This is a genomic window from Streptomyces sp. H27-H1 (genome assembly GCF_026627445.1).
Lineage (GTDB): Bacteria > Actinomycetota > Actinomycetes > Streptomycetales > Streptomycetaceae > Streptomyces.
Map to the genome: position 1 here is coordinate 56,228 of NZ_JAPNLJ010000024.1, position 56,430 is coordinate 112,657.

The 56,430-nt window shown below is 70.9% G+C and carries 54 protein-coding genes and 1 pseudogene (2 of these 55 only partly in view); 33 read left to right on the top strand and 22 right to left on the bottom strand.

The features are described 5' to 3' along the window. Together OTB20_RS24680 and OTB20_RS24685 are read left to right on the top strand one after the other, a co-directional pair. On the top strand, positions 1–336 hold the 3' portion of the coding sequence (locus OTB20_RS24680) for a MerR family transcriptional regulator (RefSeq protein WP_267820712.1). The gene continues 3 nt to the left of window position 1, outside the view; the window shows 336 of its 339 coding nt (coding positions 4–339); the start codon falls outside the window, past its left edge; it ends in the stop codon at positions 334–336. A 410-nt stretch (positions 337–746) separates the two neighbouring features. Beyond that, positions 747–1,091 (top strand): PRC-barrel domain containing protein, encoded by a 345-nt coding sequence (locus OTB20_RS24685; protein WP_420716480.1) that lies wholly within the window; start codon positions 747–749, stop codon positions 1,089–1,091. 68 nt (positions 1,092–1,159) lie between these two features. Here the strand turns inward: OTB20_RS24685 and trhA are convergent, their stop codons facing one another. After that, positions 1,160–1,945: a PAQR family membrane homeostasis protein TrhA gene (trhA, locus tag OTB20_RS24690; RefSeq protein ID WP_267820716.1), complete on the bottom strand. Its 786-nt coding sequence runs from the start codon at positions 1,943–1,945 to the stop codon at positions 1,160–1,162. 297 nt (positions 1,946–2,242) lie between these two features. Here trhA and OTB20_RS24695 point away from each other — a divergent pair, with 297 nt between their 5' ends. After that, a complete protein-coding gene (locus OTB20_RS24695) occupies positions 2,243–3,145 on the top strand; it encodes a helix-turn-helix domain-containing protein (RefSeq protein WP_267820718.1) in 903 nt (300 codons plus the stop codon). Between the two features lie 103 nt (positions 3,146–3,248). On the opposite strand, the gene OTB20_RS24700 is transcribed toward OTB20_RS24695, so the two are convergent. From OTB20_RS24700 to OTB20_RS24710, 3 genes are all read right to left on the bottom strand, one after another. Further along, positions 3,249–4,898, bottom strand: coding sequence for an ice-binding family protein (locus tag OTB20_RS24700; RefSeq protein ID WP_267820720.1), 1,650 nt, complete (start codon positions 4,896–4,898; stop codon positions 3,249–3,251). Between the two features lie 687 nt (positions 4,899–5,585). Further along, complete coding sequence (locus OTB20_RS24705; RefSeq protein ID WP_420716482.1) at positions 5,586–6,812, bottom strand: MFS transporter; 1,227 nt, start codon at positions 6,810–6,812, stop codon at positions 5,586–5,588. Continuing rightward, entirely contained in the window at positions 6,809–8,182 is a 1,374-nt protein-coding gene (locus OTB20_RS24710) for an NAD(P)-binding domain-containing protein (RefSeq protein ID WP_267820722.1), read from the bottom strand. The genes OTB20_RS24705 and OTB20_RS24710 overlap by 4 nt, the downstream gene beginning before the upstream one ends. A gap of 107 nt (positions 8,183–8,289) precedes the next feature. Here OTB20_RS24710 and OTB20_RS24715 point away from each other — a divergent pair, with 107 nt between their 5' ends. The 4 genes from OTB20_RS24715 to OTB20_RS24730 all read left to right on the top strand — a co-directional run bounded on the left by OTB20_RS24715 (position 8,290) and on the right by OTB20_RS24730 (position 11,078). Continuing rightward, entirely contained in the window at positions 8,290–8,664 is a 375-nt protein-coding gene (locus OTB20_RS24715; RefSeq protein ID WP_267820724.1) for an ArsR/SmtB family transcription factor, read from the top strand. Between the two features lie 4 nt (positions 8,665–8,668). Then, the gene (locus tag OTB20_RS24720) at positions 8,669–9,157 is read left to right on the top strand and encodes a GNAT family N-acetyltransferase (protein WP_267820725.1); all 489 of its coding nucleotides are present in this window, start codon (positions 8,669–8,671) and stop codon (positions 9,155–9,157) included. 213 nt (positions 9,158–9,370) lie between these two features. Further along, on the top strand, positions 9,371–9,733 hold the full coding sequence (locus OTB20_RS24725) for a hypothetical protein (RefSeq protein WP_267820726.1): 363 nt from the start codon (positions 9,371–9,373) through the stop codon (positions 9,731–9,733). A 124-nt stretch (positions 9,734–9,857) separates the two neighbouring features. Beyond that, the gene (locus tag OTB20_RS24730; protein ID WP_420716481.1) at positions 9,858–11,078 is read left to right on the top strand and encodes a phospholipase D-like domain-containing protein; all 1,221 of its coding nucleotides are present in this window, start codon (positions 9,858–9,860) and stop codon (positions 11,076–11,078) included. A 60-nt stretch (positions 11,079–11,138) separates the two neighbouring features. Here OTB20_RS24730 and OTB20_RS24735 read toward each other — a convergent pair whose 3' ends face one another. From OTB20_RS24735 to OTB20_RS24745, 3 genes are read right to left on the bottom strand one after another with little or no spacing between them, the layout of a single operon-like run. Further along, on the bottom strand, positions 11,139–11,858 hold the full coding sequence (locus OTB20_RS24735) for a response regulator (RefSeq protein ID WP_267820728.1): 720 nt from the start codon (positions 11,856–11,858) through the stop codon (positions 11,139–11,141). A 1-nt stretch (position 11,859) separates the two neighbouring features. Further along, complete coding sequence (locus OTB20_RS24740; protein WP_267820730.1) at positions 11,860–13,041, bottom strand: sensor histidine kinase; 1,182 nt, start codon at positions 13,039–13,041, stop codon at positions 11,860–11,862. A 5-nt stretch (positions 13,042–13,046) separates the two neighbouring features. Then, positions 13,047–15,257: an MMPL family transporter gene (locus tag OTB20_RS24745; protein ID WP_267820732.1), complete on the bottom strand. Its 2,211-nt coding sequence runs from the start codon at positions 15,255–15,257 to the stop codon at positions 13,047–13,049. Positions 15,258–15,713: 456 nt separating this feature from the next. Between OTB20_RS24745 and OTB20_RS24750 the strand changes: the two genes are divergently transcribed. The 4 genes from OTB20_RS24750 (at position 15,714) to OTB20_RS24765 (ending at position 18,568) form a co-directional block, all read left to right on the top strand. Then, a complete protein-coding gene (locus OTB20_RS24750; protein WP_267752993.1) occupies positions 15,714–15,917 on the top strand; it encodes a cold-shock protein in 204 nt (67 codons plus the stop codon). Between the two features lie 304 nt (positions 15,918–16,221). Beyond that, the gene (locus OTB20_RS24755; RefSeq protein ID WP_267820734.1) at positions 16,222–17,754 is read left to right on the top strand and encodes a DEAD/DEAH box helicase; all 1,533 of its coding nucleotides are present in this window, start codon (positions 16,222–16,224) and stop codon (positions 17,752–17,754) included. 46 nt (positions 17,755–17,800) lie between these two features. Further along, the gene (locus OTB20_RS24760) at positions 17,801–18,205 is read left to right on the top strand and encodes a CBS domain-containing protein (RefSeq protein WP_267820736.1); all 405 of its coding nucleotides are present in this window, start codon (positions 17,801–17,803) and stop codon (positions 18,203–18,205) included. A 51-nt stretch (positions 18,206–18,256) separates the two neighbouring features. Next, the gene (locus OTB20_RS24765) at positions 18,257–18,568 is read left to right on the top strand and encodes an SCO5918 family protein (RefSeq protein WP_267820737.1); all 312 of its coding nucleotides are present in this window, start codon (positions 18,257–18,259) and stop codon (positions 18,566–18,568) included. A gap of 158 nt (positions 18,569–18,726) precedes the next feature. Here the strand turns inward: OTB20_RS24765 and OTB20_RS24770 are convergent, their stop codons facing one another. Next, positions 18,727–19,086 (bottom strand): hypothetical protein, encoded by a 360-nt coding sequence (locus OTB20_RS24770; protein ID WP_267820738.1) that lies wholly within the window; start codon positions 19,084–19,086, stop codon positions 18,727–18,729. A gap of 700 nt (positions 19,087–19,786) precedes the next feature. On the opposite strand from OTB20_RS24770, the gene OTB20_RS24775 reads away from it, so the two are divergent. Further along, the gene (locus tag OTB20_RS24775) at positions 19,787–20,125 is read left to right on the top strand and encodes a MerR family transcriptional regulator (RefSeq protein ID WP_267820740.1); all 339 of its coding nucleotides are present in this window, start codon (positions 19,787–19,789) and stop codon (positions 20,123–20,125) included. 205 nt (positions 20,126–20,330) lie between these two features. Here OTB20_RS24775 and OTB20_RS24780 read toward each other — a convergent pair whose 3' ends face one another. Further along, positions 20,331–21,011 carry a TetR/AcrR family transcriptional regulator gene (locus tag OTB20_RS24780; RefSeq protein ID WP_267820742.1) on the bottom strand — a complete coding sequence of 227 codons (681 nt, stop codon included), beginning with the start codon at positions 21,009–21,011 and terminating at the stop codon, positions 20,331–20,333. 148 nt (positions 21,012–21,159) lie between these two features. Here OTB20_RS24780 and OTB20_RS24785 point away from each other — a divergent pair, with 148 nt between their 5' ends. Continuing rightward, positions 21,160–22,245, top strand: a complete 1,086-nt coding sequence (locus OTB20_RS24785; protein ID WP_267820744.1) for a GlxA family transcriptional regulator — start codon at positions 21,160–21,162, stop codon at positions 22,243–22,245. 13 nt (positions 22,246–22,258) lie between these two features. On the opposite strand, the gene OTB20_RS24790 is transcribed toward OTB20_RS24785, so the two are convergent. Further along, entirely contained in the window at positions 22,259–23,200 is a 942-nt protein-coding gene (locus tag OTB20_RS24790; RefSeq protein ID WP_267820746.1) for an alpha/beta fold hydrolase, read from the bottom strand. A 115-nt stretch (positions 23,201–23,315) separates the two neighbouring features. On the opposite strand from OTB20_RS24790, the gene OTB20_RS24795 reads away from it, so the two are divergent. Further along, on the top strand, positions 23,316–23,954 hold the full coding sequence (locus tag OTB20_RS24795; protein ID WP_267820748.1) for a TetR/AcrR family transcriptional regulator: 639 nt from the start codon (positions 23,316–23,318) through the stop codon (positions 23,952–23,954). Here OTB20_RS24795 and OTB20_RS24800 read toward each other — a convergent pair. The 4 genes from OTB20_RS24800 to OTB20_RS24815 all read right to left on the bottom strand — a co-directional run bounded on the left by OTB20_RS24800 (position 23,908) and on the right by OTB20_RS24815 (position 26,928). Next, the gene (locus OTB20_RS24800) at positions 23,908–25,440 is read right to left on the bottom strand and encodes an alpha/beta hydrolase (RefSeq protein WP_267820750.1); all 1,533 of its coding nucleotides are present in this window, start codon (positions 25,438–25,440) and stop codon (positions 23,908–23,910) included. The genes OTB20_RS24795 and OTB20_RS24800 overlap by 47 nt on opposite strands. Before the next feature lie 129 nt (positions 25,441–25,569). Then, entirely contained in the window at positions 25,570–25,914 is a 345-nt protein-coding gene (locus tag OTB20_RS24805; protein ID WP_267820751.1) for a hypothetical protein, read from the bottom strand. A gap of 14 nt (positions 25,915–25,928) precedes the next feature. Continuing rightward, positions 25,929–26,678, bottom strand: a complete 750-nt coding sequence (locus tag OTB20_RS24810) for a CbtA family protein (protein WP_267820752.1) — start codon at positions 26,676–26,678, stop codon at positions 25,929–25,931. 31 nt (positions 26,679–26,709) lie between these two features. After that, positions 26,710–26,928, bottom strand: a complete 219-nt coding sequence (locus tag OTB20_RS24815) for a CbtB domain-containing protein (protein WP_267820754.1) — start codon at positions 26,926–26,928, stop codon at positions 26,710–26,712. A 275-nt stretch (positions 26,929–27,203) separates the two neighbouring features. Between OTB20_RS24815 and OTB20_RS24820 the strand changes: the two genes are divergently transcribed. Next, positions 27,204–27,581 carry a histidine phosphatase family protein gene (locus tag OTB20_RS24820; RefSeq protein ID WP_267820756.1) on the top strand — a complete coding sequence of 126 codons (378 nt, stop codon included), beginning with the start codon at positions 27,204–27,206 and terminating at the stop codon, positions 27,579–27,581. An 84-nt stretch (positions 27,582–27,665) separates the two neighbouring features. Here the strand turns inward: OTB20_RS24820 and pucL are convergent, their stop codons facing one another. The 4 genes and pseudogenes from pucL to OTB20_RS24835 form a co-directional block, all read right to left on the bottom strand. Beyond that, positions 27,666–28,583, bottom strand: coding sequence for a factor-independent urate hydroxylase (gene pucL, locus OTB20_RS24825; protein ID WP_267820758.1), 918 nt, complete (start codon positions 28,581–28,583; stop codon positions 27,666–27,668). Positions 28,584–28,841: 258 nt separating this feature from the next. Beyond that, positions 28,842–30,203, bottom strand: coding sequence for an aspartate aminotransferase family protein (locus OTB20_RS24830; protein WP_267820760.1), 1,362 nt, complete (start codon positions 30,201–30,203; stop codon positions 28,842–28,844). A 68-nt stretch (positions 30,204–30,271) separates the two neighbouring features. Beyond that, on the bottom strand, positions 30,272–30,376 hold the full coding sequence (locus OTB20_RS42510) for a hypothetical protein (protein WP_324290415.1): 105 nt from the start codon (positions 30,374–30,376) through the stop codon (positions 30,272–30,274). 116 nt (positions 30,377–30,492) lie between these two features. Next, positions 30,493–30,993 (bottom strand): annotated as a pseudogene (locus tag OTB20_RS24835) (SDR family NAD(P)-dependent oxidoreductase); the annotation flags it as partial. Positions 30,994–31,096: 103 nt separating this feature from the next. Between OTB20_RS24835 and OTB20_RS24840 the strand changes: the two are divergent. The 10 genes from OTB20_RS24840 (at position 31,097) to OTB20_RS24885 (ending at position 39,285) form a co-directional block, all read left to right on the top strand. Next, a complete protein-coding gene (locus tag OTB20_RS24840; RefSeq protein ID WP_267820762.1) occupies positions 31,097–31,219 on the top strand; it encodes a hypothetical protein in 123 nt (40 codons plus the stop codon). Beyond that, positions 31,216–31,305: a K(+)-transporting ATPase subunit F gene (gene kdpF, locus OTB20_RS24845; protein ID WP_267753022.1), complete on the top strand. Its 90-nt coding sequence runs from the start codon at positions 31,216–31,218 to the stop codon at positions 31,303–31,305. The genes OTB20_RS24840 and kdpF overlap by 4 nt, the downstream gene beginning before the upstream one ends. 5 nt (positions 31,306–31,310) lie before the next feature. Next, positions 31,311–32,990 carry a potassium-transporting ATPase subunit KdpA gene (kdpA, locus tag OTB20_RS24850; RefSeq protein WP_267820764.1) on the top strand — a complete coding sequence of 560 codons (1,680 nt, stop codon included), beginning with the start codon at positions 31,311–31,313 and terminating at the stop codon, positions 32,988–32,990. Continuing rightward, entirely contained in the window at positions 32,987–35,086 is a 2,100-nt protein-coding gene (kdpB, locus tag OTB20_RS24855) for a potassium-transporting ATPase subunit KdpB (protein WP_267820766.1), read from the top strand. Before kdpA ends, kdpB begins: the two co-directional genes overlap by 4 nt. Before the next feature lie 21 nt (positions 35,087–35,107). After that, positions 35,108–35,740: a K(+)-transporting ATPase subunit C gene (kdpC, locus tag OTB20_RS24860; RefSeq protein ID WP_267820768.1), complete on the top strand. Its 633-nt coding sequence runs from the start codon at positions 35,108–35,110 to the stop codon at positions 35,738–35,740. A gap of 134 nt (positions 35,741–35,874) precedes the next feature. Beyond that, on the top strand, positions 35,875–36,816 hold the full coding sequence (locus OTB20_RS24865) for an SMP-30/gluconolactonase/LRE family protein (RefSeq protein WP_267820770.1): 942 nt from the start codon (positions 35,875–35,877) through the stop codon (positions 36,814–36,816). 111 nt (positions 36,817–36,927) lie between these two features. Beyond that, on the top strand, positions 36,928–37,461 hold the full coding sequence (locus OTB20_RS24870) for a GNAT family N-acetyltransferase (protein WP_267820772.1): 534 nt from the start codon (positions 36,928–36,930) through the stop codon (positions 37,459–37,461). 362 nt (positions 37,462–37,823) lie between these two features. After that, the gene (locus OTB20_RS24875) at positions 37,824–38,492 is read left to right on the top strand and encodes a class F sortase (RefSeq protein WP_267820774.1); all 669 of its coding nucleotides are present in this window, start codon (positions 37,824–37,826) and stop codon (positions 38,490–38,492) included. Between the two features lie 135 nt (positions 38,493–38,627). Beyond that, positions 38,628–39,008, top strand: coding sequence for a hypothetical protein (locus OTB20_RS24880; protein ID WP_267820775.1), 381 nt, complete (start codon positions 38,628–38,630; stop codon positions 39,006–39,008). A gap of 118 nt (positions 39,009–39,126) precedes the next feature. After that, positions 39,127–39,285, top strand: a complete 159-nt coding sequence (locus OTB20_RS24885) for a hypothetical protein (protein ID WP_267820777.1) — start codon at positions 39,127–39,129, stop codon at positions 39,283–39,285. A 314-nt stretch (positions 39,286–39,599) separates the two neighbouring features. Here the strand turns inward: OTB20_RS24885 and OTB20_RS24890 are convergent, their stop codons facing one another. After that, on the bottom strand, positions 39,600–40,010 hold the full coding sequence (locus OTB20_RS24890; protein WP_267820779.1) for a hypothetical protein: 411 nt from the start codon (positions 40,008–40,010) through the stop codon (positions 39,600–39,602). A 105-nt stretch (positions 40,011–40,115) separates the two neighbouring features. Then, positions 40,116–40,304, bottom strand: coding sequence for a hypothetical protein (locus tag OTB20_RS24895; RefSeq protein ID WP_267820781.1), 189 nt, complete (start codon positions 40,302–40,304; stop codon positions 40,116–40,118). Positions 40,305–40,420: 116 nt separating this feature from the next. On the opposite strand from OTB20_RS24895, the gene OTB20_RS24900 reads away from it, so the two are divergent. The 4 genes from OTB20_RS24900 to OTB20_RS24915 all read left to right on the top strand — a co-directional run bounded on the left by OTB20_RS24900 (position 40,421) and on the right by OTB20_RS24915 (position 45,475). Then, positions 40,421–41,248 (top strand): hypothetical protein, encoded by an 828-nt coding sequence (locus tag OTB20_RS24900; protein ID WP_267820783.1) that lies wholly within the window; start codon positions 40,421–40,423, stop codon positions 41,246–41,248. Positions 41,249–41,330: 82 nt separating this feature from the next. After that, positions 41,331–43,358 (top strand): FUSC family protein, encoded by a 2,028-nt coding sequence (locus OTB20_RS24905; protein WP_267820785.1) that lies wholly within the window; start codon positions 41,331–41,333, stop codon positions 43,356–43,358. Between the two features lie 103 nt (positions 43,359–43,461). Further along, positions 43,462–44,202 carry a hypothetical protein gene (locus OTB20_RS24910; protein WP_267820787.1) on the top strand — a complete coding sequence of 247 codons (741 nt, stop codon included), beginning with the start codon at positions 43,462–43,464 and terminating at the stop codon, positions 44,200–44,202. 16 nt (positions 44,203–44,218) lie between these two features. Next, complete coding sequence (locus OTB20_RS24915) at positions 44,219–45,475, top strand: sensor histidine kinase (RefSeq protein ID WP_267820789.1); 1,257 nt, start codon at positions 44,219–44,221, stop codon at positions 45,473–45,475. 83 nt (positions 45,476–45,558) lie between these two features. Here the strand turns inward: OTB20_RS24915 and OTB20_RS24920 are convergent, their stop codons facing one another. Beyond that, positions 45,559–47,661, bottom strand: coding sequence for a PhoX family protein (locus OTB20_RS24920; RefSeq protein ID WP_267820791.1), 2,103 nt, complete (start codon positions 47,659–47,661; stop codon positions 45,559–45,561). A 310-nt stretch (positions 47,662–47,971) separates the two neighbouring features. Here OTB20_RS24920 and OTB20_RS24925 point away from each other — a divergent pair, with 310 nt between their 5' ends. Then, positions 47,972–49,480, top strand: coding sequence for a VWA domain-containing protein (locus OTB20_RS24925; RefSeq protein WP_267820793.1), 1,509 nt, complete (start codon positions 47,972–47,974; stop codon positions 49,478–49,480). Between the two features lie 57 nt (positions 49,481–49,537). Here OTB20_RS24925 and aspS read toward each other — a convergent pair whose 3' ends face one another. Beyond that, positions 49,538–51,343 (bottom strand): aspartate--tRNA ligase, encoded by a 1,806-nt coding sequence (aspS, locus tag OTB20_RS24930; RefSeq protein WP_267820795.1) that lies wholly within the window; start codon positions 51,341–51,343, stop codon positions 49,538–49,540. A 136-nt stretch (positions 51,344–51,479) separates the two neighbouring features. Between aspS and OTB20_RS24935 the strand changes: the two genes are divergently transcribed. From OTB20_RS24935 to OTB20_RS24945, 3 genes are all read left to right on the top strand, one after another. After that, positions 51,480–53,666 carry a SpoIIE family protein phosphatase gene (locus OTB20_RS24935; RefSeq protein WP_267820798.1) on the top strand — a complete coding sequence of 729 codons (2,187 nt, stop codon included), beginning with the start codon at positions 51,480–51,482 and terminating at the stop codon, positions 53,664–53,666. Positions 53,667–53,758: 92 nt separating this feature from the next. Next, on the top strand, positions 53,759–55,405 hold the full coding sequence (locus OTB20_RS24940; protein WP_267820800.1) for a hypothetical protein: 1,647 nt from the start codon (positions 53,759–53,761) through the stop codon (positions 55,403–55,405). A 160-nt stretch (positions 55,406–55,565) separates the two neighbouring features. Further along, positions 55,566–56,430 carry the 5' portion of an AI-2E family transporter gene (locus OTB20_RS24945; RefSeq protein ID WP_267820802.1) on the top strand. The gene runs 203 nt beyond the window's last position, so 865 of the gene's 1,068 nt are visible here — the first part of the coding sequence; it begins with the start codon at positions 55,566–55,568; the stop codon falls past the right edge of the window.

Consider the following 56,430-nt stretch of genomic DNA (forward strand, 5'->3'; position numbering starts at 1 on the left):
ACAGCAGATGATTCGTTCGGCCGTCTCGATGACGACGACTACCCCGCTTACACCATGGGCCGGGCCGCCGCGATGCTCGGCACCACCCAAGGATTCCTCCGTGCCCTGGGCGAGGCCCGCCTCATCACCCCGCTGCGCTCGGACGGCGGCCACCGCCGCTACTCCCGCTACCAGCTGCGCATCGCCGCCCGCGCCCGCGAACTCGTCGACCACGGAACCCCGATCGACTCCGCCTGCCGGATCATCATCCTGGAAGACCAGCTCGAAGAAGCCCAGCGAATCAACGCCGAATACCGCCGCGCCGGCGAATCCTCCGCTCCATCGGCATCGGCCTGAGGTGATCGCACCCGTCGGCATCGGCGGGCTCTCGATCTTGAAGCATTCCCGAGGTGACGGGGGTGGGCAGGCGCGCGGCCTCTTCGGCCTCTCCCCTTGCCGCCACCCTTCGACACCGCAAGCCGGACCCGAATGCCCTCGCTGCGCCCGCCACACCGGCCCAGAGGGCAACGTTCGCCCCCCTGCGGCCTCGTCGTCCTTCTCGCCGCAACTCGGACTCCGGACGCAGTGGTACTCGGGCGCCGGGGCTTCTGCGAGGTCCGCCCTGGCGCGCACGCCCGGAATCCTCTGCGGACTCGGTTGCGCAGCAGGCACCGGGGCAGGTGGTCGGGCAGACGCGAACCGGTGGTGCACCGAGGCACCACGCCCGGTCGCCGACGACGAGGAGAGGGTCTGTGAGCGGAGTGTGGATGTACGCGCAGGACAGCGGTTATACGTCCGGCCAGTCACTGGTGGGATTCACCATGGAAGCCGCTGACGGTGCCATCGGGCACGTGGACCGCCAACAGGACCAGCCGGGCAGGCAGCATCTGGTGGTCGACACCGGCGTGTGGGTGTTCGGCAGGAGCGTCCTGATCCCGGCCGGGGCCATCACCCACATCGATGCAGCAGCGCAGGCGGTGAAGGTCTCGGCTACGCAGGAAGAGATCAAGGCCGCGCCCCGATTCATCACCGACAGCGAAACAGCCGACCACACCTACCTGTCCGCGGTCGGCGACTACTACGTCTCCCTCCGCCGCCCGCCCACGCCCTGACTCGAAGCCGGTCGGCAACTCACCGGCAGCACAAATATGGGCGGGCAAGCATCGACACGTCGTCGTGCTCAGTAGGCAGAGAGGAAGACGGCGATGTAGTGCGCGGCGAACGCTGCCACGGTCAGGGCGTGGAACACCTCGTGGTAGCCGAACCAGCGGGGTGAGGGGTCGGGGCGCTGGAGGGCGTACACGACCGCGCCCGCGCTGTAGAGCAGCCCGCCCGTCACGATCAGGGTGAGTACGACCGCGCCGCCGCTGTGCAGGAAATCGGGCAGGTAGCGCACCGGTGCCCAGCCCAGGGCCAAGTAGCAGGGCGTGTACAGCCAGCGGGGCGCTCCGATCCACAGGACGCGGAAGGCGATGCCGGCCAGAGCGCCCGTCCACACGATCCACAGGAGGACGGACCGCTGGTCAGGGGCGAGAAGGAGCACGGCCAGCGGGGTGCAGGTGCCGGCGATGATCAGGAAGATGTTGGCGTGGTCGAGGCGGCGCAGGACGGCCTCGCCGAGCGGTCCCCAAGTGCCGAGGTGGTAGACGGCGCTCGTCCCGAACAGCATCCAGGCGGTGACGGCGTACACGGTGCAAGCCACAGTGGCCTGCGGTGTGCCTGCCAGACCGATGAGGACGATGCCCGCGGCCAGGGAGGCGGGGACCATGCCGGCGTGGAGCCAGCCCCGTAGCTTCGGCTTGATCGGCTCCACCAGATCGGCTGCTCGCTCGAACAGGTCGGCGGCGGGCTGGGAGCCCCCGCTTCCTCCATCCGTCGGTGCGGAGACAACATGGCCGGCTTCGGCGTCGTCCCGGGGCACTACTTCCCGTCCTGACACGTGCTGCTGGGCATTACTGGCAACCATGAGTCCATGCTAGGAGCCTGTCCGGAGCGGCATTGCCCGAGGGTGGCGCCCGACTGGGTCGGGAGGGTGTGTTCGCCAAGTCCACGTCGTGCCGCCGCAAAGCCGCCTGCTCCTCGGGCCGGCGACGCCGGAGACGTGTGCCGACCTCGCACGGGCGGACAACCCAGGGCGGCAGCCGGCGCCGCCGCACCGCTCCGAATCACCCTGCACGACACGGTGGCCAAGGCGGATTCAGCTGCTCTGGCCGTGACAATCTGCTCGCCAGCGCAAGGTTCTTGAAGCGGAGGTACGCGCCCCGTGGGCATCACTGTCAACCCCACCATCAGCAGACGCCGACTGGGGGCGGAGCTGCGTCGGCTCCGGGAGGTCAGCGGTATGACGACACAACAGGTGGCGGCACGCCTGCTGATCTCCCAGCCCAAGATCAGTCTGCTGGAGAACGGCCGCCGACTCATCAAGCCGCGCGATGTGCGAGATCTCTGCGAGCTGTACGGAGTCCGGGATCAGCGGCGCGTTGACGATCTTATGCAGATGGCCAGGGAATCGGGTCGGCCGGGCTGGTGGAATGCCTACGACGACATCCCGTACGGCGCCTACATCGGCCTGGAGGCCGAGGCGGCCGCGATCCGCTTCTACGAGCCCCTCGTGGTCCCGGGCCTGCTGCAGACCCCCGCCTATGCACGGGCGGTCATCGCAGGAACGATCCCTCACGCCACTGCCGAGCAGGCCGGCACCCGCCTTCAGGTGCGGATGCGGCGCCAGGACCGGCTGCGCACCCCGGGCAACCCGCTGCGCCTGTGGGCCGTGCTGGACGAATCGGCGTTGTGGCGCGTCGTGGGCAGCCGCGAGGTCATGCGCGAGCAGCTGGACCATCTGATCCACCTCAGCGCCCAGCCGCACATCACCCTGCAGGTTCTCCCCCACGAAGCGGGTGCGCACCCAGGCGTCTCGGGACAGTTCTCGCTGCTCGAGTTCGCCGACACCACCGATGTGAGCGTGGTGTATCTGGAGAGGTTCACCAGCGACCTCTATCTGGAGAAACGATCCGACGTGGGACGCTACAGCGACATGTATGCGCACTTACAGGCCCAGGCGCTGAGCCCGGACGGTACCCGGCAATACATCAAGGAAGCCATCAGGGCGTACGCCGACCCAGAATCGTGGCCAGACGCCCGCGCGCTGTCCCTGCCGAGCCCATGAGCTCCGCTGAGCCCCCGGACGATGTGCCCAGGGGCTCAGCTGCCGAACGGCGGACCGGACGGCCTATGTGACTGATCGAGCGTCAGCCCTTACCTGCGAAGGGCTAGTCCTGTCGGGTTGCCGCACCTCGCCGGATCCGCCTCATGGCGAAGAAGGCCGAGCCTCCGACGAATGCCAGCGCGGCCGAAGTGGCGGCCATGATGCCGCCCTCGTTGCTCGAGTCGGTCGCCGCGAGGGCCGACGTCGCCCCCTTCGGCTGCAGGCCGGTGGCGGCGTTCACGGGGGTGAAGTTGACGTTCTTGGCGGTGCGCCCGGGACCGGCGTGGCCCGGAGCATCGCCGGAACCGCCTTGCAGGAGGTCGGCCCACGGGGGCTTGCCCTGGTCGGAGCCGTCGTGGCCGTGCCCGGGCTTGCCCTGGTCGTGACCGTGTCCGGGCTTGCCCTCGTCGTGACCGTGTCCGGGCTTGCCGTGGTCGTGGCCGTGGTCGCCCTCGTCGTCGTGACCGTGGTCGCCCTCGTCGTCGTGACCGTCGTCGTGGCCGTGGTCGTGACCGTGGTCGTGATCGCCCGAGTCACCCTTTTCACCCTTGTCGCCGCGAGGCCCCTTGGGTCCGGCCGGTCCGGCGGGACCAGCGGGTCCAGCGGGTCCAGCCGGTCCAGCCGGTCCAGCGGAGCCGACGGGGCCAGCGGAGCCGACGGGGCCAGGAGCACCGGTCGGGCCAGCGGACCCGACGGGGCCAGGAGCACCGGTCGGGCCTGGGGAACCGGGGGCACCGGGGGCACCAGGGCTGCCGTCGGAGCCGGGAGCGCCAGGAGCACCGGTCGGGCCGGGGGCACCGGTCGGGCCGGGAGCACCAGGGCTGCCGTCGGAGCCGGGAGCGCCAGGAGCGCCGGTCGGGCCGGGGGCACCGGTCGGGCCGGGAGCACCAGGGCTGCCGTCGGAGCCGGGAGCGCCAGGAGCGCCGGTCGGGCCGGGGGCACCGGTCGGGCCGGGAGCACCAGGGGAGCCCGGGGCACCGGGGCTGCCGTCAGAGCCCGGAGCACCGGTCGGACCAGGCGAGCCGGTCGGGCCCGGAGCACCGGTCGGACCAGGCGAGCCGGTCGGCCCAGGCGAGCCGGTCGGCCCAGGAGGCCCAGGCGGGCCAACGGCGCAGGCCGCCCTCGTGATGGTGTTGGTGTCCAGCGTGACCGCGCCATTACGCGCCAGGGCACGGCCTTCGAGCACGGCGCCCGTGTTCAGCGTGATGGACGTCAGGGCCAGGATGTTGCCCTTGAACTGGGAGGTCGTGTCGATGGTGGCGGAGCTGCCCACCTGCCAGAACACGTTGCAGGCATTTGCCCCGTTGATGAAGGCCACGACGCTCGCCGGAGCCGTGATCAGGGTCGAGGGGATCTGGAAGATGAAGACGGCATCGGGTTTGTTCTGGCCGTCGAGAGTGACCGTTCCGGTGATGTTCAGTGTCGACGAGGCCGTGTAGACGCCGGGCGCCAGCGTTTGTCCGCCGATATCGGCGGAAGTGGCGGTGCCGGGTCCCCGGCTTGCCGCGTCGTTGTAGGCGACGACGAGGTCGGACTTCGCCTGAGCGGCTGCGGCGTCGGTGACGTGCTGCGTTCCGTTGACGATGCCGGGCGGAAAGCCGGTTACCGATGTGCCCGGATGGAGCCCCAGATCTCCGTTGATGGTGGAGGGGCCCGTGTTGGTGACCGTTGAACCGGCCAGGACCGCGTAATTGGTGGCGGTCCCCAGTCCCACGGGAGCTTCCAGGGCGTGAGCGAGGTTCGGGGCCAGGGCTGCCGCCGCCAGGATCGCTGCGGGGAGCAGGACAAGGGCTCCCCGTTTGAACAGATTGCGTCGAGGCCTTCTGTCGGGTGGACCCGACCGGATGACATCCAATGTCACAGCAGGACCTTTCTTGTTGCTTCGGGTCTCAGGTCCTCCCGGAGGAGGTTCCCGAGCGCCCGCGACGATGGCTACGCAGGGCCGCAAGCCCATACCTGCGCCGACGCGCAGGCTCCCCCCGAGCGGGGACTTCGAGAGCGGCTTCCTGCCCGAGGTAGTGATACGCCGTCACGCGAGGACAGTCACGCATATTTCACAGCAATTGGGTACAAGTCAGAAAAAATGCTCTATGTGAGTGACGTAACGTCAGGAAAGCGGCAGTGCTGCCGGCCCGCGCGAATCCGTTGTGCCGTCAAAGTAGGGCGGGCGTGGCGGCAGCGGAAACAGCAACCCGCCTCAGACACGGGGCTGTCTCCCCCTCCCTGCGAGCCTCGAGGTCGCATCGGGCGGGACATGACAGAGCCTGGCCGGGCTCTGCGTGTGAGGGCGAGTGGCTCTCCGGTCAAAGGGTCTCGTCGTGCAGGTCCTCTCTGGGCGCTGTACGGCTGAGCCAAGGAGATGAGTCCCGTGAGCGGGCAGCCCCGCATCACGGGCTGACCTTCATTGGGCTGCCGGGCGGGCGCCGAGGGCGAGCAGGGCGGCCATGGCGGAGAGGGCGGACAGAAGCAGGAAGAGGGAGGGGTAGCCGCCCATGGGGCCGGAGAGTGCCGCACCCGCGAAGGGGGCGAGGGCGGCGGTGATCGTGGCGGGGGCGCCGAGGAGGGCGGAGAGGCGGCCGTAGTGGGTGGTTCCCCAGCGGTCGGTGACGGCGGTGGCCTGGAGAAGGGTGAGGTTGCCGCGGATCAGCCCGGCCGCCACGGCGATCAGGGTGAGTGCCGTCAGCGGGCCGGGTACGAGGGCCAGCGCGGCGGTGGTGGCGCCGCCTGCGGCGAGGAGTGCCGTGGTGCGGGTGGTGACGGTGGTGCCGCGGGCGAGGGTCGCGTACAGGGTGCGGCCGAGAGTCTGGCCCGCGCCGCCGAGGCCGAGCGCCCAGGCTGCCTGGGTGGTTGACGCACCGCGTTCGGTCAGGAGCGGGACGAGGCCCATGACGACGGAGTACATGGCGAAGCCGGAGAGGGTGAGGGCGGCGGCCAACAGGAGGAACGGGCGGCTACGGGCCGTCGCCGCCGCTCCGCCTGCGTGATGTGCGAGCTGAGGCGAAGGGGCGGGTGGCCAAGGGGCCTTGAGGGCGATGGCGTGTGCCGGGATGGTGATGACAGCGAGGATCGCGGCGAGTACCAGGTAGGTGGCGCGCCAGGAGAGGTGCTCTGCGAGGACGGCGGTCAGGGGTGCGAAGACCGTGGAGGCGAGTCCGCCGGCGAGGGTGACGATGGTGAGGGCGCGGATGCGGTCCTCGCCCCACCAGCGGGTGAGGGCGGCGAAGGCGGGATGGTAGAAGGTCGCGGCCATGGAGATGCCGGCCAAGACCCAGGCTGCGGCGAAGGCGTAGAGGTTGGGTGCGCCGGCGACGGCGACGAGAGCCACGGCAGCGAGGACGGAGCCGCCGGTCATGACCGCGCGGGGGCCCCGGGCATCGAGCATGCGTCCTATGGGGATCCCGGCCACACCTGAGACGACCAGGGCAAGCGAAAAGGCCGCGGTGGTCGCGAGTGGGGACCAGCCGGTGCCGGCGGTGATCGTCGGGTTGAGGACGGGGAAGGCGTAGTAGACGACGCCCCAGCTGGTGATCTGCGTCGCGCACAACGCGGGAAGTACAGCGCGAGGCCGCGACCGGTACCCCGATCCGGTCGCGGCCTCGCCGGCCTGGGTGTGGGCCACGGTGGTCAGCAGCCGCCGGAGGAGAGGGGGGCGCCGACGCCGGTCTGCAGCGCGGCCGGGGCGGGTGCGGCGCAGCAGCCGCCACCCTTGTCCTCGGCCGCTTCGGGCTGGTCGAAGAGGCCGGCGCCACCGCACACTCCGGTCTCGGGGAGGGTGAGTTCGACGCGCTCCGCCGCTTCCTGGTCGCCGGCGAGGGCTGCGGCGATGGAGCGGACCTGCTCGTAGCCGGTCATGGCGAGGAAGGTGGGGGCGCGGCCGTAGGACTTCATGCCGACGAGGTAGACGTCCTTCTCCGGGTGGGAGAGCTCGCCCACGCCGTGCGGGTAGACGGTGCCGCAGGAGTGCTGGTTGGGGTCGATCAGCGGGGCCAGCTCGGTGGGTGCCTGGAGGCGCTCGTCGAGGCCGAGGCGGAGCTCGGACAGGAAGCTGAGGTCGGGGCGGAAGCCGGTGAGGCCGATGACCTCGTCAACCGGGTCCAGCCGCTGGCCGTCCTCGCCGACGAGGACCAGGCGGCCGTCGGCTTCCTGCTCGACTTCCTGGGTGCGGAAGCCGGTGACCGCGTCAGCGTATCCGTTGTCGACGGCGGCCTTGGCGGCGAGGCCGAGGGCGCCGCGGGCGGGCAGCTGGTCGGCTGCGCCGCCACCGAAGGTGGAGCCGCTGATGCCGCGCCGCAGGATCCAGACGGCGTGCGTGCCGGGCTCGTCCTTGGCGAGGTCGGCCAGGTAGGCGAGGGCCGTGAACGCGGAGGCGCCGGAGCCGATGACGGCGATGCGCTTGCCCGCGTACCGGGCACGCTGGGCCGGGTCCTTGAGGTTGGGGACGCGGTAGGAGATGCGGTTCGCTGCCGTCCGCTCGCCGAGGGCGGGGAGGCCGTCGCCGCCGATGGGGCTCGGGGTCGACCAGGTGCCGGAGGCGTCGATGACGGCGGCGGCGAAGATCCGTTCCTCGCGGCCGTCGGCGGTGGTGAGGTGGATGGTGAAGGGCTGGGCGTCGCGGTCGGCGTCCACGACGCGGTCGCGGCCGGCGCGGGAGACACCGGTGACCGTCGCGTTGTAGCGGACCTGCTCGCCGAGTACGTCGGCCAGGGGCTGGAGGTACTTCTCCGCCCAGTCGCCGCCCGTCGGGTACGTGGCGCCGTCGGGCTTGACCCAGCCGGTCGGGGCGAGGAGCTTCTCGGCGGCCGGGTCGGTGACCTCGGCCCAGGTGGAGAACAGCCGTACGTGGGACCAGTCGCGGGTCGCGGTGCCCGCGCTCGGGCCTGCCTCCAGGACCAGAGGCGTCAGGCCGCGTTCGACGAGGTGGGCGGCGGCGGCCAGGCCGACGGGGCCGGCGCCGATGAGCACGGTCGGCAAGGTGGCGGGGGTGGTGTTGTCGCTCATCGAGGGCTCCGTTGGCAGGCTTCCGTCGATCTTCTGATTCGACGTTTATCGATATGACTGACACCTGGAGCTTGCACCACGGCATCGACCGATGCCAATATCGATACATGTCGAAATCGAGTGTGGTCGCGCTGCCGGTCCTCAGTGAGCCGGTCGCGCCGTGCTGCCCGCCGCTGAACGAGCGCCCGCTGAGCGCGGAGGAGGCCGAGCGGACGTCAAAGATGTTCAAGGCCCTGGGTGACCCGGTGCGGCTGCGGCTGTTCTCGCTGGTCGCTTCCCACGCGGGCGGGGAAGCCTGCGTGTGCGACATCTCCGATGTCGGCGTCTCGCAGCCGACCGTCTCCCACCACCTGAAGAAGCTCAAGGACGCAGGCCTGCTGTCCTCCGAGCGGCGCGGGACCTGGGTGTACTACCGGGTCGAGCCTGCCGTCCTGGCAGCAATGGGCGCCCTGCTGGCCACCGCCGCGACGAAGGCGGCCTGACGGGATGCGCATCGCTCCGCTGCTTCCGGAACACGCGGACGAGGTCCTGGCGATCTACCAGGCCGGGATCGACGAGGGCAACGCCACCTTCGAGACCGCCGCACCGACGTGGGCGGCCTTCGATTCCGCCAGGCTGCCCGAACACCGTTTCGCCGCCCTTGGCGAGGACCTCAAGGTGCTGGGCTGGGTCGCCGCCGGCCGGGTCTCCGACCGGTGCGCGTACGCGGGCGTAGTGGAGCATTCCGTCTACGTCCACCCGGGCGCTCGTGGGAGGGGTGTCGCCCGAGCGCTGCTGGATGAGCTGATCGCGTCCACGGAGGCGGCGGGTATCTGGACGATCCAGTCCGGCATCTTCCCCCAGAACGGTCCAAGCCTCGCCCTCCACCAGCGCGCCGGCTTCCGGGTGATCGGCACCCGCGAGCGCGTCGGCCGCCACCACGGCGTCTGGCGCGACGTCGTCCTCCTTGAGCGCCGGAGCCCGTCGATCGTCTGACGGCTGCGCGAACGACGTCGCACCAGGTCGAACCAGGAGCGCTGCCACCCCGGCCCACCGCTGCTTCAGGCGGAGGGCTCGCGCCCGCATAGCCGCCCGAACCGGGAGAGCACGCACTCCTCGCGGACCGCGATACGGTCTCCAGAGGCACGTGCGCAAGCGCTCTCCGCCAAAGCCGCAGCCCTTGCCGGATACGGCGTCTACGCTCACGAGATGGACCAGAACGAGGTCATCAAGAAGGTCGTCGGCATCCTGACAGAGGCCTACGACACGTTCCGCCATCCCGAGGCCGACGACGTACCCGAGGACGAGCCCAACCTCATGGGCCAGTTCCTCACCGAAGCGATGCCGAAGATCGAGCTCTCGTCCGACTCCTCGCTGCAGGAGGTGGCCGACCAGGTTGGCCGCGAGATGGGCCTGGCCGTCACTCAACTGGCTGCCGCCTTCGCGGCGGCGTACGTCGAACTCGCCCTGGTCCACGATGAGAGCGACCCGGCCACCTCTTCGGCAGAGGTGCTGCGAGACATGGCCATCCGGGCCGAGGATCCGGACGGCTACGACTGGCCACAGGCGTAGTCAGCACTTACGCCCGAGGCTGCGTACCCCGAACCCGGGCTGCTCGGCGCCTGTGTACAGTCGGCTCGCCCCGGCGGTTGCCGGACGTGTGGGGTGGGTGTTTCCCGAGCGGCCAGGTGGAGTCATGACGAGTGCAACCAGCAGGTCGGAACTCACCGGCGGGACGACCGACGCACCATTGCTGTCGGTGGCCGAGCGCAAACAGCGGATGCGGCGCCGGCTCGAACGGCTGATAGGCATCGCCGCCACCGAAGGAAACGCCTTGACCGTCCTGCGCAACGGGGACGAGATCTTCACCGCGATGCTGGACAGCATCCGCACCGCCGAACACACCATCGACATGATGACCTTCGTGTACTGGCGCGGCGATATAGCCCGCCAATTCGCCCAGGCGTTGGCGGACCGGGCCCGTGCGGGCGTCCGGGTGCGGCTCCTGCTGGACGGTTTCGGCAGCCGGCTCATCGAACAGGACCTGCTCGATCTGATGGAGGACGCCGGGGCCGACGTGGCCTGGTTCCGCAAGCCGCTCCACCTCTCGCCGCTCAAGCAGAACCACCGCTGCCACCGCAAAGTGCTCGTTGTCGACGAGCAGACGGCATACACCGGCGGAGTCGGCATCGCCGAGGAGTGGTGCGGCGACGCCCGCAACGAGAACGAGTGGCGCGACACCCACGTCCAGCTGCGCGGCCCCGCCGTGGACGGCGTCGCGGCGGCTTTCGCGCAGAACTGGGCCGAATGCCACGACACCCTCTTCGACGACCGGGACCGCTTCACCGAGCACGTTCCGCAGGGCGGGGCAGTGGTGCAGGTCGTCCGCGGCTCGGCGAGCATCGGCTGGCAGGACATGCAGACCCTGATCCGGGTCGCCATCGAATCCGCCCAGCAACGCTTCCGCCTGGCCACCGCCTACTTCGCCCCGGACGTCTATTTCATCGAGCTGCTGTGCGCGGCCGCCCGCCGGGGCGTCGAGGTCGAGATCCTCCTGCCCGGCCCCCACACCGACAAGCGGGTCTGCCGGCTGGCCGGTCAGCGCTTCTACGCCGACCTCCTCGCCTGCGGAGTGAAGATCTTCGAGTATCAGCCGACGATGATGCACGCCAAGGTCATCACCGTCGACCAGATCGCCGCGCTCACCGGCTCCACCAATTTCAACCGTCGTTCCCTGGACCACGACGAAGAGGTCATGCTCGCGGTCCTGGACGAGGATTTCACCGCAACCCTGGACCTCCACTTCGACCAGGACCTGCGGGCCAGCGAGCAGATGGAGCAAGGACGTTGGAACCGCCGCTCCGCGGCGCAACGGCTACGGGAGCTCGCGGTCGCCCCCATCCGCCGGTTCCTCTGACTGCCGCACCGCCCCGCGCCACACCGCCCCGCGCCGGCAGTCAGAGAAACCGTCGCCAGGTCAACGCCCCGGCAGCAGGCCGCTGTTCATGGCCACGACGACTGCGCGCGTGCGGTCGCTGACATCGAGTTTGGCGAATATGCGCAGGAGGTGGGTCTTCACCGTGGCCTCTCCGATGAACAGCCGGCGGCCGATGTCGGCGTTGGACAGACCGTCGGCGACCGCGCCGAGCACCTCGGACTCGCGCGCGGTGAGCGTGACCGGCGCGGGCTGCCGCATCTTGGCCACGAGCCGTTGCGCGACCCGCGGCGCGAGGACCGTCTCGCCCCGGGAAGCCGAGTGGATTGCTTCGACGAGCTGATCGCGAGTGGCGTCCTTGAGCAGGTAGCCGGTCGCTCCCGCCTCGACTCCGCGCTCGATGTCCGCATCGGTGTCGTACGTGGTCAGGATGAGTACCTGGGTCCGCGCCCGGCTCCCGACGATCTCCACGGTGGCGCCCACCCCGTCGAGTACGGGCATCCGCAGATCGAGCAGCGCCACATCCGGCTCGAGCTGCTCTACGAGCCGTACGGCCTCGCGGCCGTCCCCCGCCTCTCCGACGATGTCGATGGTGGGCTCGGAGGACAGCAGCGCGACGAGGCCGGCGCGCATCACCGTGTGGTCGTCGGCCAGGATGATGCGGAGCGGGCCCTTTGTCGCTGTCGCAGTCGTCGGCACAGCCGTTGTCGCCGTCGTTGTCGCGCTCGTCTTCGCAGTCGCCGTCGTTGTCGCAGTCGTCATGTCACTCCTGACCGTTCAAGGGGATCGTCGCAAGGATCCGGGTACCGCCACCGAGCGAACTGGTGACGAGGAGATCACCGCCGAATTCGGCGAGGCGCTTGCGCATCCCGTCCAGTCCGAAGCCGTGGGACTCCTCGACCACGAATCCGCAGCCGTCGTCGGTGATCTCCAGCTCGACGCCACCGGGGTGCCTCGCCAGGACCACGCCCACCTCCCCGGCGGCCGCGTGTTTGCGGATGTTGGCCAAGGACTCCTGGGTGCACCGCAGCAGTGCGACCCGGGTCGGCTGGTCGCAGTCGACGTCCGCCAGCTCCGCCGTGACGACGAGCCCGGTGTCCTCGGTGAACCGGTCCAAGGTGCGGCGGAGGGTGGTGGCGACCGATCCAGCGGCCACGCCGCTGCGAGGGGCGGCGCCGACCAGGTCCCGGGCCTCGGCGAGATTCTCCCGGGCGGTCTGCTCGATGGACTGCAGTTGCAGGGCGCTTCTGCCGGCGTCCACCGCGAGTCCGGACCGGGCCGCCTCGGCCAGCACGATGATCGAGGCGAAGCCCTGGGCGAGGGTGTCGTGGATCTCCCGGGCCAGGCGCTCGCGCTCCTCCGCCGCGCCCTGCCGCTGGTACACCTCGGCCAGTTCCAGCCGGGCGGAGCTCAACTCCGCTCTGAGTATGGCCCGTTCATCCCGCTGGGCCAGCGCCCGGGGCGTCAGCAGCGCGATCAGGATGCCGACCGCGTACACGGCGAGCGAGGAGACGGCATTGGCCGCGAGAACGTCGGCACGCCAGCCCTCCCGCAGTGTTCCGCCGACCGTGATCGCCAAGGCGCCGAGGCCCGTGTACACGACCGCGGACCTGAGGCTGTCCACGAAGACGGCGAACTGCGCGAGCGTCACCGTGTAGAACACCCCGAGGCCGTCGCCGACGTAGGAAAGACCTCCCAACACGGCGACCAGGACGCACAGATACCCGTAGGGGCGTAGGACCGGGTTGTCTGGATAGCCGCGCACGAGTGCGTAGCAGAGCGCCAGTACGGCCACCAGCGCCGGCAACCCGTACCTCGTCGTCGCGGGGGCGTCGCCCAGGACCGTGATCAGAGTGACGAGGGCGATCAGCGCCCAGGACAGCCACTCCCACCAATGGAGCGCCCATATCCAGAACGGGTCTCCGCGCTGCGGCCGTTGAAGCATGTTCGTCAGACTACGTTCTGCAGCGGACGGGCGGCGGGGGCGGCGTTCACGCGCTGCGGGGAGCGGCGCAGGGGCCACCAGGCCCGGTCGCCGAGGAGCAGCAGGATCGACGGCAGGATCATCATCCTGATCACCACGGCGTCCAGCAGGACCGCGACAGCCAGGCAGAATCCCATCTGCTTCATCTCCGTCAGGTGCAGGAAGACGAAGGCCGCGAACACCGTGACCATCACCATCGCCGCGCTGGTCACCACCTTGGCCGAGCGGCCGATGCCGTCGAGCACTGCCGCGCGGGCCGTCAGCCCGTTCTCCATGGCCTCCTTGATCCGGCTGACCACGAACACCTGGTAGTCCATCGACAGGCCGAAGAGGATCACGAAGAGGAAGAGCGGTACGCGCGACCCGATCGCGCCGAGGGAATCGAAGTCCAGCAGGTTCTCCGCCCAGGTTCCGTGGAAGACCAGGACCAGCGCGCCCAGTGCGGCCGCGGCGGACAGCAGGTTGAGGAGTACGCCGATCAGGGCGATGCCCACCGAGCGGAACGCCACCGCGGTCATCACGAAGGTCAGCAGCAGGAGGAACCCGATGACCAGGGGCAGTTTGCCGGTCTCGTGCTTCACGTAGTCCTGGCCGCGCGCCACGTCACCGCTCACCGCCGTCTCCACGCCGGGCAGTGCGCCGACCGTGGCGGGCAGATACGTCTCACGGAGGTGGTCGAGCGACTCGATCGCCCGGTCGGAGGGGGCGGGGTACGGCACGGCCAGTTCGAGCACGCTGATCCGCCCGTCGGCCGACGTACGCACCTTCGGCTCGGCGTCACGGGCGAACAGCGGGTCCGCCTGGGCCCGACGCCCCAGCTCCGCCAGGGCCTCCTTGACCCGCGGGGCCCGGTCTGGGGTGGAGCGGACGACCACCTCGTGCTTGACCAGGATCTCCGGGAACCGCCCGGTCAGCCGGTCGTAGACCTGCATGGCCGGGATGTCGCGGGAGAAGGTGTCCTTGCCCGGGTCGATGAGCTTCAGGCCCAGAGCGGGCGCCGCTATGGCGAGCATGACCAGTACGGATACGCACAGGGTGAGCGCGGGGCGGCGCCGCGCGGGGCGCAGCAGGGCGGCGAACACCTTGCCGTTCTCGGGCTTCACCCGCTGTGTACGGGCCGGGTTGCCCCGGCTCGCTCGCCGGGCGGCCTTCTTGGCGGCGCGGCGTTCGGTGCGGTGGCCGATCTTCACCAGCAGTGCGGGAAGCACGGTGAGTGAGCTGAGCACGGCGACCGCCACGACGAGGATCGTGCCCGTCGCCAGGGAGGAGAAGATGACGTCCGTGGCCAGGTAGAGGGTCGCTGTGGAGACGATCACCGCGAGGCCGGAGACCACGATGGCCCGGCCGGCCGTCGCCGACGCGAGCTCCACCAGTGCCTCGGGGGTGAGCCGGCCTCCGGCGCGGGCCCGTTCCTCGCGTTCGCGCTTGAGGTAGAAGAGCGTGTAGTCGACGCCCACGGCGAGGCCGATGAGCAGGATCATGTTGGTCCCGACCCCGGGGTCGGGAAGGACGTGGGAGGCCAGCATGGCCAGGCCTGTGGTGGCGGCGATCGAGGAGAGCGCCAGCAGCAGGGGCACACCGGCCATGAGCACCGAGCCGAAGACGATCAGCAGGATGACGAGCGTGACCGGCAGGGTGAGGCGTTCGGAGAGGGCCAGGTCGTCGTCGCGCTGGTCGTTGACGCCCTTGCTGATGGCGGGTGAGCCGGTCTCCTCCACGACGAGGCCGGGGTGGGCGACGGCCACCTTCGCGGTCTGCTCGAGGAGCGCGACGACATTCTTCTTGCCGTCCAGTTCGGCACCCTTCAGGACCACCGTCACGCGCAGGGCCGTCCCGTCGGCCGAGCGGACCGGGGCCGCCACGCTGTCCACCTCGGGCAGCGCGGCCATGCGACCGGTGATGTCACGCGCCGCGGATTCGGCCGCCCGCTCGTCCAGAAGACCGTTCCGCGCGGAGATCAAGACGTGTTCGGTGGGCCGGCGCTGGAGGCCGCCGTCGGTCGCCATCGATTCGGCGCGGCCCGCCTCCCCGACCCAGAAGTCCTCGGTGGTCGCCGGGTTGCCACCGACGGCGATCCCGGCGCCGAGGCACAGAACGACGAACAGGAACCAACCGGTGATCGCGCTCCAGGGGTGTCGGGCACTCCAACGGGCCATATGTACGGGGCGAGTTCTCATGCGTCACATGCTGGTCCGCGGGACCGGTCTCCCGGCAGCCTCGACCAGTTGAACCCGGCGTCCACCAGTCGGTGGACAAGCGCGGGGTCGCGATCTTGTCGTTGGCGATGCCGAACACCCGTCGCGAGTCGGCTTGGAGCGCTATTTTCTAGACGCTGCACTCGCCGTGAATCAATATCTATGTCCGCGGTATCAGAGTTTGGCGATCGCCCCGGGGAGAGTTTTTGCGGCGGCGTACAGGGCGTGAGCATTTAACGTACACACGCCACTGCAGCGTGGTACCGTAAATGTCGGTTGCAGTTGTGGTACCCAAAAACTTCAAGCGCCTCCGGTCGGCCTCCGCGCCAGATGGAAGCGCTTTATATTTCCGGGTCATTTTCCGGTCGGGGCATCATCGCGGCGACACAGTGTCCGCTATTTTGCGGATTCCGGTGTATGCCCCAAAGGAGATATCGCATGGCTGATGGCACCGTGAAGTGGTTCAACGCGGCCAAGGGTTTCGGCTTCATCGAGCAGGACGGTGGCGGCCCTGACGTGTTCGCCCACTTCTCGAACATCGCCTCCCAGGGATTCCGCGAGCTGCTCGAAGGCCAGAAGGTCACCTTCGACATCGCACAGGGCCAGAAGGGCCCGACGGCCGAGAACATCGTTCTCGCCTGACGCCGACAGGCATTGTGCAGCTGGGGCCCGCATCCCTCGGGGTGCGGGCCCCAGCTGCGCGCATTTCCCGCAGTGGTTTTGCCTGCGGGACCGAGCATTCAAGGTCGAGTCCTCCTCGGACCGTACCCCTCGATCGAAGTCCCGGATTTCACATCCACCGGACGTCACCCATTTCAGCGCCTGCGCCCGTACAGATTTCCTGTAGGCCAGATCCGCATTCCATTCGGCCCGTTCTCGTGATTCCCTGCGCTGCTCTTTCGCTGCGGGAATTCCTTGGTGCGCGCCGTATCAAGGAAGGTTCAGAATGAACCCCACGCGCAAGAACGAGCGTTCCTCCCGCACCCGCAGCCGCACCGGCGGCCCCGCATTCGGCGCGGGCGCCGGTTCGTCCCAGGGCAGTCGCTACGGCTCCTCCGCCCCGAGCCGCTCGGGAAGTCCGAGCCGTTCCGGAGGCCCGAGCCGCTCCGGTGGCTACGGCCGCCGGCCCGCCTCCATCCAGGGCGAGTTCGCCCTGCCGAAGACGATCACCCCGGCGCTGCCCGCCGCACTGGCCTTCGCCGATCTCGCCATGCCCGGGGAGCTGCTGGCGGCCCTCCACGCGCAGGGCGTGACCGTGCCCTTCCCGATCCAGGGCGCCACCCTGCCCAACACCCTCGCGGGCCGCGACGTCCTCGGCCGCGGCCGCACCGGCTCCGGCAAGACCCTCGCCCTCGGCCTCGCCCTGCTGGCCCGCACCGCCGGGCAGCGCGCCGAACCCCACCAGCCGCTCGCTCTCATCCTCGTCCCCACCCGCGAGCTGGCCCAGCAGGTGACCGACGCCCTCACCCCGTACGCCCGCTCCGTGAAGCTGCGCCTGACCACGGTCGTCGGCGGCATGTCGATCGGCAAGCAGGCCGGCGCGCTGCGCGGAGGCGCGGAAGTCGTCGTGGCCACGCCGGGCCGGCTGAAGGACCTCATCGACCGTGGTGACTGCCGCCTGAACCAGGTCGCGATCACCGTCCTCGACGAGGCCGACCAGATGGCCGACATGGGCTTCATGCCCCAGGTCACCGCCCTCCTGGACCAGGTGCGTCCCGAAGGCCAGCGGATGCTGTTCTCCGCCACCCTGGACCGCAACGTCGACCTGCTGGTGCGCCGCTACCTGACCGACCCCGTCGTGCACTCGGTGGACCCCTCGGCCGGTGCGGTGACGACGATGGAACACCACGTCCTGCACGTCCACGGCGCCGACAAGCAGCGGACGACCACGGAGATCGCCGCCCGCGAAGGCCGGGTGATGATGTTCCTGGACACCAAGCACGCCGTCGACCGCCTGACCGAACACCTGCTGAGCAGCGGAGTACGGGCCGCAGCGCTGCACGGCGGCAAGTCCCAGCCCCAGCGCACCCGCACTCTCGCCCAGTTCAAGACCGGTCACGTCACCGTGCTGGTCGCCACCAACGTGGCGGCGCGCGGCATCCACGTCGACAACCTCGACCTCGTCGTGAACATCGACCCGCCGACCGACCCCAAGGACTACCTCCACCGCGGCGGACGCACCGCCCGCGCCGGCGAATCCGGCAGCGTCGTCACCCTGGTCACCCCCAACCAGCGCCGCGACATGGCCCGCCTGATGGCCGCCGCGGGGATCACCCCGCAGACCACCCAGGTCCGCTCCGGCGAAGAGGCGCTGCAGCGCATCACCGGCGCCCAGGCACCCTCCGGCATCCCGGTCACCATCACCGCACCGGTGTCCGAGCGGCCCAAGCGCAGCACGGCCTCCCGCGGCCGGCGCAAGCCCCTTTCGGGTGACCGGCGCGCGAACGTACGGCAGTCCACCTTCGATGCGGCGGCCTGATCTCTGTGTGATCAGGAAACTGGCCCATCTCTGCAGGAGGCACACTTTGACCCTGGTCCAGATGGAGTCCCGCTCGACGCGTGCCAACCCTGTGCACCGGACGGTGGGCGATGCCCCGGAGGCAGCGGCTCTGCGGGTCTGTGACGATATGACGGTCGAAGTGGCCTCGGCGGTCATGGCCGGCGCCCGCACGGGCCATCTGCTTGTCTGCGACGATGACGGCGTGTGCACCGGGCTGGTCACCCAGGCCCAACTCGCCGCCATCCGTCAGGGGGACACGTACACGGACCGGGGCCGGCTGCGCGAAGTCCTGGTCGACCGCGGACCGTTCGCCTCGCTCTCGACCACCAAGGCCGAGGCCGAGCATCCGATGCGCCACCGCCGGCTCGATGCCCTGCCCGTCATCGACGGACGAGGCCGCCCTTCGGGCGTCCTCGCCCTTGCACACTGAGCCGTATCACCCACGGCACAATCGTCCCCTTCTACTTTTCTGTGAGGCATCATGCGCTGTGTCATCGCCCGTTTCCCGTTCGACCTGACCCACAGCGGTGTCGTGGAATCGATGAAGGGCATCAAGCCCGAGCCGGTCATCGGTGAGTCCGTGATCATCGGCCGCCGTGCCTACCCGGTCAAGCAGGTCGGCCAGGTCGTCACCCGCCAGGACCGACGCGACTTCAGCGTCGGCGAGGTCCTGCGGGCCATGACCCAGCTCGGCTTCACCTGCCGCGGCATTCCCACCGCCCCCGCGCCCGCGCCGTCGCTCAGCCCGCTCGAGCAGGCTTCCGCGATGCTCGGCGCCCCGGCGACCGTCTGACCTACGGGCCCTGCCCGAGCGCGCCCCCGAACCACGAGGCGCACACCCGAACCACGAGAAGGGCCCGACCGGCACCCGCCGGCCGGGCCCTTCCGCGTTCTGCGGTCCGCGTTCTGCGGTCCGCGTTCTGCGTTCCGATGTCTCCGGGCGGCGCCGGCTCAGAGGTCGGAGTAGCTGACGTCGCCCATCGTCCAGGCGCTGATGTCCGCGATCGAGACGCGGTACATGCCACCCGTCTCCGGGATCCCCACCGCGCCCTGGAGGATGCGGGCCATGTGGAAGTGCAGATGGGTGGGCGGGCCCTCCCGGCGCGGGGGGCCGGTGAAGATGGCGGCGAACTCACCCAAGCGGGCCGAGTCCGTCAGGACCTCCGACACCCGCTGCCTCCAGACGGCTTCGGGAGCCAGCCGACCGGTGATGACAGCGCCACCGGTGACCACGGTCAGGGACATCTGGTTGCTCAGCTCGGACTCCACCAGGGCGGCGACGTCAACGAGCAGCTCGTCAAGCTTCGACATGAGGCCGATTCTATTCGCCGGCCGTCCCGCGGGACATGGAGCCGCTGCCTTCGGACGGCGGCCGCCGTCCCCGAGCTCCTGACCAGCAGCGCAAGCCGCCCTGCGCATCCTAAGGCCTTCATGGTCATCTAGCTTCACCCAGGGAACACGAAAATCTATCCCGGCCAGAGTAGACATTGGGCGGCGGCGTGGTTATGGTTTTTCTCGTAAGCCAGAAAGACAGCAGGGCCTGGCAGACACGAACTGCTGGGCAGCAGTACACGCAGGTGCGTTACGCAGAACGGTGCGGTGGTGGAGTTCCGAAGCCAGAGCTTTGCAGGACGGCGACGGGACTGACGACCGGACCGGGTGGCCCGCAGTCATCAGGGGCCGCCGCGAGCAGTACCGCAGTTGATGCAGTGGCAGTACCCAGCAGTGAAGTCAGTGAAGTCAGTTGATCCACGAGGGAAGAACGGAGGGGCCAGGCGCCATCAGGATCGCCCGGGTCGAAGTCTGAGCCCGGGTACCGCAGGACATCGATAGCGAGGTGGTCTCCGGTCAAGCAACCGCGATCCCCGCACTCCCGGCAGCATCTCGGCCGGGTCGGCGGAAACACGGGGTCGGCGCAGTATCAGGGCCGACAGATGGTGTAGTAGTTCCTTCGGGGCCCTGGTGCCGTACGGCGCCAGGGCCCCTCCATGCGTTTCACGAGAGAGGTGCAATGACAGCAGACGATTCGTTCGGCCGTCTCGATGACGACGACTACCCCGCCTACACGATGGGCCGGGCCGCCGAGATGCTCGGCACCACCCAGGGTTTCCTGCGCGCCCTCGGCGAAGCCCGCCTGATCACCCCGCTCCGCTCCCCCGGCGGGCACCGCCGCTACTCCCGCTACCAACTGCGCATCGCCGCCCGCGCCCGCGAACTCGTCGACCAGGGCACTCCCATCGAGGCGGCTTGCCGCATCGTCATCCTCGAAGACCAGCTCGAAGAAGCCCAGCGCATCAACGCCGAGTACCGCCGCGCCGCCGGGACATCCGCTCCGCCGACCTCGCCCTGAGGTCGGCGTGCCCCTCGGGACCGGCGGGCCCCCGCCCGCGACCAGGACCGAGCCGGGACGCAGCGATTACGCCCCCCTCCGTTCTTCCGAGAAGGCCCAGGTCAGCGACCTGGGCCTTCTTCGTCGGCCACGGTGGCCGACGGCCATGCCGTCAGGGCTGTCGTCGGCGTGGAGCCGGTTCTCCACGGCTTTGCCCTCCGGAATTTCAGGCCGGGCCCGAGGTGCGCAGCGCGTGGGTCAGGCGGCTGACGCTCTCCTCGTCCGCCGGCGCCGATCCGGTGAGGGTGGCGACCAGGGCCTGGGCGAGGACGGTCGCGGAGCCGATCCTCGCGTCCTCCCGTTCGTCGCCGGTGACCTTCCCGATCACCGCGTCACGCACAGACTGCGAGATGTCCAGACCCCCGAACAGCTCGGGGAAGGAGAGTGCCATCAGGCACACGCCCACGTTCGCGGAGAGGATCGACTGGCCGGCCAGGGCCGGGCTCGTCCGCAGCCGTCCGGCATCGCGGCACCGCTTCACGGCCGACAGGAGCAGGGCCTGCGCTTCCCCGATCGCCTGCGGCTTGGCCTCTCCCGTCGGGGTGAACATCAGCCGGTAGAGGTAGGGGTTGCGGAGCGCGAACGCGACGTGGCTGTCCCAGGCCGTGCGCAGGTCCGCCACCGGATCGCCGGTCTGCGGATTGCGCCTCTTGTTGGCGAGGAAGCGCTCGAAGCCGATGTCGGCCACCGCGGTGAGCAGCCCCTCCTTGTCGCCGAACTGACGGTAGATCTCGGGCATGCCGACCTTGGCCCGGTCACAGATGGCGCGGGTGGAGATCGCCGGTGCGTCCTTGGTGGCGAGCAGCTCCACGGTGGCTTCCAGAATACGCTCTCGGGCCGTTGACATGACTCCGATGGTAGCAGTGCTAACAGGTCCGGCCCGGGTGGGCGACGGGCACAGGCAAGGGAACACCGAGCTTTGATATCAGTGATTACGATACATGTTAGCGTTGCATACATCTGCCCGTGATCGCTGCCAGAGAGCTGGACCTCCCATGAGCCGTTCCTCGTCGCTCCTCACCGCCCGCGGCGGCGGGGACACCGGCTGGTCGAGCAGCGCGACCTCATTCACCCGCGAGACGGCCCGGCTGATCGTGATCGTGCTCTTCGAGGGCGTCGACCTCCTGGACGTCACCGGGCCGCCGGAGGTGTTCTCCCTGGTGCCGCGGGAGACGGACGACGCGACCGGCTACCGCGTCGTACTGGCCGCGCGGACGGCGGAGCCCGTCACCACCTCGGCCGGGGTGCGCATCCTTCCGGACCTGACCTTCTCCGAGGCCGCCACGCGGAGCATCGACACGCTCCTGGTGCCCGGCGCGGTCGAACTCGACGCCGAGCGCCGCGTGCACGCCCTCACCGACCCGGTGGTCGTCGACTGGGTGCGCACGCTCGCCGCGGGCGCACGCCGGGTCGCGTCCGTCTGCGTAGGGGCGCACATCCTGGCCGCGGCCGGGCTGCTCGACGGCAAGCGGGCCACCACCCACTGGTCCACCGCGGCGCAGCTCGCCGCCGACCACCCGCTGGTCGAGGTGGACGCCGACCCGATCTTCATCCGGGAGGGCGCCGTGTGGACCGGCGCCGGGATCAGCGCCTGCCTGGACCTCTCGCTCGCCCTGGTGGCCGAGGATTTCGGCGAGAGGACCGCGCTGCGCGTGGCCCGGCAGCTCGTGATGTACCTGAAGCGGCCGAGCGGCCAGAGTCAGCTCAGCGTGCTCCTGGAGCCCGTCTCGGGGACACGGCGCGGCGAGGACCTGCGGCTCTACATCGGGCAGCACCTCGGCGACCGGCTCAGCCTGGCCGATGTCGCCGCGTACGCGCACGTCAGCGAGCGGCAGTTGGCCCGGATCTTCAAGTCCGAGCTCGGCACGACCCCGGCCGCCTACATCGAGTCGGCCCGGGTGGAGGTGGCGCGCAACCAGCTCGAGGCCACCGATGCCACGCTCGAACGCATCGCGTCCGCCTGCGGGTTCGGCACGGTCGACACCCTCGTCCGGGCGTTCCGCCGCCGGCTCGACACCACGCCGACGGAGTACCGGTTCCGCTTCCGGGCCGGATCCGGCTCCGGCTCCGGCTCCGGCTGATTCCCCCGCTCGGCTACGCGGCCCCGCGCGCGGCCGGGTCGAGGGAGTCGACGTCCTCCATGAAGCTCAGCATCCGGGTGTTGACCAGGTCGGGGTGGTCGATCTGCGGGCCGTGCCCGGTCGCGGCGACGATCTCGGCGCGGGCGCCGGGGATCACCCGCGGTACCCGCTCCAGCTGGCGCGCGGGATGCACGAGCAGGCTGCGCTTGCCCATGATCAAGTAGAACGGCGTCCGGATCGAGCCGAGTTCCGCGTCCGAGAGCGGCAGCGGGGCGGGGCGGCGGATCCGGAAGGCGCGGACGCTCCTCTGGATCATCGCGCGCAGTTCGGGGACCACGAGCACCGGTTGTTCCAGCCAGGCGGCGAGGCGCGGGCGCAGCGCCTTGGGGGCGTAGGTCGCGAAGAGGCTGGCGAAGATCCAGACGAAGAAGCGCAGGCCCACCTTCTCCAGGCCGCCCGGGTCCAGGGCGGTGACCGAGGCGAGCCGGCCGGGTCGCAGGTGCGCCTGATTGATGACCAGCCAGCCGCCGTAGGAGGAGCCGACCAGGTGGACCCGGTCCAGGCCGAGCGCGTCGAGGGCCTCGTCCATCCACTGGGCCGCGCGCTCGGGCTGCCACATCGGCTCGCGCTGGACGCTGCGGCCCGGGTCGCCGGGGGTGTCGAGCGCGTAGACGGGCCGTTCGGCGCCGAGGGCCCGGGTGTTGGGGTACCACTGCGCGGAGCAGCCGCCCGAACCGTGGATCAGGACGATGGGCGTACGGGACTCCGCGGCCGGGTCCGTGGGGCCGTACCGGTAGACGTGCGTGGTCCCGAAGCTCGTTTCCACGTCGGTCTCGGAGCGGGCGGGCGCGCCCATCGCGTAGAGCGCGTCACAGGCGGCGAAGTAGCGGTCGCGCAGTTCGTCGCTCACGTAGCGGCCGATGTCGCGGCGTACACGGGGCTTGTTCTCGGGCACGGGGGCACCTCCTGGAGGATCCGTTCTTCGTGATACGACCGTACCATGATGTTGGTACGGCGGTACCATGTAAAAGAGCGGCGGGCTCATCACCGACGGGCGGAGACACCAGAAGATGCCGAAACGCGTGGACCACGAGGAACGGCGCACCCAGATCGCCGAGGCGCTCATCCGTGTCGCCGGACGGCGCGGGCTGCACGCGGTCGGCATGCGCGACGTGGCGGCCGAGGCCGGGGTCTCCCTGCGCCTCGTCCAGTACTACTTCCAGACCAAGGAGAAGCTGCTCTTCTACGGACTCCAGCACCTGACCGACCGCTTCACCGCGCGGGTGGGCGCCCGGCTCGCCGCCGCCGGCCCGGATCCCGGCCCGCGCGCGACGATCGAGGCGCTACTGCTGGCCTCCCTGCCGACCGACGAGGAGAGCCGCACCTTCCACCTCCTCTACAGCTCCTACTCGATCCTGTCCGTGACCGACGAGGCGCTCGCCGCCCAGCCCTTCATCGACAACCCCGACGCCGCGGAGAACGCGCTGACCGGGCTGATCGGCCGGGCACAGGAATCCGGCCTGGCCGACCCCGAGGCCGACGCGCGCAAGGAGGCGATCAGCCTGCTCGCCATGGCGGCGACCATGGGCACCAGCATCCTCGTGGGCCAGCGAGGCCCCGAGTCGGCCGTCGAGGTGCTCCGTCACCACCTGGACCGGATCTTCACGACGCGCACGAGGAGTCCCGAAGGGGACGGCGCCCCGTCCTGAGGTACTCGGTGACCGTGCGGTCGGCGCAGGCGTTGCCGTTGCCGAGGTAGACCCCGTGGCCGCCGTGGTCGACGGTGAGCAGCCGGGCCCGCGCGCCGAGGGCCGCACGCATCTTCAGGGAGCCGGCGTACGGGGTCGCCGGGTCGCGGAGGTTCTGCACCATCAGGATGTTCGACGGGCCCTGGCCGGTGATGCGGGTGGGGCGTTCGGCGGGGGCGTCCTTCCAGAAGGCGCACGGGGTGATGTTCGCCGGCATCCCGGCCGTCAGGGGGTGCGCGGCGCGGTCCGCGGCCACCGCCCGCTCGTACCCGGAGACTTCCTTCGGCCAGGCCACGTCGTTGCAGATGACCCCCACCATCAGCGCCGCGTCCGAGTCGGGCAGTACCGCGGCGAGGTCCCCCGGCAGCGCCGGGATCGCGGCCGGGTCCTGGGCGGCGCGGATCAGACGGGCGAGCGCCGGGAAGAGGGCGTCGCCGTAGAGGGAGGTCTGCAGGGCCTGGCGCAGCATGGTGCCGGTCAGCGGCAGGCCGGGTACGTCGGAGGGCTTGGGGGCCCGGTCCAGTTCCGCCGCCAGGGCGAGGAACAACGGGAGTACGTCCTCCGCGTGTTCGGCCAGCCGCAGGCCCTCCGGCGCCCTCGCCGGGTCCGCCGCCCAGGCCGCGAAGTCGGGGAAGCGGTCGTCGGCTCCCTGCGCCATGTTCGCGAGCCAGCCGCGCGCGACCCGCGTGGGGTCGGGGTCCCCGCTGCTGTCCAGCACCACGCGGTCGGTCCGCGCCGGGAACTTCTGCGCGTACACCGCCGTCACGTAGGTCCCGTACGAGACGGCCCAGGCCGACAGTTTCCGCTCCCCGAGGGCCTCCCGGAAGCGGTCCATGTCGCGTACCTGGTTGGCGGTGGTGAAACTGCGCAGCTCCGCACCGCCGTTCGCGGCGCAGGCCTCGGCCACCCGACGCGAACGGTCGGCGTTCTGCGCGATCCCCCCGTCGGGGCCGGGCCAGGAGCGCAGGGTCGTCAGGCGCCGGTCCGCTTCGTCCAGGCCGCACGCGGCCCTCACGCTGCCGCCCACCCCGCGGGGGTCGAGCGCGACGAGGTCGTAGGCCCCCGCCAACTGCCCGGTCAGCGCCGCCCCCTTCTGCGAGAGCCGCTGCACGCCCGAGCCGCCCGGCCCGCCGGGGACCACGATCAGCGTCCCTCGCCGGGCGGCGGGACGGGCGCTGGGCAGCCGGGACACGGCGAGGTCTACGCGCGGCCCGGCCGGGGCGGCGTAGTCGAGGGGGACGGACAGCTTCGCGCACTGCTGACCGTCGAGGTGGCCCGTATGGGTGCACGGCGCCCAGGCCAGAGCTGGCGGGGAAGCGGCGGCCCTCGCGGTGGCAGCGGCCGTGGCACCGGCAGTGGCAGCGGCCGTGGCGGTGCCCGCCAGCGTGGTCGCGACGGCGGTGGCGCAGAGGGCGGCGAGTGCGGCCTTGCGGCGGTAAGTGGTCATGAAACGAGGATGGTTGAGCATCCGCCGCCGCTACATCCGGTAGCCGGGACAGTCGTCCGGGGGGTATCCCCCCTGGACCCCGGTCCCCAACGCCCTGCGCCTCTACATCCCTGCGCCCCTGCGCCCCTGTCAGACCACCACGAACACCACCGCCGCCGCGCCCATCAGCACGGCGGCGGTGTGGATGGCCGCATGACCGTAGTCGCCCGACCAGAGGTGTCGGGCCAGGCCGCCGATGGCGGCCAGGCCCGCGATGATGCCGATCTGTGCGAGCAGGGTGACGGCGGTGAACGGGGTCAGGAACAGGAGTACCGAGTTGAGCCAGAACGGGGCCGCGCCCGTCCAGCCCCGCCACTCCCGCACCTCCCGCCACTGCTGCCGGGACGGCAGCTCCCGGCGTTCCTTGAGTCTTCGGTGGTCGCCAAGCCCTCGGATCGCCGTCGCCACCGCGCCGTCACCCAGCCTTTCAGTCACTCGCACGTAAGACGTCAACTCGCAGGCTGTACAGCCTCCTTGGGTGTGACAGCGGGGACAAGAGCCCGTTCGGCAAGAAATCCGAAAGCAAGGCCGAAAGTGGTCCACATCGCGGCCTGGATGGCGAGCGAGGCGAGCCGGAACTGCCAGACGAGCGCCGCCGGGAAGTCCGCCGGCACCTCGTTGACGCCGGGCAGGAGCGCGTAGGCGATGGCGACGGCCGCCACGAACGCGAGCGAGGCGGCGACCGAGGCGTTCCAGTTGCCCAGGCGCGGCGCGAGGCGCCGGCCCAGGATCAGGGCGGCCGCGGCGAGCAGCAGGCCGAGCGCGAGCATCAGGACGTAGAGGGTGGTCCGCTGGACCGTGGTCCCGGGATCTCCGACGGCCGGCGGATTGGCGGGGTACTTGAAGAACGGCACCAGGGTGACGGTGACGAACAGACCGCCGGCGACCAGCAGCGCCGTGGCCCGGGGGCCGAAGCGGCCGATCCGGCCCAGGGCGTAGCAGAAGACGAGCGCGGCGATGCCGCCGAGCGCGACCCCGTAGAGCAGGGTTCCGGTGCCCAGGCCGGCCGTGGCCTGCAGGGCCCGGCTGACCGGGGCGGCCTCGCCGCCGTGGTCGTGGGCGCCGGCTTCCTCGATGGCGATCGCCGCGTCCACCTGGGACTCACCGAGGCAGTACGCGACGAGGAAGGCCGCGGCTCCGGCCAGCAGGCCGGCGAGCATGCCCCGGACGAGGAGCACGCGGGGGGAAATGGGATTCATGGGTTGCTCGGTCCCCTTGCGGATCGGCGGATCAGTGGCAGGGGAAGCCGAGGAGGTGGCGGCCGTCGTGCATCCACTCGTGCACGGTGTCGCCTTCGAAGATCGCGGTGGCGCCCTGCTCGGCGCCGACGAGGTAGAGCAGGACCAGCATGAGGACGCCGACGAACAGCGCCCAAGGGGCCAGAGCGGAGAGGGAGATGGGTGTGACGGCCAGGGGGGCGGCAGTCGTGGGCACGGCGGAGTCGGCCATGGCAGGAACCTCCAGAGGGAACACGCGTCCCGGTCAGTGGTGCATGCGACGACGGTGGCGGGTCTGACTTTCCTCCCCTTGCGGGAGGATTCACAGTGGCGCGACCGTGCCGGATTCTCACCGGTTCTTCCGTCATACCGTCGTCTTGTCGTCCGTGACCGTACCGCGCTTACGCTGCCCTTATGAACCCCCCACTCGTACGAGTCCGGCTGGTGAGACCTTTCTCGAGCGCCGAGGACCGGCTGCCGCGGTTCCCCAGGGGGGATCCGGATGCTGTGCACGAGGGCCTGCGGGAGCAGGAGTTCGGCGCCTGGGCCGGGCGGCCCATGGACGAAGTGGCCGGTGAGGATCCCGCCGGGCTGCGGCAGTGGATGGCCGACACCGCCTACGCGCCCCCGGGCGGCGGGGAGTCGGTGGAGGCCCTGATCGCGCGGGTCGGCGTACACCTGGGCGCACTGGCGCCGGGGACGCACCGGGCGGTGGCAGGGCAGGGCGTCGTACGGGCGGCCGTGGTGTGGGCGCTGGAGCTGCCCGCGGCGGCCTTCTGGCGGCTCGACGTACGGCCGGGGTCGGTGACGATGCTGACGGGGCGCTCCGGGCGCTGGAACCTGCTCGTGGGGCAGGCGGAGAACCCCGACCGGCTTCCCGAGTGAGAACGCGCAGCGGCCCGGACCCCGCGAAGCGGTCCGGGCCGCACTACCGTCGAATCGGAGCGGGCGTTACGGGTGTTACAGGCGTTACGCCACGATCCAGTCGCTCGTCGCGATCACCGGCTGCACGCCGTCGCGGTGCACGGTGCCCTCGATGAGGCCGTACGGGCGGTCCGCCGCGAAGTAGACCTCGTTGTCGTTCTTGAGGCCGAAGGGCTCCAGGTCGACGAGGAAGTGGTGCTTGTTGGGGAGGTTCAGGCGCACCTCGTTGACCTTGGGGCAGTTGTCGAGCACGCGCTCGGCCATCTGGTTCAGGGTCTGCTGCAGCGAGTACGAGTAGGTCTCCGCGAAGGCTTCCAGCATGTTCTTGCGGACCTTCTTGTACGACTGGTCCCAGTCGTACTCGGCGTCGTCGCCGGCGAGCGCCGAGTGCGCCCAGCGCGCGGTGACCTTGGTCGCCAGGATGCGGTCGTACGCCTCCTGCAGCGTCGTGTACTTGTCCTTGATGAAGCCGTGGAACTCGGAGTTGGTCGAGTTCATCACGGTCAGGTCCTTCAGACCCGAGATCACCTGGAGACCGGTGGACTCGCTGTACGTGATCTGCGCGGTGCGGATCTCGGTGCCCTTGAGGGCGAAGGAGTGCTGCTCCTTGCGCGTCGGGACGGGGATCCGCTCCCAGACGTACTCCTCGATGCGGATCTGTGCCTCGCGGATCGGCTCCTGGGAGGAGACGAAGTGCTTGGCGAGGAGGATGCCGAAGGCCTCCGGCGAGGTGATGCCGTGCTCCTTGCCGAAGGCGTACACCGTGTTCTTGGTGGTGTCGGTGGGCAGGCAGTTGGCGTTGTCGCCGGTGAGGTGGACGTCGCGGAACTCGCCGCGCAGCGCGACGGAGACATTGAGGTCGCGGATCTCGCGCCAGGAACCCTCGCTGCCCTTGCGAGTGACCTTGACGATGCGGTTCTCGGCCTTGCCGTACTGGTTCTGGCCGAGGATGTGCTTGCTCATGCGCTGTATTCCTTCGGGTACTCGGGAACACGGAGTCCGGTTGTCCGGATCCCGTACGCCCGGCGTCCGGCGGACGCGCAGCCCGCCCCCCGCCGTTCGGTCACGTAGCCGGATCGTCACGTGGACCGCCCCGGGACTGACGTGCATCCCGGTCCGTAGGTGCTCGTTGATTCCAGCACGTTCACATGCTGTTAGGAATGACGCGAATCCTCCGAGAACAGGCACCCACGGATTGGGCGACCATACGATCCGGGCAGGTCAGACCGTGTGCGCATCGGCGACTGTCAGGGCTTCGTCGATGATCCTCAGCCCCTTCGCCACGTCCTCGGCCGATACGTTGCAGGGCGGCGCGACGTGGATGCGGTTCCCGGCGAGCAGCGGCCACAGGCCGGCCTTCTTCAGGGCCGCCCCGAACTCGGCCATCGGCGCGTTGTCGGCCCCGGCGGCGTTGTACGGCACCAGGGGCTCGCGCGTGGCCTTGTCCCGTACGAGCTCCAGTGCCCAGAAGGTGCCGAGCCCCCGGACCTCCCCGACGGACGGGTGGCGTTCGGCGATGGCGGCGAGGCCCGGCCCGAGCAGCTCCGCGCCGGTACGGGCGGACTGCTCGACGGTGCCCTCCTCCTCCATGACGTTGATCGTCGCGACGGCGGCGGCGCATGCCAGCACGTGCCCGGAGTACGTCAGTCCGCCCGGGTAGGGCCGGCGGGCGAAGGTGTCGGCGATGGCGGCCGAGATGGCGACCCCGCCGAGGGGGACGTATCCGCTGGTCACGCCCTTGGCGAAGCAGATGAGGTCGGGGGTTACGTCCCAGTGCTCGGAGGCGAACCACTTACCGGTCCGGCCGAAGCCGACCATGATCTCGTCGAGGATGAAGACGATGCCGTAGCGGTCGCAGAGCGCGCGGACTCCGGCCAGGTAGCCGTCGGGGTGCACGAACACGCCCGGGGCGCCGCCGACGGTCTCCAGGATGATCGCGGCGATGGACTGCGGCCCCTCGAAGACGATGGTGTCCTCCAGGTGCCGCAGCGCACGCTCGCACTCCTCGGCGGGGTTGGCCGCGTAGAAGGGCGAGCGGTAGGTGAAGGGGCCCCAGAAGTGCACGACGCCGGCGGTCGCGGAGTCGTTGCCGAAGCGGCGCGCGTCCCCGGTGAGGTTGATCGCGGTGGAGGTGGCGCCGTGGTACGAGCGGTACGCGGAGAGCACCTTGGGGCGGCCGGTGTGCACCCGGGCCATGCGGACGGCGTTCTCCACGGCCTCGGCGCCCGCGTTGGTGAAGAAGATCTTGTCGAGGTCGCCCGGGGTGCGCTCGGCGATCAGCCGCGCGGCCTCGGAGCGCACGTCGACGGCGAAGCCGGGCGCGACGGTGCAGAGCTTGGTGGCCTGCTCGGCGATGGCCGCGGCCACCTTCGGGTGCTGGTAGCCGATGTTCGTGTAGACGAGGGCGCTGGAGAAGTCGAGGAAGCGGTTGCCGTCGTAGTCCCAGAAGTAGGAGCCTTCGGCGCCGGCGACGGCGAGCGGGTCGATGAGCTCCTGGGCCGACCAGGAGTGGAAGACGTGCCCCCGGTCGTCGTCCTTCACGGTGGCTTTTGCGGCTGCGCGTGCGTCGGCTTCTGCGTTCATATTCCGAGGGTAGTTGTCCACGATGTGGAATCCGTTGGGGATGGGGACGGAGCCGGTCCGGGCCCGCGTCACACCACGTGCCGGCCGCCGTCGACGGTGAGCACGTCTCCGGTCGTGTAGGCGGCGTCGAGCAGGTAGAGCGCGGCCTCGGCCACGTCGTCCGGGGTGCCCACGCGGCGCAGCGGGGTGTTCTCCGTGATCCACTCCCGCGAGCTCTCCCAGACCTGGTCCTCGCCCTCGTACCAGGGGGGGTGTCGATCAGGCCGGGTGCGATCGCGTTCACCCGGACGCCGGGTCCGAGCTGGGAGGCCGGCAGCCGGGTCATGTGGTTGACCGCGGCCTTGCTGACGGCGTAGGGGATGGAGCTGCCCAGTGCGCGGGTCGCGGAGACCGAGGAGATGTTGATGATCGAGCCTGCCCCGGATTCCCGCAGGTGGGGGACGGCGGCGGTGATCATCTGCCAGGTGCCGACGACGTTGACCTCGAAGATCTCGCGCCAGGCGTCGGCGTCGGCGGCGTCCAGGTCGCCCAGCGGGATGAAGCGGGTGACGCCCGCGTTGTTTACCAGGATGTCGAGCCGTCCGTACGTGTCGATCGCCGCCGCGACGATCCGCCGCGCGTCGTCGGCGTCCGCGACGTCGCCCCGTACGTAGACCGCGTCGGGCAGTTCGGCGGCCAGCGCCTTGCCCGCGCTCTCGCTGCGCGCCGAGTGCAGGACCACGCGGATGCCGGCCGCGGCCAGCCGGCGGGCGATGCCGGCGCCGATGCCGGAGGAGGAACCGGTGATCACGGAAAGACCCCACCGCGTCAGGGACCCGTAAAACCCGACACACCTGGCGTATGGGGCCCGTCAAGGAAGCCTGTGACCAGCCGAAAAGGCGTTCCACTCAGAGGTGTCCGAAAAACGCACTCGAACCCTCCGGGAGCTCACGATGGCCGATCTGGCCTTCGTCGTCGCCACGATCGCGGTCTTCACGCTGGTGGTCCTCGTCGCCAAGGGGGTGGCCAAGCTGTGAACGCCGAAAACGTCGTCGGCCTGCTGGTCGCCCTCGCCCTACTGGGTTACCTCGTCGTCGCCCTCGTCTTCCCGGAGAGGTTCTAGCGCCGATGAGTCCCGTCCTGTCCGGAGTGCTCCAGCTCCTCGCGCTCGCCCTGGCCCTGGCCCTCGCCTATCACCCCCTGGGCGATTACATGGCCCGCGTCTACTCCTCCAAGAAGCACTACGCCCCCGAGAAGTGGATCTACAAGGCGGTCGGCGCCAATCCGAACGCCGAGATGCGCTGGCCCGCGTACCTGCGCTCGGTCCTCGCCTTCTCCGCGGTGAGCGTCCTCTTCCTCTACGCACTCCAGCGCCTGCAGGGCCACCTGCCCGGCTCGCTCGGCTTCGTCTCCATCAAGCCGGACCAGGCCTTCAACACGGCCGCCTCCTTCGTGTCGAACACGAACTGGCAGTCGTACTCCGGTGAGCAGGCCATGGGCCCGCTCGTGCAGACCGGCGGCCTGGCGGTGCAGAACTTCCTCTCCGCCGCCGTGGGCATGGCCGTCGCGGTGGCCCTCGTACGGGGCTTCGCGCGCTCCCGCACCGGCGAGCTCGGCAACTTCTGGTCGGACCTGGTGCGCGGCACCCTCCGCATCCTGCTGCCGCTGTCGGTGATCGCCGCGGTGGTGCTGGTGGCCTGCGGGGTCATCCAGAACTTCTCCGGCATCCACGAGGTCGGGCAGTTCGTAAACGGGCACGGTCCGGGGACGGCGCAGCAGTGGAACGGCGGGGCGGTCGCCTCGCAGGAGGCCATCAAGGTGCTGGGCACCAACGGAGGCGGCTACTTCAACGCCAACTCCGCCCACCCCTTCGAGAACCCGACCCCCTTCTCGAACCTCTTCGAAATCTTTCTGATCCTGCTCGTCCCCTTCGCCCTGACCCGCACCTTCGGCCGGATGGTCGGCTCGGTCCGCCAGGGCTACGCGATCCTCGCCACGATGGTCACCATCTGGATCGGTTTCACCGCCCTGATGATGTGGACCGAGTTCGCCCACCACGGACCGGCGCTGCAGGCCGCGGGCGGAGCGATGGAGGGCAAGGAGACCCGCTTCGGGATCGGCGCCTCCGCGATCTTCTCGGTCGCCACGACGCTGACCTCGACCGGCGCCGTCAACTCCTTCCACTCCTCCTACACCGGACTCGGCGGCGGCATCCAGCTGCTGGGCATGCAGCTCGGCGAGATCGCGCCCGGCGGCGTGGGCTCCGGCCTCTACGGCATGCTGATCATGGCGATCATCGCGGTGTTCCTCGCCGGCCTGATGGTCGGCCGCACCCCCGAGTACCTGGGCAAGAAGATCGGCACCCGCCAGATCAAGTTCGCGGCCTGCTACATCCTGATCACCCCGGCCCTGGTGCTCGGCTTCACCGCGCTGGCGATGGCCCTGCCCACCCCCGCGCACTCCATGTCCAACGGCGGCGCGCACGGCTTCTCCGAGGTCCTCTACGCCTACACCTCGGCCGGCAACAACAACGGCTCGGCCTTCGCGGGCCTGAACGCCAACACCCAGTGGTTCAACACGACCACCGGGCTCGCCATGCTGCTCGGCCGCTTCCTGCCGATGGTCTTCGTCCTGGCCCTGGCCGGCTCACTCGCCGAACAGCAGCCGGTCCCGGCCACCGCGGGCACCCTGCGCACCGAGAAGCCGCTCTTCACCTTCCTGCTCGTCGGCACGATCGTCATCGTCACGGGCCTCACCTACTTCCCGGCCCTGGCGCTGGGCCCGCTCGCTGAAGGGCTCGCCTCATGAGCACCGTCACCCCCACCCGAGCCCCGCACGGGGACCTGCCCAGCGGTCACAAGCCCGAGAAGGCCAAGATCGGCGGCGGCGTCTTCGACCCGAAGCAGCTGCTGAAGTCCTTCCCCGACGCGGTGTGCAAGCTCGACCCCCGGGTGATGGTCAAGTCCCCGGTCATGTTCGTGGTGCTGATCGGTTCCGTACTGACCACCGCACTGGCGATCTCCGACCCCGGCAGCCTCTTCGGCTGGGCGATCACCGCCTGGCTGTGGCTGACCACCATCTTCGCCAACCTCGCGGAGGCGGTCGCCGAGGGCCGCGGCAAGGCCCAGGCCGAAACCCTGCGCAAGGCCAAGACCGACACCGTCGCCCGACGCATGAACGGCTCCGCCCAGGAGCAGGTGCCGGGCACGGAGCTGCGGATCGGCGACCTCGTGGTCTGCGAGGCCGGCGACATCATCCCCGGCGACGGAGACGTGGTCGAAGGCGTCGCCTCGGTCGACGAGTCGGCGATCACAGGTGAATCGGCCCCGGTCATCCGCGAGTCGGGCGGCGACCGCTCCGCCGTCACCGGCGGCACCAAGGTGCTCTCCGACCGGATCGTCATCAAGATCACGACGAAGCCCGGCGAAACCTTCATCGACCGCATGATCAGCCTCGTCGAAGGCGCGGCCCGGCAGAAGACGCCCAACGAGATCGCGCTCAACATCCTGCTGGCCTCGCTGACGATCGTCTTCCTGCTCGCCGTCGTCACCCTCCAGCCGTTCGCGATGTACGCGCACGCCAAGCAGTCGATGATCGTGCTCACCGCACTGCTCGTCTGCCTCATCCCCACCACCATCGGGGCCCTGCTCTCCGCCATCGGCATCGCGGGCATGGACCGCCTGGTCCAGCGCAACGTCCTGGCCATGTCCGGCAGGGCCGTCGAAGCCGCGGGCGACGTATCGACCCTGCTGCTGGACAAGACCGGCACCATCACCCTCGGCAACCGCCAGGCCTCCGAGTTCGTCCCCGTGACCGGCGCGATCGCCGCCGAGCTGGCCGATGCCGCCCAGCTCTCCTCGCTGGCCGACGAGACCCCCGAGGGCCGCTCGATCGTGGTCCTCGCGAAGGAGAAGTACGGTCTGCGCGAACGCCACCAGGGTGAGCTGGCGGGCGCGGACTGGATCCCCTTCACCGCGCAGACCCGTATGTCGGGCGTGGACGCGGACGGCCGCAAGGTCCGCAAGGGCGCCGCGGGCTCCATCACCGCCTGGGTCCGCGAACAGGGAGGTACGGTCGCCCCGGACGCGAACACCGAGGTGGAGAAGATCTCCGGCGCCGGCGGCACTCCGCTGCTCGTCGCGGTCCAGGACGAGAAGGGCGCCCGGGTCCTGGGCGTCATCCACCTCAAGGACGTGGTCAAGGAGGGCATGCGCGAACGCTTCGACGAGCTGCGGCGCATGGGCATCAAGACCATCATGATCACCGGCGACAACCCGCTGACCGCCAAGGCCATCGCCGAAGAGGCGGGAGTCGACGACTTCCTCGCCGAGGCCACCCCCGAGGACAAGATGGCCCTCATCAAGCGGGAACAGGCCGGCGGAAAGCTCGTCGCGATGACCGGCGACGGCACCAACGACGCGCCGGCGCTCGCGCAGGCCGACGTGGGCGTGGCGATGAACACCGGCACCTCGGCCGCCAAGGAGGCCGGGAACATGGTGGACCTGGACTCCAACCCCACCAAGCTCATCGAGATCGTGGAGATCGGCAAGCAGTTGCTGATCACCCGCGGAGCGCTGACCACCTTCTCCATCGCCAACGACGTCGCGAAGTACTTCGCGATCATCCCGGCGATGTTCGCCGCGGTCTACCCGGGCCTGGACAAGCTCAACGTCATGGGCCTGCACTCGCCCGACTCCGCGATCCTCTCCGCCGTCATCTTCAACGCGCTGGTCATCATCGCCCTGGTCCCGCTCGCCCTGAAGGGCGTCCAGTACCGGCCCACCAGCGCCGACAGGATGCTGAGGCGAAACCTCACCCTCTACGGACTCGGCGGCCTGATCGCCCCGTTCATCGGCATCAAGCTCATCGACATGGCCGTCTCCCTCATCCCCGGGCTGCGCTGAATTAGGAATGTGCTGATCTCCATGAACAACTCCGTAGGCAACACCGCCCGCCTGCTCGGTGCCGGGCTCCGCGCCCTCCTCGTCCTCACCGTGCTGTGCGGGGTCCTCTACCCGCTCGCTATCACCGGCATCGCCCAGGCCGCCTTCGGCCACAAGGCCGACGGCTCCGAGGTCAAGGACGCGAGCGGCAAGGTCGTCGGCTCCTCCCTGATCGGCCAGTCGTACGGGGACGACCTGCGCTGGTTCCAGGGCCGCCCGGCGGCGGGACTCGGCAAGAACACCGTCAACGGCCAGTACGAGCTGCTGGTCTCCGGCGCCACCAACAAGGCGGCGGACAGCCCGGAACTGCTGAAGTCGGTGCGGGAGGCGCAGGCCAGGATCCTGCTCGACAACACCGTCCCGGGCTACGCCCCGCGGCTCTCCCAGATCCCGGCGGACGCGGTCACCTCCTCCGGCTCCGGCCTGGACCCGGCCATCTCCCCGGCCTACGCCGAACTCCAGACGGCCCGCGTGGCTCAGCGCAACGGGCTCCCGGTGGCGGAGGTCGCCAAGCTGGTGAAGGCCCACACCGAGGGCCGCACCCTCGGGTTCATGGGCGAGCCGCGCGTCAACGTCCTGGAGCTGAACACGGCGTTGAGGGGCCTGCGGCGGTGATGCGGAGGTACCGCGCACATAGGGTGTGATCCACAACTCTATCTTCGGAAATATATTGTGGGAGCTGTATCAGATCTTGCAGTGTTACCCCTGGGCCGAAGGAGATTCGGCTCAGGGGGATGAGGGGGAATCTCATGTACGAGATGTTCGACGACCGGTTCCGCACCGGACGGTGCATGAACGGGGACGACGCGCTGGAGGTCCTGCACACCGGCTGCCGCTGGGCCGAGGGACCCGTGTACGTACCCGCGTGGCGGCAGTTGGTCTGGAGCGACATCCCCAACGACCGGATGCTGCGGTGGGACGAGGAGACGGGGACCGTCGCCGTGTTCCGGCGCGGCGCCGGCCACACGAACGGCAACACCCTCGACGCGCAAGGCCGGTTGGTCACCTGTGAGCAGGGCAACCGCCGGGTGACACGGACCGAGCACAACGGCACGATCACGGTGCTGGCCGACCGCTGGCAGGGCAAGCGCCTGAACAGCCCGAACGACGCCGCGGTCAAGTCCGACGGCTCGATCTGGTTCTCCGACCCGGACTTCGGCATCACCAGCGACTACGAGGGCTACATCGCCGAGAGCGAGATCGGCTCCAACAACGTCTACCGCATCGATCCCCACACCGGTGAAGTACGCCTGGTCGCCGACTGCTTCGAGGCCCCGAACGGCCTCGTCTTCTCCCCCGACGAGCAGCAGCTCTTCGTCTCCGACACCCGGGGCGGCTGCATCCGGGTCTTCGACGTGCGCGAGGACGGCACCCTGTCGGACGGCAAGGTGTTCACAGAGGCCGCGGCCCGCCCCGGGGCCCGCTTCGACAACCTCCGCTTCGACGACGGCGGCCGGCTCTGGGCCGCCGCGATGAGCGACGGAGTGCACTGCTACGACCCCGACGGCACCCTGATCGGGCGGCTCGACGTCCCCGAGGCGGTCTCCAACATCGCCTGGGGCGGGGCCAAGCGCAACCGCATCTTCATCACCGCCGAGACCAGCCTCTACTCGGCGGTCATGGGCGTCACCGGCACCCACCCGACCGGACCGGGGCGCCGGCCCTGGCTGGACGGTGCCGGCCGGCCCTGAGATCCCGGTGCTGGACCAACCCCGGTGCCGGACCAATCCCGGTGCCGGACCAGCCCCGGTGCCGGATTAATCCCGGTGCCGGACGACGGCCCGCGCTGGCAGACTCCCCGCATGGACGCCACCGGCACGCCTGAACCCCCTCACCGCGTACGCGAGATGACCGAGCCCGACATCGAGGCCGTCTCCGCCGTACGCGTGAGCGGCTGGCGCTACGCCTACGCCGGGCTGATGCCGCAGTCGCACCTGGACGGCCTCAGCGCCACCGAGTACGCCGAGCGGCGGCGCGCGGCCTTCGCCGATCCGTCCAGCACCGTGACCAACCTCGTGGCCGAGGGCCCCGACGGCGCGGTCGTCGGGTGGGCCGCCTACGGCCCGGCGCAGGATGCGGAGCCGGGCGAGGGGGAGCTGTACGCCCTGTACGCGCGGCCCGACGTGATCGGTACCGGTGTCGGCCGCGCCCTGCTGACCGAGGTGCTGCGCCGCGCGCCCCATCCCGCGATCCGGCTGTGGGTGCTCGAGGGCAATGCCCGGGCGCGCCGCTTCTACGAGCGTGCCGGGTTCCGTCCCGACGGCGGTGTCCTCGTCGACGAGGTGGACGGCTTCCCGGTGCCCGAGGTCCGCTACCGCAGGGCCGCGGCGGCCTGAGCGGAGCGGCTGAGCGGAAGCGGCTGAGCGGAAGCGGCTGAGCGGAAGCGGCTGAGCGAGGCCCGGGCCTCGGTGGCTGAGCGAGGCCCGGGCCTCGGCGACCGTCACCGGACCTCGGCGGCCGCTCCGACGCGCTGACACGCCCAAGGTCCGCCCCTGCCGTTCTCACCCGTTCGGGCGTACGGCCCCCACTCCTGGTCCGCCCGCGCCCCACCCGCCTCCAGCTGCGAAGACGTAGCCGAGGGAGGGTGAGATGGGAATGACTTGCCGTCAGTTCGCCGTGTTACGCACCCCAGCGGGGGGCGGCGGAGGGTCCACTGCTCTCGGGACCGGCCGCCCGAGCCGGACCAGGAGGGATTCCCATGCCCCGCGCCAAGTGGGTGGTCGGCGTACTGACGGTGGCTCTGCTGTGCACCGGCCTAGGGGTGTTGCGCAGCACCGAAGGCGGCCGGCCGGCCGCCCCGAGCGCGGGCGACGCCTTGCCCTCACGGGTGCTGGGGCTGTCCGGCCCCCGCCGGCTGGCCCGCCAGTTGGAGCACTCCGGCGGGCACACCGCCGGCAAGGACTCCCGGCGGCCCGGACGGTCGGGAACCACGGCCCTGCCCGCGGCAGTGCCGCTGCGCCTCGTCATCCCCGGCCTGGAAATGGACGTACCGCTGACGGGCGGCACCCCGCCCGGCGGGGATGCCTGGCCCCAGGGGCCGAGCACGGCGGACGGCGGGCCCGGCGCCGCCGACGCCAAGCCGCCCGTCCCGGACAGCGCGGTCTGGGACTCCGCGGGCCCGGCCCCGGGCGCGGCCGGCACCGCGGTGGTCTCCGGGGACATTCCCCGGCTCGGCGAACTCCGGCGCGGGCAGACGATCGAGGTCCCGCGCGCCGACCGGCGTACGGCCGTGTTCACCGTGTCCCGGGTCTCCCCCGCCGGGATCTCCGGACGGGGCGGGCCGTCCGGCCGGGCCCAACTACGGCTGACCAGCGGCGAAACCGCCGTCCTGGCCCGCCTCACGGGCCACCGCCGCACCCCCCGCTGACCCCGGGGCGGCCCCCGGGTCAGCGGACACCCCCTGCGGCCACCTGTCAGCCGTGGGGGGTGTCTTCGTCCCCCGGTCGGGGGACGCTGCGCTCCCGTCCGGGAGTTGGCCCGCATGGCGGGGCACACCCTCCGCATGAGCGGGACACTGCGTGCGCGGACGGCACCGGACAGGGCCCTGAGGGCGGCCCTGACGGTGCTCTGCGTCATGCTGCTGTGCCTGTTCGGCGTCGGCGGGGCCGGGCCGTCCACCGCGACGGCCGAAGGGCCCCGCTCCGCCCCCAGCGCTCCGGCCGAGCCCACCGAGGCGCCGGCAGATCCGGTCGGCGATCCCGAGGTACGGGTGGCGGTACGGGTCCCCGCGCGCGCGGTTCCCGGCGTACGGGGGCTGCAGCGGCCGGTGTTTCACGTGAAACCTCCCCGGTCCGGGCCCGTGGAGCCGGACCAGCAGGCGGCGGGAGCGGGCGCGCCGACGGCGTCCCTGCGGGCGGTACGGGGTGTGGTCCTGCGCTGCTGACCGGGCCGAGAGGCCGAGCAGCAGCACCGCGCGCCCGGCACGGCCGGCGCCCGGCACACCGGGTGCCCGCCCCTGGCACGCGTCCCCCCACACCCCCGAAACACCGTGAGGTTCCGCCATGTCCTTCGACCCGTACCTGGCCCTGAACGCCATGCTCCGCGCCGAGGCCGCCCGCTTCTCCCCGCCGGCCCCACCCGTACGCAAGCCGGAACCGGAGTCCGCCAAGACCGCCCAGACCACCCCCGAGGCCCCGGCCGGAGACGACACGGCCGCGTAGGACTTCTCGTACGACTTCGCGAAGGCATGGCGCAGCGCACGCACCACGCGGGCTTCGCGTACGCATCGCGACATGAGGAAGCACCGGTTCCCGCGCCCTCGGCAACGGAGAGTGGTCACGTGAGGTTCGACCACGGGCACGGGAACCGGCGCCTCCACCAGTCTCGTCCACCGACCCACCCGCACAGCTCGGTCTTTTGTCCCTATTTGCCCAGCCGAAAGCACCGCTCCGACGAGTTGTCCCCAGGCTGGACGCCGGAGCCCCGGCCCCCGCACGCGGCGGGTGGCCGGGGCTCCGGCGTAAGCGAGCGGCCGCTAGGCGGCGCGCATGTGGTAGCGGTAGAAGGCCGCTACTCCTACGCCCGCGCCGACCAGCAGGCCCAGGCCCGAGCTCTTGAGGATGGATTCGCCGGCCAGGCTGTACAGGTAGCCGAAGGAGATTCCCGCGAAGACCGCGTACGCCGCCGCGTGCGGCTCCTGCGCCAGCCGGGGGCCGATCCGGGCCAGGGCCACCAGGCAGGCGGCGAAGATCGCGCCGCACAGGATCCCGTAGAAGACGTTGCCCGCGTCGACGGGCCCCATCTGACGCTTCATGAAGGCGGCGTAGACGCCGTAGACCAGTCCCATGAGCAGCGGTCGCACCAGGGCTGACCTGCTCGTGTGAGCCTCCGTGCCGGACACCGTCTGGCGGTGCCTCCGGGGGGCGGTGGGTGCCGCATGTGCCATGACGGACTCCTCTCTCCCATCATCCAGGGCACACCCGCGGCCCCCGACCGGCAACCGGAGCACCTGCCGGGTTGGTGGTGCTGCTCGTCATTCCAAGCTCCTGGGTCAGTTGCCCCACGGGGTTGCCCGGGCGTCGGCCTGCCGCCGGATCTCGTCGAGGTTCTGGGCGGCCAGCGCCCGGCGCCGCTCGTGCGAGGCCGCCGGCCGGGCCGCCGAGACCGCCCGGCCGTCACCGCTCCAGGACAGGTTGAGGCCGCTGGGCGGGGCCCACTCGACGCCCTCGCCCGTCTTCATAACCCGGACATTGAACGTCCAGAACACTTCGGGCAGGCACCGCCACGACCGACCCGCACCACCCGGCCGCAGCAACCCGGCTCGCGCGGCGCGCCCGGCCGCATTTCGCTGGTGACGTGCGGACCTTCCTCTCGGCGGTACTCATCGTGCTCGTGGCCCTGCTGGTGCCCGCGAGCGCAGTCGCGTACTGGGCCGACCACGAGCTCGGCAGCGCCGACCGCTACACCGCGGCCATGTCCCCGCTCGCATCGGATCCCGCCGTGCAGAACCTCGTCGTCACCCAGGCCGGCCGGGCCCTCTCCGGGCAGATCGACGCCGGCCCCTTCCAGGGCGGGGTCGACACCCTGCTCGGCGAGGCCCTGCAGTCGTTCGTCGGCACCCCGGCCTACCGCACCGCCTGGGACGCCGCGAACCGGGCCGCCCACGGCGCCTTCCTCCAGGCACTCACCACCGGTGACGGCAACGCCGTGAGCATCGACCTCGCGCCCGTGATCGCCCGGGTCAAGGGCGATCTCGTCGAGAACGGGGTGCCGTTCGCCGACCGCATCCCGGAGACCCGGCTGTCGGTGAAGGTCATGGAGTACGACAACCTCGGCGCACTCCGGAAGGGCTTCCGCATGCTGCAGATCGCCGGGGTCTGGCTCCCCGTCCTCACCGTGGTGCTCGCCGCCGCGGCCATCGCCGTGGCCGTCCGGCGCCGCCTGGCCGTCCTGGCCACCGGGCTGGGGCTGGCCGCCGGAGCCGTCCTGCTGTGGGCGGCCCTGGTCCTGTGCCGCCGCCTCACGCTGGACGACCTGCCGGCCGACATCGACCGGGCGGCCGCCGAAGCGGTGTACGACGCGCTCACCGCGTTCCTGCGGACCACCACCTGGGTGGTCCTGGCCGTCGGACTGGCCGCCGCACTGGCCGCCTGGCTGATGGGCCGGCTGCGCCGCACCCCATAAGCTCTGAACCGTACGCATAGGCGCGCAAATCAGCGGAACAACCCCGAAGAACCGATTCGCGAGCGACAGCACGGAAGCGGGAATGAGCACCGAACGCACCGAAGGCATACCGTCCGGGCCCTCCCGCCCGGACCGGGGACGATCGCGTGCGCCGGCCCCGCCCGGCTGGCTGCTGAAGGGGCTGCGGCCGAGCACCGCGCCGATCCCCTGGGCCGCCGTCCTGCGCGCGGGCATCGCGATGGCCGTCCCGCTGGCCGTCGGCTTCGCCCTCGACGAGCCCGAGTTCGGCGCGCTCGTCTCCATGGGCGCCCTGTCCGGGGTCATCGGCGACACCGCCGACGCCTACCGGATGCGCATCCTGAACATCGCCGTGCCCCAGTTCTTCGGGGCCGTCGGCGTCCTGCTGGGCACCCTGGTCTTCGATCGCGGCTGGCTCGCCGTCGGCGTCCTCACCCTGATCGCCCTGGTCTCCGGGATGATCTCCTCGATCGGCACCGTCGCCTCCGTCTCCGGCCTGATGCTCCTGCTGTACTCCGTGGTCGGCGCCGGCCTGCCGATGCCCCAGCCCTGGTGGGCGGCTCCGCTGCTGCTGAGCGCGGGCGGGCTGTTCGTGCTGGCGCTGTCCCTGCTGGGCTGGCCGCTGCGCGGCCGGCAGCCGGAACGCTCCGCCGTCGCCGGCGCCTACCGGGCCCTGGCCGACTGCCTGGAGGCCGCGGGCGGTCCGGGTCCCGCGTACGACGAGCGCCGCCACCAGGTCACCCAGGCCCTGAACCAGGCCTACGACCTCGTACTGGGCCGCCGGGCCCGGGTGCACGGGCGCAGTCCCTCGCTGGTGCGGATGCTGGCCCAGCTGAACGTACTGATCCCGCTGGTCGAGACCGCGCCCGCCGCGCACCTGCGCCGCAGACCGCTGTCCCCCGAGATCCCGGCGGCCGTTCGGGAACTCGCCGCAGCCGTCGAGGAGGGCCGCACCGGAACGCCCGTACTGGACCTGCCCGAGCCGGGCAGCCAGTCCGAGCGGGCCGTCGACGCCGCCCTGCGGCACGCGGCGACCATCGTGCTGCTGGCCGAGCCCGACCCGTACAACGTCGACGACCGGCTCGGCCGGCCCGCCGCGCTGGGGGTCCGGACCCGCCGGGCGGTGCGCGACATGATGTTCTCGGAGGCCTCCTGGCGCTACGGGCTGCGGCTCGCGCTGTGCATCGGGCTGGCGCAGGCGCTGGTGTCCGTGGTGGAGATCGAGCGCTCCTACTGGGTGGCGCTGACGGTCACCTTCGTCCTCAAGCCCGACTTCGGCTCGGTGTTCTCCCGGGCCGTCCTGCGCGCACTGGGCACCGCCGCCGGGCTGGTCATCGCGGCCGCCGTACTCGCGGAGGTGCCGCGCGGCTGGTGGGACGTACCCGTGATGGTGGTCCTCGCGGCGCTGATCCCGGCCTTCTCCGTGCGGGGGTACGCCTTCCAGACCGCGGCGATCACGCCGGTGATCCTGCTGCTCTCGGACCTGCTCAACCACCAGGGCTTCGACCTGATCCGGCCCCGGCTGCTGGACAGCATCATCGGTTGCGCCATCACCCTGGTCGCGGGCTACCTGCTGTGGCCCGAAAGCTGGCACACCCGGATCGGCGACCGGCTCGCCGACACGGTGGACGACGCCGCCCTGTACGTGGAGCGGGCCTTCGGCGGCCATCCCGACACCGAGGCCGGCCTACGAGCGGCCCGCACCGCCCGCCTCCAGGCCCGCCGCCGCATCTACCGGGAGCTGTCGGGCGTGCGCAGCGAGTTCCAGCGGGCACTGACCGAGCCGCCGCCGACCGGGGAGCGGGCCGCCGCGTGGTGGCCGCTGGTCGTCGCCGTCGAGCGGATCGTCGACGCGACGACGGCCGCGCGGGTCCGGGTCAACCACGGCGCGGAGCCCCCGGGCGCCGCGGAGGTCGCGGCGATCGCCGAAGACCTGCGGACCCTGGCCCACGGCGTCCGCCAAGCCCACACCCCCACCCAACTGCACCCCACCGCACCCCTCACGCCGGACGAAACCTCCGTCCTGTCCCCGGTCCGCCAGGAACTGGCGGCAGCCCGGGCCATCGCGGACCCGGCCCGCGACTCCCCGTAGGCCCACCTCGCGGCGGCCTCCCGGCCCCGGCGACGGCGCCGCGCCGTCCCCCCAATGGCCCCGCCCCCGGGCCGCCCCGCTCCCGGCAGGGGAGCATCAGGACATGAGGCCCTTCCTCCGGCACGGCCGGGCCATCCTCCTCACGACGGCCCTGTCGGCAGCCGCCGGCTGCGCCGACGTGGAGGGCCTGCGCGACGACGGCGACCTCGGCACGGTGCACGCCCCCCGCAGCCTGTGGAAGGACATCCGCCCCGACCCCCCGGCCCCCGGCCAGCAGCCCGGCGCGGCCACCGCCGTCCCGGGTCTCGCCAAGGTCCCCGACCTGTCCATGCGGGGCGTGAACGCCGTGGACGTCGTACGGGCCGACATCACCGCCGCCACCGCCGCGGACGCCGGCACCGGCCGCCTCGTCGACCCCCGGGCGATCCAGCGGCTCGCGCTCTGCACACAGGCTGTGGACGGCGGTCCCGACTGCCCCGTGCGGCCCGCCGTCCTGGCCGATGTGACGGGCAACGGCAGGGACGAACTGATCACCGCCCTGGACATCGACGGCCGGCTCAGCGAACTGCGCGTCTACACCGTCCAGGAAGACGGGACGATCACCCGCATCCTGTCCCGGCGCGCCGTACTGCAAGGCGTGGAGGTGGCCGCCGAGCACCTGGCGGTCCGCGAGCCGACCTCGAACCCGGAGAAGGTCTCCATCTCCGACTACATCTGGGACCCGGAGGCCGGGATCCTGAACCTCTCCCAGCTCACCCTCGACGACTGCCCGGGCGCCCCGGACGACGCCGGCCCGTGCCCGGCCCCGGTCACGGCCTCGGTCACGCCCTCGGGCACGGGCTGAGGAGGGCGGGCCCGCGATGCGTCGGACGAGCAGCCTGCGCTGGAAGATCGCCATGACCACCACCGCCGTGTGCTGCGCGGTCGCGGCCGTGCTCGGCATCCTCGTGCACAACGTGGTCGCCCACCAGCTCGCCGGTGAGGTCCGCAAGGACCTGGACAGGGAGCTGGACTACGCCCTGAGCGAGTACGAGTACGGCACCGCCCGCGGCGACGGGAACAGCGCCCTCGACCCGCCCGGCCTCCCGGCCCCGCTGCGCGAGCTGGTCACGCGCGGGCTGACCGGCAGCATGATCGGCGAGCAGGGCGGCAAACCCGTCATGTGGGCGGCCGGCCCTGCCGACGGCAAGGCCCTGGCCGTCTGGATTCCCTACGAGAGCACCCGCACGCGGCTCCGGGAGACCGACGCCGCCATCCTGGTCTCCGCCGTCCTCGCCGCCGGGCTGGTGGCCCTCGCCGGCCTCTTCCTCGCCAACCGCATCAGCCGCCGGCTCGCCACCACTGCTGCCGTGGCCCGCCGGATCAGCGCCGGGGACCTCGATGCGCGCGTGGGATTCCCGGCCGACGGGGAGGGGCCGCGCCCGCGCGCCCGCGACGAGGTACGGGACGTGGCGCAGGCCCTCGATTCCATGGCCGCCTCGCTCCAGGGCCGGCTGGAGGCGGAGAAGCGGTTCACCGCGGACGTGGCGCACGAGCTGCGCACCCCGCTGACGGGGTCCCTGGCCGCGGCCGCGCTGCTGCCCGAGGGCCGGCCCAAGGAGATGATCAACGACCGGCTCAAGGCCCTGCACCTGCTCACCGAGGACCTGCTGGAGGTCTCCCGGCTGGACTCGGGCGTCGAACGGGCCGACCTGGCCCGGGTGGAGCTCGGCCGGGCCGTGGAGCGGGCCGCGGCGAGCACCCGGCTGCCCGTCGCGGTACGGATCGAGCGGGACGCGGTGGTGCTCACCGACCGGCGCCGACTGGACCGGATCCTGGCCAACCTGCTGGTCAACGCCCACAAGCACGGGGGGCCGCCGATCGAAGTGACCGTCACCGGCCCGCTGGTGACCGTACGCGACCACGGGCCCGGCTATCCGGCCGAGCTGATCGAGCAGGGCCCGCGGCGCTTTCGCACCGGGGATCCGGGACGCGGACGGGGCCACGGACTCGGCCTCACCATCGTGGCCGGACAGGCGGCGGTGCTGGAGATCGAGCTGAGCTTCTCCAACGCCCCCGACGGCGGCGCGGTGACCACGCTCCTGCTGCCGGTCGGGCGCCTGCTTGAAGGAAGTTGAGCGGAGCGGCCCGATGTTTCACGTGAAACATCGACAAGCATCGGCCGCGCCGCGAGATCAACTCGACCTGGTCCGCAGGCGGATCAGACGCCGATGTTCTTGCCGTCCTTGCGCCAGACCGATACGACCGACGGACGGACGATCTTGCCGGGACCGTCGGGCCACACCGACTGCGGCTTCTCGACGGACGCGCCGTCGATCTCGCCCGGGTGCTGCACGGCGACCAGGACGCGCTTGTCCTGGATGATCGGACCGCAGGTCTCGGCACCGCGCGGAACGGTCAGGAACTGCTTCAGCTCACCACGGCGCTCACCGGCGGTCGCGACGCCGAACAGGCCGTCGTGCGAGCCGAGCTGGTTGCCGTCGGTGGAGATCCACAGATTGCCGTGCGGGTCGAAGGCGACGTTGTCCGGGCAGGAGATCGGGCTGACCTTGTCCTTCGGGAAGCCCGCGAAGTAGGTCGACGGGTCGTTCGGGTCGCCCGCGACCAGGAAGAGCCGCCAGGCGAAGCCGTCCCCGGCCGGGTCGTCGAAGTTCTCGGCGAGCTCCAGAATCTGGCCGTGCTTGTTCAGGTTGCGCGGATTGGCCTCGGTCGCGCCTTCCTTGCCGGCCTTGCCGCGGTCGGTGTTGTTCGTCAGCGCGATGTAGACGCGGCCGGTGCGCGGGGACGGCTCGACGTCCTCGGGACGGTCCATCTTGGTCGCGCCGACCTTGTCACCGGCCAGGCGCGTGAAGACGGACACCTCTTCGGCGGTCATGCCCTCGACGTGCGAGACGTTCCCGGACGGGGACGAGGTGAGGATCTTGATCCACGCGCCGGAGCCGTCGAACTCCCCGTCGGAGGCGAGCTTGCCGGAACCGTCGAACTCGGCGGCCGGGGAGTCACCGGTGAGCTTGGCGACGTAGAGGGTGCCCTCGTCGAGCAGCGTGAGGTTGTGCTCCTTCGCCGCGCGCGAGTCGCCCTTCTTCATCTGCTTCGACGAGACGAACTTGTAGAAGTAATCGAAGCGCTCGTCGTCGCCCATGTAGACGACGGGGCGGCCGTCCTCGGTCAGGCGGGGCTGCGCGGCCTCGTGCTTGAAGCGGCCGAGCGCGGTGCGCTTGCGCGGGGTGGAGTCCGGGTCGTACGGGTCCAGCTCGACGACCCAGCCGAAGCGGTGCGACTCGTTGGGCTCCTGCGCGACGTCGAAGCGCTTGTCGAACCGCTCCCACTTGCGCTCGGTGGCGCCGGACGTCACGCCGTAGCGCTTCAGGCGGGCGCTCCGGGTGGGGTCGGTGACCAGCCCGGCGTTCCCGAAGTACTGGTTGAAGTTCTCCTCGCCGTGGAGGGTGGTGCCCCACGGGGTGGTGCCGCCGGCGCAGTTGTTGAGGGTGCCGAGGGCCTTGGTACCAGTGGCGTCGACGGAGGTCTTCACCAGATCGGAGCCGGCGGCCGGGCCGGTCAGCCTGAACTCGCTGGTGGCGGTCAGACGGCGGTTGAGCCGGTGGCGGTTGACGGCGGTCAGCTTGCCGCTGCGGTGGTCCTCCTGGACCACGACCACCGACAGACCGTGCGCGGCCCAGGCGATCTCGACCTGCTCGCGGGTCGGGTTGGCCGGGTCGTAGCCCTTGAACATGAGGTTCTCGTCCGTGTACTCGTGGTTGGCCACGAGCAGCTGTCGGCGCTCGTAGTCGCCGCCGAGCGGGAGAAGGCTCAGGAAGTCGTTGTTGTACCCGAACTGACCGGCCTGGGCGGCTGCGGTCTGCTTGTCCGGGTTGAAGCCCGGCGCGCCCTTGACGATCGGCTCGCCCCACCGGATGACCACGTTCTGCTCGTACCCCTGGGGGACGGAGACCTGGTCGGCGGTGTTCGGCGCGACGGGCTTGAAGCGCAGGCCGCGGGCGCCTTCGGCGTTGACGCCGGCGCCGCCGGCGCGCTGCGCCGGGGCGGTGGGATCCGCGGTGGCGGAGGAGCCGTTGCCGCTCAGCGTGAGGGCGGTACCGGCGGCCGTGGCGACCGTGACGACGGCGGCCGAGCGGAGCATCGCGCGGCGGGAGTAGGCGCGGGCTATGACGTCGCCGACGTACTCGTTGTCGCTGGTGTTCGGCACCTCGTGGAAGCAGGCGTCACCGCACCGGTAGCGGCAGGTGAGAGCGGAACGGCCGCCGCCGTGAGAAGTGCCGATGAGCGGCAGGAGCTTGCGCACGAGTGTCCTCCGTAGATGCACGGTCCCCGACAACGTGTCGGAACAATCTGTCGGTGACGCTATGGGCGGGTTGCGCCGAAGCGGCGGCCGATGGATGAACGCCCGGTGAATCCGGCACGTCGGAGCGGCAGTTCGGGGGCAGAACGGGTGCGTTTGAACAGTGGACGCCACGAAAGGTGCCCCTCCCGAAGTTCCGGCCAAGGGGCCGATAACCTTACGTGTCCACTCTGGGCAGGGATCTACAGCGCAGCACGGACAAATGACGCACACACTCATGCGAAAGGCCTGGCCCATGGGTATTCGGAGCTTGTTGCGCAAGGTATTCGGACGGACCTCTGAAGCGGTTCCGGAGACGACCGGCGCCGCTTCGGCGGCCCTTCCGAGCCAGACCGAACGCACTCCCCTGGACGCGGCGGCCGAACTGGTCGCCGCCTCCTTCGACAACCCCACGGTTCCCCCGCAGTCCACTCCGCGGGACCTCGAACCTGGCACCGTACTCACCGCCCCGGCCCCGGCCCCCAACGCGGACCCCACGGTCCCGGAGGCCCGCCGGTCCTCCACCGGCGGTTCATCGGGAGCCCCCGCGGCCCCGGTCGCACCGCAGGCGCCGGCCAAGACCGAAGCGGAACCGGCCGCCGAAGAGGCGACCGCTGTCGCAGCCGTGGCCGAACCGGCCGCCGAGGCAACGCCGCAGACCCCCGCGGAGCCGGAGACCCTCACGGCCGAGCCCGTGGCGGCCGAAGCCGAACCGCAGGCGAAGGCCGAGCCGGTCACCGCCGAGGCGGACGTGACCCGGCCGGAGGCGGAAGCCGCGCCCGACGCCGACACCGCCGAACCGCAGGCCGACGCAGCCACCCCGGAAGCGGAGGCCGAACCGGTCACCGCGGAACCGGAAGCGGAGGCCACTCCGGTCGCCGCAGAGCCGGAAGCGGAGGCCACTCCGGTCGCCGCGGAACCGGAAGCGGAAGCCGAGCCGGTCGCCGCAGAGCCGGAGCAGCAGGTCATCGCCGAGGCCGAGCCCGTGGCAGCCGACGCAGAGCCCGAGCCCGTAGCGGCCGAGCCCGTCGCGGCCGAAGCCGAAGCCGAGCCCGTCGCGGCCGAAGCCGAAGCGCCGGAGGCGCTGGAGGCCCCGGAGGAGGCCGGCTCCGACGCCGTCGCCGCCCCCGCGCACGCCCTCGCGGCGGTGAAGCGGCAAGCGCCCGCGATCACGGCCGCGTACAAGGCCGCCGGGCAGGTCCTGCGCACCAAGGGGAAGGCCGGCGCCCGCGCCACCGTGTTCCTCGTGCTCGACCGGTCGGGATCGATGCGCCCGTTCTACAAGGACGGCAGCGTCCAGTACCTCGCCGACCACGCCCTCGCGCTCGCCGCGCACCTCGACGAGGAGGCCACCGTCCGCACGGTGTTCTTCTCCACCGAGCTGGACGGCGCCGCCGACCTGTCCCTCGACGCCTACGACGAGGCCTGGGTCGAGGTCCGTCACGCGGAGCTCGGCCGGATGGGCCGCACCAGCTACCACGCCGCCGTGGAGGCCGTCGTGGAGCGCTACCAGAAGGACGGCGGCGAGGGCCCGGCCCTGGTCCTCTTCCAGACCGACGGCGCCCCCGACAACCGGCAGCCGGCCAGGGCCGCCCTGACCGAGGCGGCCACCACCGCCCCGGGTATCCACTGGCAGTTCGTCGCCTTCGGCGAGCACGACTCCAAGGCCTTCGACTTCCTGCGCAAGCTGGACGCCGGCAACGCGGGCTTCTTCCACGCCGGCCCCGCTCCGGCCGAACTGGCCTCGGTCGCCCTCCTGAAGGGCCTCCTGGAAAAGTTCTAGACGACGCGGAAGGGCCCGGGATCCGAATGGATCCCGGGCCCTTCCGCGTAAGACGGCTTACTGGTGGGGCTTAACGGCCTTCTCGACCGGCTCGGTGGTCTTCGTCTCCACCGGCTTGCGCAGCGCGATGTTCAGCTCGCGCAGGCGGGTCTCCTCCAGGATGGTGGGCGCGCCCATCATCAGGTCCTGCGCGTTGCCGTTGAGCGGGAAGGCGATGGTCTCGCGGATGTTCGGCTCGTCGGCGAGCAGCATGACCATGCGGTCCACACCCGGGGCGATGCCACCGTGCGGCGGGGCGCCGAGCCGGAAGGCACGCAGCATGCCGGCGAACTCGCGCTCGACGGTCTCGGCCTCGTAACCGGCGATCTCGAAGGCCTTCAGCATGAGCTCGGGCTCGTGGTTGCGGATGGCGCCGGAGGACAGCTCGATGCCGTTGCAGACGATGTCGTACTGCCACGCCAGGATGTCGAGCGGGTCCTTCTCCTCCAGGTCCTTCATGCCGCCCTGCGGCATGGAGAACGGGTTGTGGGAGAAGTCGATCTTGCCGCTCTCCTCGTCCCGCTCGTACATCGGGAAGTCGACGATCCAGCAGAACCGGAAGACGTCCTCCTCGAACTGTCCGGCGCGCTTGGAGGCCTCGACGCGGACGCCCGCCATGATCTTGGAGACCTCGTCGAACTCTCCCGCGCCGAAGAACACGGCGTGACCGGCGGCCAGGCCGAGGCGCTCGGTGAGGACCTTGACGTTCTCCTCGGTGAGGAACTTGGCGATCGGGCCGGTCAGCGCACCGTCCTCGCCCACGCGGACCCAGGCCAGGCCCTTGGCGCCCAGCGAGATCGCGTACTCGCCGAGGCCGTCGAAGAACTTGCGCGACTGGCCCGCGGTGTCCGGGACCGCCAGGGCGCGCACGTGCTTGCCGGCGAACGCCTTGAACTCCGAGCCCTCGAACACGTCGGTGATGTCGACGAGCTCCAGCTTGGAGCGCAGGTCGGGCTTGTCGTTGCCGTACTTCAGCATCGACTCGCGGAACGGGATCCGCGGGAACGGGGAGGTGACCTCGCGGCCCTTGCCGAACTCGGTGAAGATCTCCGTCATCAGCCGCTCGATCGGCTGGAAGACGTCCTCCTGCTCGACGAAGGACATCTCGACGTCGAGCTGGTAGAACTCGCCCGGCGAACGGTCGGCGCGGGCGTCCTCGTCGCGGAAGCAGGGCGCGATCTGGAAGTACCGGTCGAAGCCGGAGATCATCAGCAGCTGCTTGAACTGCTGCGGCGCCTGCGGGAGCGCGTAGAACTTGCCCGGGTTCAGCCGGGACGGGACGACGAAGTCACGGGCGCCCTCGGGGGAGGTCGCGGTGAGGATCGGGGTCGCCATCTCGTTGAAGCCGAGGGCCACCATCTTGGAGCGGATGGAGGCGATGACGGCCGAGCGCAGCATGATGTTGCGGTGCATGCGCTCGCGGCGCAGGTCGAGGAAGCGGTACTCCAGGCGCCGCTCCTCGTTCACCCCGTCGTCGGTGTTGATGGTGAAGGGCAGCGGGGCGGCCGCGCCGAGCACCTCGACCGCGGTGGCCTCGACCTCGATGTCGCCGGTGGCGAGCTCGGGGTTGACGTTGTCCGTTCCGCGGGAGACGACCTTGCCGTCGATGCGGACGACGGTCTCCTTGGTGACGCTGCTGAGCGCCTCGTTCGCGGCGGTGCCGGGACGGGCGACGAGCTGCGTGATGCCGTAGTGGTCACGCAGATCGATGAAGAGGATGCCGCCCAGGTCTCGACGATTGTGCAGCCAGCCGCTCAGCCGGACGTCGGAAGCGACGTCGGAGGCACGGAGCTCGCCGCACGTGTGGGACCTGTACCGATGCATCAGTCATCCAGTTCTACGTGATACCAGGGTGGATTCAACCGTGCCAAGGTTACCGTCCGGGCGGGACACCGTGCGGGCACGCCCGGTGAGGGCGGCGAACAGGCACGTCAGGCGTATCACCTGTAAAGATGACCAGGTGCGCACAGAGGACGTCCTGGCAGCCATCGCGACCGGTCTGTGGCGATGGGACAACGCCTCCGGGACGGTCACCCTCGACAGCGAGGCCGCCCGGTTGCTCGGGCTGCCCGCCGAGCCCGTCGCACTGCCCGAGGTCGCCGTGCGCTCGCGCTTCCATCCGGTGGACTGGAACGAGATCAACGGCATCGTGAACCTCGCCGTGGCCGAGGGCACCCTCGCCGAAGCCCGGTTGAGGATCATGGACGAGGACGGGCGCGTGCTGCGCACCGTGCGGAGCCGCTCGAAGCCGCTGGAGAACCGTAGTGCGGACGGCAGCGTCGACTACGAGCTGATCGGCACCATCCAGGAGATAGCCGAGGCCCAGCCCGGCACCACGGCCGTGCACACCCCGATCACCGGCGACTGGCGCCGCTCGCGCGAGGCGTTCCTGCTCGACGCCGGGCGGGCGCTGGCCGAGGCCCGCTCCACCGCCGAGGTCCTGCGGGTGGCGGCCTCGCTCTCCATGCCCGGGTTCATCCCCGACGGACTGGCCGTCTTCGGCGTTTCCGGCGACCGGCTGTCGATCATCGGGCACCACGGGCACGACCCCGGGGACGAGGGCCCCTTCGCGGACATGCCGCTGCAGACCGACTACCCGGCCGCGGAGGTCGTCCGTACCGGCCGGGCGATCTACCTCCCCAGCCCGGAGGACTACAAGCGCCGCTTTCCGGCCACCTGGCCGCTCGCCCAGCGCTTCGGCCGGATCTCCTGGGCCTTCCTGCCGCTGATCGTCGCTGGACGCACCATGGGCGCCTGGATGGCCGCGTTCAAGCACCCGGTGTACTTCTCCCCCGACGAGCGCTCCGTCCTGACGACGGTGGCCCGGATGCTCGCGCAGGCGCTCCAGCGCGCCGGAGTGGCCGAATCCGAGCGGGAGCTCACCACCGGCCTGCAGCGCTCGATGATGCCCCAGCTCGGCCCCGAGATCCCCGGGATGACCATCGCCGCCCGCTACGTGCCGACCGGCGGCGGGCTCCAGGTCGGCGGGGACTGGTACGACATGATCCCACTGCCATCGGGACGGTTCGCGCTGGTCATCGGCGATGTCCAGGGCCACGACGTACGGGCGGCCGGGCTCATGGGCCAGCTCCGGATCGCGGTGCGCGCGTACGCCTCCGAGGGCCACCGGCCCGACGCGGTGCTCTCGCGCGCCTCCCGGTTCCTGGAGGGCCTGTGCTCGGAGCAGGGCACCGGCACGGAATCCGACGCGGACTCCGACGCGGACTCCGATTTCCAGAGCCCGCGCTTCGCGACCTGCCTGTACGTGGAGTGCGATCCGCAGACCGGCCTGCTGGAGGTGGCCCGCGCCGGGCACCCCGACCCGGCGGTGCGGATGGCCGACGGCACGGTCCTGATGCGGCCCACCGCGGGCGGGCTGCCGCTCGGCATCGTGCCGGACACCGACTACCCGACGACCCGGTTCACGCTGGAACCCGGCGAGACGATGATGCTCTGCACCGACGGGCTCATCGAGACGGGCGGACACGACCTCGACACGGGCTGGGCGCGGCTGCGGGCCATCCTGGAGTCGCAGACCCCCGAGGCCGAGGACCCGGAGCCCCGCCACCTGGAACGGCTGGCCGACCTGCTGGTCCAGGCGGTGCACGGCCCGTCCTCGCACCACACCACCGGCCCGCTGGCCGACCGGCGCGAGGACGACATCGCCGTCGTGCTGCTCTGCCGCGAGGGCGCGGGCTGCGGCTGCGAGACCCCGCTGCCGCATCCGGCCCGGCCGGCCCGGCGCACCCTGACGACCGTCGCCCAGGCGGAGCCGGAGCGCGTCTCGGGCGTCCGCCAGCAGATCCGGGAGCTGCTGCACGACTGGGCGGACCCGGAGCAGGTCGACTCGGCGGTGCTGATGGTCTCCGAGATGGTGACGAACGTACTGGTCCACACGGACGGGGACGCGCTGCTGACGGCCGAGGCGATCGGCGAGCTCGGCGCGCGCCGGCTGCGGGTGGAGGTGGCGGACGGCTCCGACGAGCTGCCGCACAAACGGCACCCGGGCGAGATGGCGTCGAGCGGGCGGGGCGTCCTGTTGCTGGAGATGCTCGCGCACGACTGGGGCGTCGACCCGCGCGGCGAGGGCAAGTCCACGTGGTTCGTGCTCCTCGAGCAGTCGAAGCCGGACCAACCCGAGGACTGATCCCCGGACCCGTACAACCATCGGGCGGGGTGAGCGGTCTCTTCACCGATCGGTCCAGCGACCGGTCGACGGAGAGATCCCTGGGGGGACACATGAAGAAGCGCATCAGCGCCGTGCTCTGCGCGGCCACCGCCATGGGGGGCGTACTGGCCGTGCCCACGGGCGCCCAGGCGGCGGACCCCTTCCCGAAGGGGTTCCACGCGGAGGTGGCCAACGAGGAGGTCAACCTCTCCTTCAATACCTGGGACGCGCCCGCGGACCTCAAGGTGCACGTGCGTAAAAAGGGCACGACCACGCGGGTCGCCACCATCACGGGCCTCTCCGCGAGGGAACCGGAATGCACTTCGTCCTGCGAAGACCCGATACCCCCCACGACGCGGTACTTCTCCACCGGGCCGCTGAAGCTCCCCGACCTCGGGGAGTACACCCTCGACGTGGAGTACGACGGCACCGAGGGCGACACCGTCCTCCATCAGGACAAAGCGGCCCTGAAGTACCAGCTGCGCCCGGTCTTCGAGAACGTGAAGGCCTCGGACTCGGTGTCGTTGGCACAGCTGGACACGGTGGTCTCGGGCGACGTGCAGATCCACGACCCCCGCGACAGCTCTCGCAAGCCCTTCGCGGGCGGCACGGTCACACGCCTCATCGGCACCGCCTCCACGCCGGTCACCACCGACGCGCAGGGACACTTCGAGTCCAAGGTCACGCTCTCCGGTGCCGAGCCGCTTCGCCCGCACGCCTGGGCCGAAGGGTGGTACTACGTGGCCATCGACCTCGCGGCCGAGCTGAACGGCGCTACGGCAAAGGCCTCCCCGGAGAACCCCTCCGTGTCCCACCGGAGGGCCCGTATCACCCGGGATGCCACGAAGGTGACCGGCGCCTACGGCACGCGGGGCAAGGTCGGCGGCACCGTCGACTGGCAGACTCCCGACGGCACGTACAAGCCGGTACCCGCGGGCATGAAGATCAAGGTCGGATCGGAGACGGTCAGCACGGACAGCACGGGCCGCTTCGCCGCGTTCCCCCAGTTCCGTGCGGACACCAGCTGGACGGTCGTCGAGGACTCTCCCTGGCTGTACGGGAGCGGCCCGCAGGTGGCGGTGGACACCACGGCCGGAACCCTCCTCTCCGGTTTCAGGGCCGCAGTGGACCAGTACAAGACCGTGAACGTGAAGGCCCAGTTCGAGCGCGGTGAGATCCCGGCCGGGACCACCGCGCTGAAGGTGGACGTCGAGACCTCGGCGGACGGCAAGACCGGCTGGACCACCCGCAAGAGCGTCAACGTCGCCACCCAGCCCGGCGCCAACGCCGCGGCCACGGTCGAGACGACGCTGCCCTACCCGGGCCCCGGCTACGTACGGCTCCGGTACGCCGGCACCCCGGCGATCCACGGCGCCGTCACCCCCGCCGTCAAGATCGCCCGCACCATGACGGCCATCCCGCGGTTCGACGCCGCCCCCGAGCCCGCCAAGAAGGGCCAGCCGCTCACGGTCACCGGCACCCTCAACCACGCCGACCCCACCTGGAAGCCCCTCCCCGACCAGAGCGTCCAGTACTACTTCCGGCCCACCGGAACCACCACCTGGAAGCTCATGGGCGACTCCAGGACCACCGCCGACGGCACCTTCACCAAGGCCTTCACCGCCGACCGGACCGGCTCCTGGTACGCCCGCTACTCGGCCGACACCACCCACTTCATGGCGGCCAGCCCCGTGGACGAGGTCATCGTCAACCCGTAGTACCCGCCCCCGGACCCGCGCCCGCTGAAGCGCCGCGCATCCGGTACCCCCCGGTACCGGACGGGCAGCGCCCCGGAGCGCCGGACGGGCAGCGGCGGTCGGCCGCCGCTGCCCGGCGGGGCGCGGCCGGGGCCCGGTCCGGGGCTGCTTGGATGCGGAGGTGTTGACCGAACTCCTTCCCCCGCCCGCCCGCCGGTTGCTCGCCTGGTGCATCCTCCTGCTGCTCGTCGTCGGCGTGGCAGCCGTCGGGGTCTGGGTGTGCGTCACCTTCAAGACGGCCATCACACCCGTCCTGCTGGCCCTGCTCGGTACCGCCCTGCTGGGGCCCCTGCACCGGCGGCTCACCCGGATCGGGGTGAACCGCTCCGTCGCCGCCGGACTGACCTGCCTGGCCGTCGTGGGGGTGGTCGGCGGGGCCACGTACGTGGTGGTGCGCGCGCTCCTCGAGACCGGCGACCAGATCATCTCCGGCCTTGAGCAGGCGGGCGCGGACCTCGCCAAGCACGTCGGCGCCGCCGGGACCTCGCTGGAGGACCTCGCGGTGAACTCCAAGGAGCTCCTGGCCAAGTTCGGCGGCACGGCCGCCTCCGGGGTGATCAGCGGGATCAGCGTCGTCGGCGAGATGATGGCCACCGCCGTCCTCGCCCTGCTCCTGATCTTCTTCTTCCTCCGCGACTCCGACCGCGCCGCCGGCGCCCTGCGCGCGATGGCGCCGGGTGCCCGCGCCGACACCGTGGAGGCCATGGCCCGCCGGGCGTTCCAGGCCGTCGAGGGGTTCATGCGCGGCACCACCTTCATCGCCGCGATCGACGCCGTCTGCATCACCATCGGCCTGCTGGTGCTCCGCGTGCCCGGGGCGGTGGGGCTCGGCGCGCTGGTGTTCGTCGGCGCCTACATCCCGTACCTCGGCGCCTTCATCTCCGGCGCGGTCGCGGTGCTCGTGGCCTTCGCCGACCGGGGCTGGGTGATCGGGCTGTGGGCGCTGGGCGTGGTGCTGGCCGTCCAGGTGCTGGAGGGGCACGTGC

Coding starts and splice junctions, on each gene's coding strand:
- OTB20_RS24685 (WP_420716480.1), top strand. CDS start 747: ATGTACGCGCAGGACAGCGGTTATACGTCCGGCCAGTCACTGGTGGGA.
- trhA (WP_267820716.1), bottom strand. CDS start 1,945: ATGGTTGCCAGTAATGCCCAGCAGCACGTGTCAGGACGGGAAGTAGTG.
- OTB20_RS24710 (WP_267820722.1), bottom strand. CDS start 8,182: ATGAGCGACAACACCACCCCCGCCACCTTGCCGACCGTGCTCATCGGC.
- OTB20_RS24715 (WP_267820724.1), top strand. CDS start 8,290: ATGTCGAAATCGAGTGTGGTCGCGCTGCCGGTCCTCAGTGAGCCGGTC.
- OTB20_RS24720 (WP_267820725.1), top strand. CDS start 8,669: ATGCGCATCGCTCCGCTGCTTCCGGAACACGCGGACGAGGTCCTGGCG.
- OTB20_RS24725 (WP_267820726.1), top strand. CDS start 9,371: ATGGACCAGAACGAGGTCATCAAGAAGGTCGTCGGCATCCTGACAGAG.
- OTB20_RS24730 (WP_420716481.1), top strand. CDS start 9,858: ATGACGAGTGCAACCAGCAGGTCGGAACTCACCGGCGGGACGACCGAC.
- OTB20_RS24735 (WP_267820728.1), bottom strand. CDS start 11,858: ATGACGACTGCGACAACGACGGCGACTGCGAAGACGAGCGCGACAACG.
- OTB20_RS24740 (WP_267820730.1), bottom strand. CDS start 13,041: ATGCTTCAACGGCCGCAGCGCGGAGACCCGTTCTGGATATGGGCGCTC.
- OTB20_RS24745 (WP_267820732.1), bottom strand. CDS start 15,257: ATGAGAACTCGCCCCGTACATATGGCCCGTTGGAGTGCCCGACACCCC.
- OTB20_RS24750 (WP_267752993.1), top strand. CDS start 15,714: ATGGCTGATGGCACCGTGAAGTGGTTCAACGCGGCCAAGGGTTTCGGC.
- OTB20_RS24755 (WP_267820734.1), top strand. CDS start 16,222: ATGAACCCCACGCGCAAGAACGAGCGTTCCTCCCGCACCCGCAGCCGC.
- OTB20_RS24765 (WP_267820737.1), top strand. CDS start 18,257: ATGCGCTGTGTCATCGCCCGTTTCCCGTTCGACCTGACCCACAGCGGT.
- OTB20_RS24770 (WP_267820738.1), bottom strand. CDS start 19,086: ATGTCGAAGCTTGACGAGCTGCTCGTTGACGTCGCCGCCCTGGTGGAG.
- OTB20_RS24775 (WP_267820740.1), top strand. CDS start 19,787: ATGACAGCAGACGATTCGTTCGGCCGTCTCGATGACGACGACTACCCC.
- OTB20_RS24780 (WP_267820742.1), bottom strand. CDS start 21,011: ATGTCAACGGCCCGAGAGCGTATTCTGGAAGCCACCGTGGAGCTGCTC.
- OTB20_RS24785 (WP_267820744.1), top strand. CDS start 21,160: ATGAGCCGTTCCTCGTCGCTCCTCACCGCCCGCGGCGGCGGGGACACC.
- OTB20_RS24795 (WP_267820748.1), top strand. CDS start 23,316: ATGCCGAAACGCGTGGACCACGAGGAACGGCGCACCCAGATCGCCGAG.
- OTB20_RS24800 (WP_267820750.1), bottom strand. CDS start 25,440: ATGACCACTTACCGCCGCAAGGCCGCACTCGCCGCCCTCTGCGCCACC.
- OTB20_RS24810 (WP_267820752.1), bottom strand. CDS start 26,678: ATGAATCCCATTTCCCCCCGCGTGCTCCTCGTCCGGGGCATGCTCGCC.
- OTB20_RS24815 (WP_267820754.1), bottom strand. CDS start 26,928: ATGGCCGACTCCGCCGTGCCCACGACTGCCGCCCCCCTGGCCGTCACA.
- pucL (WP_267820758.1), bottom strand. CDS start 28,583: ATGAGCAAGCACATCCTCGGCCAGAACCAGTACGGCAAGGCCGAGAAC.
- OTB20_RS24830 (WP_267820760.1), bottom strand. CDS start 30,203: ATGAACGCAGAAGCCGACGCACGCGCAGCCGCAAAAGCCACCGTGAAG.
- kdpA (WP_267820764.1), top strand. CDS start 31,311: ATGAGTCCCGTCCTGTCCGGAGTGCTCCAGCTCCTCGCGCTCGCCCTG.
- kdpB (WP_267820766.1), top strand. CDS start 32,987: ATGAGCACCGTCACCCCCACCCGAGCCCCGCACGGGGACCTGCCCAGC.
- kdpC (WP_267820768.1), top strand. CDS start 35,108: ATGAACAACTCCGTAGGCAACACCGCCCGCCTGCTCGGTGCCGGGCTC.
- OTB20_RS24865 (WP_267820770.1), top strand. CDS start 35,875: ATGTACGAGATGTTCGACGACCGGTTCCGCACCGGACGGTGCATGAAC.
- OTB20_RS24870 (WP_267820772.1), top strand. CDS start 36,928: ATGGACGCCACCGGCACGCCTGAACCCCCTCACCGCGTACGCGAGATG.
- OTB20_RS24875 (WP_267820774.1), top strand. CDS start 37,824: ATGCCCCGCGCCAAGTGGGTGGTCGGCGTACTGACGGTGGCTCTGCTG.
- OTB20_RS24880 (WP_267820775.1), top strand. CDS start 38,628: ATGAGCGGGACACTGCGTGCGCGGACGGCACCGGACAGGGCCCTGAGG.
- OTB20_RS24885 (WP_267820777.1), top strand. CDS start 39,127: ATGTCCTTCGACCCGTACCTGGCCCTGAACGCCATGCTCCGCGCCGAG.
- OTB20_RS24890 (WP_267820779.1), bottom strand. CDS start 40,010: ATGGCACATGCGGCACCCACCGCCCCCCGGAGGCACCGCCAGACGGTG.
- OTB20_RS24895 (WP_267820781.1), bottom strand. CDS start 40,304: ATGAAGACGGGCGAGGGCGTCGAGTGGGCCCCGCCCAGCGGCCTCAAC.
- OTB20_RS24905 (WP_267820785.1), top strand. CDS start 41,331: ATGAGCACCGAACGCACCGAAGGCATACCGTCCGGGCCCTCCCGCCCG.
- OTB20_RS24910 (WP_267820787.1), top strand. CDS start 43,462: ATGAGGCCCTTCCTCCGGCACGGCCGGGCCATCCTCCTCACGACGGCC.
- OTB20_RS24915 (WP_267820789.1), top strand. CDS start 44,219: ATGCGTCGGACGAGCAGCCTGCGCTGGAAGATCGCCATGACCACCACC.
- aspS (WP_267820795.1), bottom strand. CDS start 51,343: ATGCATCGGTACAGGTCCCACACGTGCGGCGAGCTCCGTGCCTCCGAC.
- OTB20_RS24940 (WP_267820800.1), top strand. CDS start 53,759: ATGAAGAAGCGCATCAGCGCCGTGCTCTGCGCGGCCACCGCCATGGGG.